43 protein-coding genes (2 of these 43 running past the window's edge) are annotated in these 57671 nt (G+C 33.5%); 24 read left to right on the forward strand and 19 right to left on the reverse strand.

Annotated elements, in window-relative coordinates; all coding sequences use genetic code 11:
• The 4 genes from ACXX80_RS15390 to corA form a co-directional block, all read right to left on the reverse strand.
• A protein-coding gene (locus tag ACXX80_RS15390) for a helix-turn-helix and ligand-binding sensor domain-containing protein (protein WP_458554011.1) crosses the window boundary here: on the reverse strand, positions 1-596 show its 5' end (the start). The gene continues 2149 nt to the left of window position 1, outside the view; 596 of the gene's 2745 nt are visible here — the first part of the coding sequence; its start codon is at positions 594-596; the stop codon falls past the left edge of the window.
• Positions 597-693: 97 nt separating this feature from the next.
• A complete protein-coding gene (locus tag ACXX80_RS15395; RefSeq protein ID WP_458554012.1) occupies positions 694-1878 on the reverse strand; it encodes an acetate/propionate family kinase in 1185 nt (394 codons plus the stop codon).
• An 86-nt stretch (positions 1879-1964) separates the two neighbouring features.
• The gene (gene pta / locus ACXX80_RS15400; protein ID WP_458554013.1) at positions 1965-4058 is read right to left on the reverse strand and encodes a phosphate acetyltransferase; all 2094 of its coding nucleotides are present in this window, start codon (positions 4056-4058) and stop codon (positions 1965-1967) included.
• Between the two features lie 54 nt (positions 4059-4112).
• A complete protein-coding gene (gene corA, locus ACXX80_RS15405) occupies positions 4113-5183 on the reverse strand; it encodes a magnesium/cobalt transporter CorA (RefSeq protein ID WP_458554014.1) in 1071 nt (356 codons plus the stop codon).
• Positions 5184-5528: 345 nt separating this feature from the next.
• Here corA and ACXX80_RS15410 point away from each other — a divergent pair, with 345 nt between their 5' ends.
• On the forward strand, positions 5529-8102 hold the full coding sequence (locus ACXX80_RS15410; RefSeq protein ID WP_458554015.1) for a zinc-dependent metalloprotease: 2574 nt from the start codon (positions 5529-5531) through the stop codon (positions 8100-8102).
• A 333-nt stretch (positions 8103-8435) separates the two neighbouring features.
• On the opposite strand, the gene ACXX80_RS15415 is transcribed toward ACXX80_RS15410, so the two are convergent.
• On the reverse strand, positions 8436-9161 hold the full coding sequence (locus ACXX80_RS15415; RefSeq protein ID WP_417992149.1) for a bacteriorhodopsin-like: 726 nt from the start codon (positions 9159-9161) through the stop codon (positions 8436-8438).
• Positions 9162-9274: 113 nt separating this feature from the next.
• Here ACXX80_RS15415 and ACXX80_RS15420 point away from each other — a divergent pair, with 113 nt between their 5' ends.
• Positions 9275-10171, forward strand: coding sequence for a Brp/Blh family beta-carotene 15,15'-dioxygenase (locus tag ACXX80_RS15420; protein WP_458554016.1), 897 nt, complete (start codon positions 9275-9277; stop codon positions 10169-10171).
• 87 nt (positions 10172-10258) lie between these two features.
• Here ACXX80_RS15420 and dnaK read toward each other — a convergent pair whose 3' ends face one another.
• Entirely contained in the window at positions 10259-12145 is a 1887-nt protein-coding gene (gene dnaK, locus ACXX80_RS15425) for a molecular chaperone DnaK (RefSeq protein ID WP_417951362.1), read from the reverse strand.
• A 451-nt stretch (positions 12146-12596) separates the two neighbouring features.
• Between dnaK and ACXX80_RS15430 the strand changes: the two genes are divergently transcribed.
• The 4 genes from ACXX80_RS15430 (at position 12597) to ACXX80_RS15445 (ending at position 15969) form a co-directional block, all read left to right on the forward strand.
• A complete protein-coding gene (locus ACXX80_RS15430; protein ID WP_458554017.1) occupies positions 12597-13358 on the forward strand; it encodes a Cthe_2314 family HEPN domain-containing protein in 762 nt (253 codons plus the stop codon).
• 77 nt (positions 13359-13435) lie between these two features.
• Positions 13436-13930: a hypothetical protein gene (locus tag ACXX80_RS15435; RefSeq protein WP_458554018.1), complete on the forward strand. Its 495-nt coding sequence runs from the start codon at positions 13436-13438 to the stop codon at positions 13928-13930.
• A gap of 203 nt (positions 13931-14133) precedes the next feature.
• Positions 14134-14457 carry a nucleoside triphosphate pyrophosphohydrolase family protein gene (locus tag ACXX80_RS15440; protein ID WP_458554019.1) on the forward strand — a complete coding sequence of 108 codons (324 nt, stop codon included), beginning with the start codon at positions 14134-14136 and terminating at the stop codon, positions 14455-14457.
• 39 nt (positions 14458-14496) lie between these two features.
• On the forward strand, positions 14497-15969 hold the full coding sequence (locus ACXX80_RS15445) for a serine hydrolase (protein ID WP_458554020.1): 1473 nt from the start codon (positions 14497-14499) through the stop codon (positions 15967-15969).
• Between the two features lie 96 nt (positions 15970-16065).
• On the opposite strand, the gene ACXX80_RS15450 is transcribed toward ACXX80_RS15445, so the two are convergent.
• Positions 16066-16446, reverse strand: coding sequence for a hypothetical protein (locus ACXX80_RS15450; protein WP_458554021.1), 381 nt, complete (start codon positions 16444-16446; stop codon positions 16066-16068).
• Positions 16447-16812: 366 nt separating this feature from the next.
• Here ACXX80_RS15450 and ACXX80_RS15455 point away from each other — a divergent pair, with 366 nt between their 5' ends.
• Positions 16813-17004: a DUF1398 family protein gene (locus tag ACXX80_RS15455; protein WP_458554109.1), complete on the forward strand. Its 192-nt coding sequence runs from the start codon at positions 16813-16815 to the stop codon at positions 17002-17004.
• Between the two features lie 205 nt (positions 17005-17209).
• Here ACXX80_RS15455 and ACXX80_RS15460 read toward each other — a convergent pair whose 3' ends face one another.
• Positions 17210-19828 (reverse strand): TonB-dependent receptor, encoded by a 2619-nt coding sequence (locus ACXX80_RS15460; RefSeq protein WP_458554022.1) that lies wholly within the window; start codon positions 19826-19828, stop codon positions 17210-17212.
• Positions 19829-20526: 698 nt separating this feature from the next.
• Between ACXX80_RS15460 and ACXX80_RS15465 the strand changes: the two genes are divergently transcribed.
• The 7 genes from ACXX80_RS15465 to tamL all read left to right on the forward strand — a co-directional run bounded on the left by ACXX80_RS15465 (position 20527) and on the right by tamL (position 32394).
• The gene (locus ACXX80_RS15465) at positions 20527-20964 is read left to right on the forward strand and encodes an acyl-CoA thioesterase (protein WP_315211344.1); all 438 of its coding nucleotides are present in this window, start codon (positions 20527-20529) and stop codon (positions 20962-20964) included.
• A 4-nt stretch (positions 20965-20968) separates the two neighbouring features.
• On the forward strand, positions 20969-21283 hold the full coding sequence (locus ACXX80_RS15470; protein WP_315211346.1) for a hypothetical protein: 315 nt from the start codon (positions 20969-20971) through the stop codon (positions 21281-21283).
• A gap of 362 nt (positions 21284-21645) precedes the next feature.
• A complete protein-coding gene (locus tag ACXX80_RS15475; protein WP_458554023.1) occupies positions 21646-22446 on the forward strand; it encodes an NIPSNAP family protein in 801 nt (266 codons plus the stop codon).
• Positions 22447-22615: 169 nt separating this feature from the next.
• On the forward strand, positions 22616-24298 hold the full coding sequence (locus ACXX80_RS15480; protein ID WP_458554024.1) for a Na/Pi cotransporter family protein: 1683 nt from the start codon (positions 22616-22618) through the stop codon (positions 24296-24298).
• Positions 24299-24466: 168 nt separating this feature from the next.
• Entirely contained in the window at positions 24467-29449 is a 4983-nt protein-coding gene (locus ACXX80_RS15485) for a translocation/assembly module TamB domain-containing protein (RefSeq protein WP_458554025.1), read from the forward strand.
• Positions 29450-29543: 94 nt separating this feature from the next.
• Positions 29544-30005, forward strand: a complete 462-nt coding sequence (gene tnpA, locus ACXX80_RS15490; RefSeq protein WP_458554026.1) for an IS200/IS605 family transposase — start codon at positions 29544-29546, stop codon at positions 30003-30005.
• Positions 30006-30099: 94 nt separating this feature from the next.
• Complete coding sequence (tamL, locus tag ACXX80_RS15495) at positions 30100-32394, forward strand: translocation and assembly module lipoprotein TamL (protein WP_458554027.1); 2295 nt, start codon at positions 30100-30102, stop codon at positions 32392-32394.
• Between the two features lie 278 nt (positions 32395-32672).
• On the opposite strand, the gene ACXX80_RS15500 is transcribed toward tamL, so the two are convergent.
• The gene (locus tag ACXX80_RS15500; RefSeq protein WP_458554028.1) at positions 32673-35180 is read right to left on the reverse strand and encodes a M14 family metallopeptidase; all 2508 of its coding nucleotides are present in this window, start codon (positions 35178-35180) and stop codon (positions 32673-32675) included.
• Between the two features lie 238 nt (positions 35181-35418).
• Here ACXX80_RS15500 and ACXX80_RS15505 point away from each other — a divergent pair, with 238 nt between their 5' ends.
• Positions 35419-36846: an L-serine ammonia-lyase gene (locus ACXX80_RS15505; protein WP_458554029.1), complete on the forward strand. Its 1428-nt coding sequence runs from the start codon at positions 35419-35421 to the stop codon at positions 36844-36846.
• Positions 36847-36931: 85 nt separating this feature from the next.
• Positions 36932-37105: a hypothetical protein gene (locus ACXX80_RS15510; RefSeq protein ID WP_458554030.1), complete on the forward strand. Its 174-nt coding sequence runs from the start codon at positions 36932-36934 to the stop codon at positions 37103-37105.
• Between the two features lie 117 nt (positions 37106-37222).
• Here ACXX80_RS15510 and ACXX80_RS15515 read toward each other — a convergent pair whose 3' ends face one another.
• The 10 genes from ACXX80_RS15515 to ACXX80_RS15560 all read right to left on the reverse strand — a co-directional run bounded on the left by ACXX80_RS15515 (position 37223) and on the right by ACXX80_RS15560 (position 48262).
• Positions 37223-38947, reverse strand: a complete 1725-nt coding sequence (locus ACXX80_RS15515; RefSeq protein WP_458554031.1) for a HAMP domain-containing sensor histidine kinase — start codon at positions 38945-38947, stop codon at positions 37223-37225.
• Between the two features lies 1 nt (position 38948).
• Positions 38949-40076 (reverse strand): sensor protein KdpD, encoded by a 1128-nt coding sequence (locus tag ACXX80_RS15520; protein ID WP_458554032.1) that lies wholly within the window; start codon positions 40074-40076, stop codon positions 38949-38951.
• A gap of 32 nt (positions 40077-40108) precedes the next feature.
• Entirely contained in the window at positions 40109-41191 is a 1083-nt protein-coding gene (locus tag ACXX80_RS15525) for a porin (RefSeq protein WP_458554033.1), read from the reverse strand.
• Between the two features lie 157 nt (positions 41192-41348).
• Positions 41349-41903, reverse strand: a complete 555-nt coding sequence (locus ACXX80_RS15530; RefSeq protein WP_458554034.1) for a K(+)-transporting ATPase subunit C — start codon at positions 41901-41903, stop codon at positions 41349-41351.
• A gap of 54 nt (positions 41904-41957) precedes the next feature.
• Positions 41958-43991 carry a potassium-transporting ATPase subunit KdpB gene (gene kdpB / locus ACXX80_RS15535; RefSeq protein WP_458554035.1) on the reverse strand — a complete coding sequence of 678 codons (2034 nt, stop codon included), beginning with the start codon at positions 43989-43991 and terminating at the stop codon, positions 41958-41960.
• A gap of 8 nt (positions 43992-43999) precedes the next feature.
• Positions 44000-45721 carry a potassium-transporting ATPase subunit KdpA gene (gene kdpA, locus ACXX80_RS15540; RefSeq protein WP_458554036.1) on the reverse strand — a complete coding sequence of 574 codons (1722 nt, stop codon included), beginning with the start codon at positions 45719-45721 and terminating at the stop codon, positions 44000-44002.
• Positions 45722-45740: 19 nt separating this feature from the next.
• Complete coding sequence (gene kdpF, locus ACXX80_RS15545) at positions 45741-45818, reverse strand: K(+)-transporting ATPase subunit F (RefSeq protein WP_417951728.1); 78 nt, start codon at positions 45816-45818, stop codon at positions 45741-45743.
• Positions 45819-45974: 156 nt separating this feature from the next.
• On the reverse strand, positions 45975-46256 hold the full coding sequence (locus tag ACXX80_RS15550) for a DUF7674 family protein (protein ID WP_417953799.1): 282 nt from the start codon (positions 46254-46256) through the stop codon (positions 45975-45977).
• A gap of 162 nt (positions 46257-46418) precedes the next feature.
• The gene (locus ACXX80_RS15555; protein ID WP_458554110.1) at positions 46419-47762 is read right to left on the reverse strand and encodes a sigma-54-dependent transcriptional regulator; all 1344 of its coding nucleotides are present in this window, start codon (positions 47760-47762) and stop codon (positions 46419-46421) included.
• A 68-nt stretch (positions 47763-47830) separates the two neighbouring features.
• Positions 47831-48262 (reverse strand): nuclear transport factor 2 family protein, encoded by a 432-nt coding sequence (locus tag ACXX80_RS15560; RefSeq protein WP_458554037.1) that lies wholly within the window; start codon positions 48260-48262, stop codon positions 47831-47833.
• 101 nt (positions 48263-48363) lie between these two features.
• Between ACXX80_RS15560 and panB the strand changes: the two genes are divergently transcribed.
• From panB to ypfJ, 8 genes are all read left to right on the forward strand, one after another.
• Complete coding sequence (gene panB, locus ACXX80_RS15565; protein ID WP_099715002.1) at positions 48364-49182, forward strand: 3-methyl-2-oxobutanoate hydroxymethyltransferase; 819 nt, start codon at positions 48364-48366, stop codon at positions 49180-49182.
• A gap of 54 nt (positions 49183-49236) precedes the next feature.
• Complete coding sequence (locus tag ACXX80_RS15570) at positions 49237-49587, forward strand: four helix bundle protein (RefSeq protein WP_458554038.1); 351 nt, start codon at positions 49237-49239, stop codon at positions 49585-49587.
• Between the two features lie 103 nt (positions 49588-49690).
• Complete coding sequence (locus ACXX80_RS15575) at positions 49691-50380, forward strand: RluA family pseudouridine synthase (protein ID WP_458554039.1); 690 nt, start codon at positions 49691-49693, stop codon at positions 50378-50380.
• A 163-nt stretch (positions 50381-50543) separates the two neighbouring features.
• A complete protein-coding gene (locus ACXX80_RS15580) occupies positions 50544-51872 on the forward strand; it encodes an aldehyde dehydrogenase (protein ID WP_458554040.1) in 1329 nt (442 codons plus the stop codon).
• Positions 51863-52600 carry a nitroreductase family protein gene (locus ACXX80_RS15585; RefSeq protein WP_458554041.1) on the forward strand — a complete coding sequence of 246 codons (738 nt, stop codon included), beginning with the start codon at positions 51863-51865 and terminating at the stop codon, positions 52598-52600. The genes ACXX80_RS15580 and ACXX80_RS15585 overlap by 10 nt, the downstream gene beginning before the upstream one ends.
• Positions 52601-52632: 32 nt before the next feature.
• A complete protein-coding gene (locus ACXX80_RS15590) occupies positions 52633-53415 on the forward strand; it encodes a hypothetical protein (RefSeq protein WP_458554042.1) in 783 nt (260 codons plus the stop codon).
• Positions 53416-54203: 788 nt separating this feature from the next.
• Positions 54204-57560, forward strand: coding sequence for a PAS domain S-box protein (locus ACXX80_RS15595; protein ID WP_458554043.1), 3357 nt, complete (start codon positions 54204-54206; stop codon positions 57558-57560).
• Between the two features lie 92 nt (positions 57561-57652).
• Positions 57653-57671, forward strand: partial view of a KPN_02809 family neutral zinc metallopeptidase gene (gene ypfJ / locus ACXX80_RS15600; protein ID WP_315211384.1) — the 5' end (the start) only. It continues 842 nt past the right edge of the window; 19 of the gene's 861 nt are visible here — the first part of the coding sequence; the start codon lies at positions 57653-57655; its stop codon lies beyond the right edge, outside the window.

Below are 57671 nucleotides of genomic sequence, written 5' to 3' on the forward strand. Positions count from 1 at the left end.
TCTAAAACGGACCAGCCTTGAATCTTTTCAAACTTAGAATTCTTCATTTTATAAATTCCTTTTTCAACGGAAGCTACTAATAATTCATTACCAACGGGAAAACAATAGGAAACCAGAAAATCAAATTTACTTTTCTTGATTGTTTTTCCATCATACTGAAAAAGACCGTTAAAAGACTGGAAATAAATTTTACCTTTAAATTTAAATATCTTCCAAACCTCCTCATTATCACTTTCATCAAAAACCTTAGAGGTATCAGAAATAGAAACATAAATCATCTTCCCATTTTTTCGATACCAATAGCCAAATTCCTTATACGAACCGGAATAAATCCTGTCACCATCCACCATTATAGAACGGATTATGGTTTTGTTGGGTAACGAATATTTTTCCCATTTTACACCATCATAGCGCAATAAATAATAATTATTAGCAAAATACATCGCATTATCATTGCCCTGCGCTACATTCCAAATTTGATTATCTCCTTGATAATCAGATTTATTGTAATTTTCCACAAAAGGAAGTAACTCCTGCGAATAAATTTGAAATGAAATAAGATAGAGTAGGATTATTGCTGTAATTCTTGCTTTCAAAATGTGGTGTTTAGTATCCAAATATAATTAGATTTATTCAATAAAAAGTATAAAAAAAGCCTCTGAATTCAGAAGCTCCTTTGGGTTTTTTATTTTCTTACTTTATCAGTAATTCAAAGACTTGATTGGCAATTTCAATCTCTTCATTGGTAGGAATAACTACTATTTTAGTCTTGGAATCTAATGTATTGATTTCCCGAATTTCTTTCGAACGCATATCATTTTTAGAATCATCAAGTTCAATTCCAAAATACTCCATATCAGTACAAACTAATTTTCGCATATAAGAAGAGTTTTCTCCAATTCCAGCTGTAAAAATAATTGCATCCAAACCATTTAAAGCAGCTGTATAAGAACCTATATATTTCTTGATTCGATACGCATTCATTGCTAATGCCATTTGACATTCTTTATTTCCTTGTCCGGCTTGAGATTCAATATCTCTTAAATCACTAAAACCGGTAAGTCCAAGCATTCCGCTTTGTTTTTGCAACATGGTGTTGACATCGGCAAGGGAATAACCCAATGAATTGACCATATAAAATATAACTGATTGATCGACATCTCCACTACGAGTTCCCATAATCAAACCATTCATTGGTCCAAAACCTAATGTAGTATCGATACTTTTCCCATCTTTTATAGCCGCCATACTGCATCCATTACCTAAATGTATGGTGATAATTTTAGAGCTGTTTTGTAAAAACTTAATCGCTTTTTCAGAAACATATTTGTGGCTTGTACCGTGAAAACCGTAAACTCGAATTTTATTTTCGGTCAAAAGATAATTAGGCACCGCATATTTATAAGCTACAACTGGAATTGTTTGGTGAAATGCAGTGTCAAAAACAGCTACTTGTTTAGCAGTTTCAAAGATTTCTTCCGCTACAATTATTCCTTCAAAATTAGCAGGATTGTGCAATGGTGCTAATTCAAAAAGTTGTTTTATTTTGTCTTTTACCTTTTTGTTGATGATGGTGGTGTCTGAAAAACCAGCGCCTCCGTGAACCACACGATGACCTACAGCATCAATTTCGTGCGTGCTTTGAATCACACCTACTTTTTCATCCATCAATAAGCGAGCTATTTTTTCTAACCCCATTTTATGATTAGGAATTGGCATAGATTCCTCAATTTTATTTTTTTGAGTTTCATAGCTCAAATTTGACGTCTCTAATCCTATTCTGTCAATCATCCCAGAGCAAATAACTTCGCAAGAAGGCATGTCAATTAACTGGTATTTTATAGAAGAACTCCCTGAGTTTATTATTACTATTTTCATTTAAGTTTCATTAAAAGATTAAAAAATTGAAGTATTAAAAGATTAATATTAAAATCATTAAATATTTCAATCTTTAAATTAAAAAGCTACAATCCTTGTGCTTGAATCGCCGTAATCACGACTGTGTTTATAATATCATCAACAGTACAACCGCGGCTTAAATCATTAACCGGTTTGTTCAATCCTTGTAACATCGGACCTATTGCAAGAGCTCCTGTTTCCCTTTGCACTGCCTTGTAGGTATTATTTCCTGTATTTAAATCTGGAAAAATCAAAACGCTAGCTTGTCCTGCCACTTCTGAATTTGGCAATTTACTTTTTCCAACAGCCATATCAACCGCAGCATCATATTGAATAGGGCCTTCGATTTTTAAATCGGGGCGTTTTTTTCTCACTATTTCAGTTGCAGTTCTAACTTTATCCACTTCATCTCCTTTTCCGGAAGAACCAGATGAATACGAAAGCATGGCAATTTTTGGTTCAATACCAAAAGCCAAACTGGAATCCGCAGAGGAAATGGCAATTTCTGCCAGTTGTTCCGCAGTAGGATTTGGATTAATGGCACAATCTCCAAAAACAGAAACCCTATCTTCTAAACACATGAAAAATATAGAAGAAACTACAGATGAATTAGGTTTTGTTTTAATGAATTGTAATGCTGGTAAAATAGTATGTTGTGTAGTATGAGCCGCTCCGGAAACCATTCCGTCAGCGTGACCTTTGTACACCATCATCGTTCCAAAATATGAAACATCTTCCATTAAATCCTTAGCCATTCCTATGGTTACGTTTTTTGCTTTTCGCAACTCATAGTAGGTATTTACGTAATCATCATAATGTTCCGAATCTATCGGATTAATGATTTGTACTTTGGAAAAATCAAAAAACAACCCTAATTCCGCAACTTTACTTTCTATTTGTTTCTTGTTACCAATAATTGAAATATCTACGACATCCATTTCTAATAAGCGTGAAGCTGCCATGATAATTCTATCGTCATTTCCTTCTGGCAATACAATATGTTTCCTGTGTTTTCTGGCTCTTTTAACCAAATTATATTGAAACATTTTTGGCGTCATTCCTTCAGCTTCAAAAGTAATCAGTTTCTCGGCCAAGTTATCTAAGTCTACATATTTTTCGAAAGTAGTAATCGAAATTTCAATCTTCTGCTTGTTATTCGCGTAAATTTTAGATTTTATAGATCCTATTTTATTGGTGATAAAATAAGTCCCTTCTTCCACAGCAATAATCGGAACAATGGTCGAAAGTCCTTCTATCAATTTCAAAATACTGATTTCGGGCAAAATGTTACCCGTCAAAACTATTCCTGATATTGTAGGGTAATTTACGGATTCATTAGCCTGAAGCGCGCCAAGAATAATATCGGCGCGGTCTCCGGGTGTTATTACCAAACTGTTTTCTTTCAAATGCAATAAATAATTACACAATTGCATGGCACCCACACTAAAATTTCCGGTTTGATTGTTCAAGTGAGCCGAGCCAAATAAAACTTTAGCATCTAACTCATTTACAATTTCCTGTACCGTTGGATTATTTAGATTATGAATCAAAGGAATTGAATTCACTAATATGCTTTTGGGCAAGCTTTTCTTTAAACCGTTAGTTACTAATTCTATATTCTCAGGTTGCACTTTATTGGCGATTACGGCCAAAACTTCGACGTCTTTGACTTTGAATGAATCGTATGCTAAATAAAGACTATCTATTAATTCCTCTAATGTTTTCCCCACTCCAGAGCCAACAATAATCGTTGGGATTCCCAGATTCTTAGCAATCAGAACATTCATATCTAATTCGATAACAGTTCCTTCTCCTGTAAAACTAGTTCCTTCAACCAAAACAAAATCGAAACGTTCTTCTAATTTCTTGTATTTTTCAATAATCAAATCGAGAACCTCCCCTATTTTTCCCTTGTTCTTCTTTTTGATTAATTTACTTTTTGTAATGGCATACGCATCTTCAAATTCAATATCCATTCCAAAATGACCAATCACGGTTTCAATATGATTATCAAATCCTCCTTCTTCAAAATCTTCAACAATGGGTCTAAAATAACCTACTTTGGCCATTTTGCCAATAAGCATGCTCATCAATCCCAACGTAATAATCGACTTTCCACTATTTTGCTCGCTTGTTGCAATGTATATGGCCTTGTTCATTTTTTTATTTTTAAATTTAATTCCAAATCAATTGAATGTATTCTTTTTTAATTTCTAGAACCAACGGCGTTTTTTAAAATAAATTATCATTCCAATCACTATCAAAAACATGGCTCCAATAACAGTATGATAGCCATAATGACGTTTGAGTTCCGGCATGTATTCAAAATTCATTCCATAAACACCCACAATAAAAGTAAGCGGAATAAATATTGCCGATACGATGGTCAGCGTTTTCATAATTTCATTCATCTTATGTGTTTGTGCCGAAAAAAAGAAATTAGATGCACTTTCCAAAGAACTCATATCGGATTCAATTTGTTCTAAAAGTTCTAAACTCTTTTGATGCAATCGAGCAAAAAAGCTGAAAGTATCTGCTTCCATAGCATTAAATATAGTATCGTCTTTTATGCTTTTTATATCATACAACGAATCTCGTAATGGAATAATGGATCGTTTTAAGAAATTTAAATTATCGCGGTGTTTCTCTATTTTTTCTAAAATTATGGGGTCAACACTTCCCTTAGTGAGATTAATGAGTTCTTCTATATTATCTTCTTCGTTTTCTAAAGTGATATAGAAATTTTCCATAATTGCATCCAAAAGGATGTACAACAGATAATCCGCTTTCTTAGTTCTGACAATTCCTGAATGCGTTCGGATGCGCTCTCGAATATGGGTAAAAAAGTCACTTCGCTTTTCCTGAAAAGAAATTAAAATCCCATCTTTTAACAAAAAACTAATTTGTTCCACACTTATATTATCCGAATGTTCCGAAGGCAAAAGTGATTTTATGTTAAAAAACAGAAAGTCATGAGACTCTTCCAGTTTAGTTCTTCGGGAGGTGTTCAAAATATCGGCCAACATAAAATTATCGATTTCAAAATAATCTCCAATTGATTTTAACCACTCTACATTATTTAAACCATGTATATTAATCCAATTTGTTTTTTGCTCATCAATATATTTATCTAAATCCGAAACCTTAAAATCCTCATATTCGGTAAGATTCAAGTCATCATAAACAAACAACTGCAGTTCTGATTCCTTACTTTTATGAATTCCCGTATATTCTAAATTATAGGGTTGCATTTTCTTTCCTTTCTTGTACTTAATTTTTCTCATGCCAACTGATTTACGTAGTAATATTACAAAAAACTTTTACAAAAAAATCGTTTCTTGATACTTTTGACATTCTTAAAAATGAAAAAAACGGGTTTAATTTAGTATTTAAAACGACAAAAGTAACTCGAAATATTTATTCCTTTCATGAGAAAAATCATATTCCGCTATAGAAAAAGCCTTTAATCAACGATTGTTAAATATTGTTAATTATTCAAAATAGTACCTCGAAATAGCCTTTTTATAAAAAATATATCAATAAATTTGAGCTTATGTCGTAACAAAACACAATAAAACACGACTTATTGACCATAACCAATTATAAACTTTATTAAATACATTAATTAAATGGTGAAAAAAAAACTAACCCTAATCATTACCTGTCTGTTATTTTGTTTTGCACAAGGCACATTTGCACAAAGCAAAAAAAAGAAAAGAGCAGACAAAAATGCCCCTGCTAAAGTAGAAGCTAAAGCACCAGAATCCAAAGACGGTAAAAAAGAACCAAAACCGTACAAAAAAGTTATTGACTCAACCGCAGTAACACAAAAAGGATTAATTGATATCCATAAAATTAATGACAAGTATCTTTTTGAAATTCCAGATTCCCTTTTAGGAAGTGAAATAATGACAATCACCAGATATTCTAAAACTCCTGCTGGAGGAGGAATTTTTGGTGGAGAAGAAATCAACAGACAAGTAGTTCGTTGGGAAAAAGGGCTGAATAATAACATTCTTCTTAGATCAGTTACCTACGTTATTATGTCTCCGGACGATGATAAACCAATGGCTCAAGCTGTTAAAAATTCAACTTCGGATCCAATTATTGGAAACTATGATATCTTGGCATTCAAAAAAGATTCAACAGGTAAAAATAATGCTGGATATGTGATCGACTTAACGAGCACTTTCGATGGTGATATTCAGACTTTTTCATTAGATCCAATTAAAAAACAATTGTTAAACATTGTAGCTTTTCAAAAGGATAAATCATTCATCTCAAAAATAAGCAGTTATCCAATAAATACTGAGATTAGAACTGTAAAAACATTTACAACTACTCCGCCTCGTATTTCAATTACTCCAACACCACAAATTGGAGTTAATTTACCCTCTGCATTAGATGCTGGAGTAATCACGGTTGAGATGAATACTTCTATGATTTTATTGCCAAAAACACCTATGCGCAAAAGAGAATTTGACGCACGTGTAGGATATTTTGCAAACGAATACGGAGTTTTTGAAGAAGAATCTCAAAAATCAGACACTAAAACTTTTGCTGTAAGATGGCGCTTAGAGCCAAAATCTGCCGAAGATGCTGCAAAGCAAAAAAAAGGTGAATTAATTGAGCCACTAAAACCAATTGTATACTACATTGATCCAGCTACACCTGACAAATGGAAAAAATTCATCAAACAAGGTATTGATGATTGGCAAATTGCCTTTGAAGCTGCAGGATGGAAAAATGCAATTCGTGGCGAATATTGGCCAGAAAATGATCCAACAATGAGCTTGGAAGATGCCCGTTTTTCAGTATTACGATATTTTGCGGCTGAAATTCAAAACGCATACGGACCTAATGTTCATGATCCTAGAAGTGGTGAAATTTTGGAAAGCCACATCGGTTGGTACCACAATATCATGAGTCTTTTAAGAAACTGGTACTTGATTCAAACTGCAGCTGTAGATCCTGCGGCAAGAACAAAAAAGTTTGATGATAAATTAATGGGAGAATTAATCCGTTTTGTATCTTCTCATGAAGTAGGACATACTTTAGGATTGCGTCATAACATGGGAGCAAGCTCTGCAACTCCGGTTGAAAAACTAAGAGATAAAGCATACCAAGATAAAAACGGCCATACTAGTTCAATCATGGATTATGCTCGTTTTAATTATGTAGCACAGCCAGAAGATGGCGTTACTTCCTTATTTCCTAGAATTGGGGATTATGACAAATGGGCTATTAAATGGGGTTATTCCTATTTTGACGGAGCTAAAACTGAAACTGAGGAAAAAGCGAAGTTGAATGAAATGACTAAAGAAGCTTACAAAAACAACCGTTTATGGTTTGGTACAGAATCTAGCCCTTATGATCCAAGATACCAAACAGAGGATATTGGAGATAATGCCATGAGAGCTTCTGAGTACGGAATCAAAAACTTAAAAAGAATTTTACCTAATTTATTAGAGTGGACTAAAGAAAATGGAGAAAGCTATGCTGAACTAGACGAACTTTACGGCGCACTTACTGGACAATTCAGAAGATATATGGGACATGTTACTAAAAACGTAGGTGGAATCTATGATTCTCCAAAAACGTATGACATGACAGGAAATCAATTTGAAGTAGTTCCAAAAGCTATCCAAAAAGATGCTGTTTTATTCTTGAACACTCAATTATTCTCAACACCAAATTGGTTATTGGATCAAAATATACTTTCGAAAATAAACCCAGAAAGTGGTGTTGAAGCAATCAAAGGAATGCAAGATGCTACCTTATCAAGTTTATTAGCTGGAGACAGAATGGTTCGCCTTATAGAAACTTCTTCTATGAGTAAAAGTAACTATACTGTTGATGAATTAATAAGCGACCTAAAAAATGGAATCTTTTCTGAATTGAAAGGAAGTGGTTCAATTGATGTATATCGCAGAAACATTCAAAAATTATATGTTGACAAAATGATTGAATTACTTAAACCAGGTACAGCCATGGTAAGAGCGGTTCCTGTCGGAGTTACTTACGGTTTCACAACAAGAAGAGTAAATCTTGCTCAAACTGATTTACCTTCTATTGCAAGAGGTCAATTGAATAGTTTGAAAAACGAGATGAAATTAGCCTCATCGAGAATGACTGATCGAATGAGTAGATATCACTTACAAGATTTAATTTCTAGAATAGGAGAAGCTTTAGATCCTAAATAATGAATTAAAAAGGGAAAATGTTTAACCACATTTTCCCTTTTTTTTTGCTTTGTAATGAATGTTATTTCATCGTAGGAATATGCGAAATGTACTAACGCATTTCGTGGTTCTTATGACGTTTTTAAACGCTCATTGAAAAGAAGCATGTCATACAGACCAACGTTATATAGACGACGCACTAATGTGATCTCTAAGTGATAAATAATAATAGAATTAAAACACCCGACTTGCTTCAAAAACAGGTCGGGTGTTTAATTTCATTAAGTGACAAAAAAAACCGGTCTATCGCTAGTCCGGTTTTCCAATCAAATATTAAAAAAATAAAAAAAGGAATTAATCTTTTTGGGATTTTACTGCTAAACTATAGATTACTAAACCAAATCCAATTTTATTAATTGCATCAGCAATGTTGTACACCACATCAATATTACCGGAAGGAATTAATCCGTTGTACCATCCTGTGGTTCCCATCATGTATCCTAATGGATAGATGGACCATCCAACAAGTACAAACCAACATAAAATCTTGTGTGCTTTTTGAATTTCTCCTCCAGCTGCAGCAGCTAATTTTGAAGCTTCTCCCAACCAAATTTCATATACAATAGCAAAATAAGCAACTCCGGAAATGAATCCCCATAGTGCAGCACTATCAGTAAATACAACTTCTCCGAAATAACCTGTAACTAACATTACTATCGAATAAACAATCATTTTCCAAAGCAACGATTGCTTTGCTCCTGCTACTTTAAGTATCAGATAAAACTCTAAACACATCAATGGCACTGTAAGTACCCAGTCTACATAACGAAAGAAGGTAGGCGATTCACCAAATGATGCCCAATAATCTCTCATGTAGAAATAATGTACTGCAGCAATAAAGGTAATTAAACCGGATACTAAAACTGAAGTACGCCACTTTTTATCAAACTGGCTCAAGGATAAAAAGAAAAATGCTGAAGCGGCCATCATAGCCATACAGCCTACAAAGAAAGTAAACCCTACGTAATCGGTTGGGGATAATTTTCCGACTAATCCTGAAATAAACATAAAATTTGTCATAAATAAATAATTTTAATAGTTTTTTTGTTTAACCAAATATATTAAAAGTTAAACAATAAAAAATCATTTTTGTTTAATATTTTTTAACTAATTTTAAACAATAATTAAAATTCATGAAAAATTATTCAAATATTGTAATAGTAGCAAGCTTTTTCGGACTTTGGATGGATTCCTTTCTCTCGACAAAAATCCAAATAATGTTGGGCTTCTTCTTAATTTTTACCTTTGGAATATTACATGGTGCAAACGATTTACTTTTAATTAAAAATATTAAAACCACAAAACAGTCCAATTCCTGGTTTAAAATACTAGGATATTATGTCGTAGTCGTTTTAATAGGCGCATTGTTGTTTTATATAATTCCTCAAGTGGCGCTACTATTATTCATACTCATAAGCGCATATCATTTTGGAGAACAGCAATGGCAAGAATTATTGGACGCCTATCCGAAATGGCTCCAAATGGCATTTCAGTTTTTATACGGATTCATTATCTTACAATTACTTTTTGTTTTTCACTCCAGTGAAGTACAAAGTATCATTTTAAAGATCGCAAATATCAATTTACCAAGTCTATACTTTGATTTGCTTTTACAAATTTCATCAGCTGCTTTTATTGGTTTAAGTGCCTATTTGTATTGGAAATCAGAAAAAATTAGAATAAAACTGCTTTTAGAATTCTTTTATTTAGTTCTCTTTGCAATCCTTTTTAAGTCTTCCAGTCTGATTTGGGGATTTGCTATTTATTTTGTTTTATGGCACAGTATCCCTTCTATAATTGACCAGATTAAGTTTTTAAATGGTTCATTTTCAATAAAATATTTTATCGCCTATTGCAAGACCGCAGGGATTTATTGGTTGATATCTATAGTAGGAATTACACTAATCTATTATATGTGCAAAGAGAAACAACTTTTTAACGCTTTGTTTTTCTCCTTTTTGGCAGCCATAACCTTTCCGCATGCGCTAGTGATTACTAACATGTTTGGCACAAAACAAACTAAAAAATAGAAACATAAAAAAAACCGTTCACCAATGGTGAACGGTTTTTTAAACCAATAGTAGCGATGCACCACAGTGCATTGTTACAAGAATTTATTATTTTACTTCTTCAAATTCAACGTCTTCAACATTGTCTCCTTGAGCAGCATCCCCTTGAGGTTGTGCTTCACCTTGACCTTGTTCTCCTTGAGCGTACATTGCTTCAGTAGCAGTTTTCCAAGCAGCATTGATGTTATCCAGCGCCGTTTGAATTGCAGGAACATCTTGAGATTGGTGAGCCATTCTCAATTCAGTTAATGCATATTCTACAGCAACTTTATGATCATCAGCTAATTTAGCTCCAAGTTCTTTCAATTGAGTTTCAGTTTGGAAAATCATTGAGTCAGCCTCATTAATTTTCTCTGCTTTAGCTCTTAAAACTTTGTCAGACTCAGCGTTAGCTTCAGCATCTTGTTTCATTCTTTCGATTTCTTCAGAAGTTAATCCAGAAGAAGCTTCAATACGGATATCGTGAGATTTTCCAGTTCCTTTGTCAGTTGCCGAAACTTTGATGATACCATTAGCATCAATATCAAAAGTTACTTCAATTTGAGGAACTCCTCTTGGTGCTGGTGGAATACCATCTAAGTTGAAACGACCAATAGTTTTGTTATCAGCAGCCATTGCTCTAGCTCCTTGAAGAACGTGTAGTTCAACAGTTGGTTGAGAATCAGCAGCAGTTGAGAAAACTTGAGATTTTTTAGTTGGAATAGTTGTGTTAGACTCAATTAATGTAGTCATAACTCCACCCATAGTTTCGATACCTAAAGATAAAGGTGTAACGTCTAATAACAATACATCTTTTACATCTCCAGAAAGAACTCCACCTTGAATAGCTGCTCCAATAGCAACAACCTCATCAGGGTTAACTCCTTTAGACGCTTTTTTACCAAAGAATTTTTCTACTTCGTCAGCAATTCTTGGCATACGAGTAGAACCTCCTACTAGGATAACTTCATCAATATCAGAAACAGTTAAACCTGCATCTTTCAAAGCTCTTGCAACTGGTGCCATAGAACGTTTTACTAAATCGTCAGTTAATTTTTCAAATTGAGAACGAGATAATTTTTTCACTAAGTGTTTAGGTCCTGAAGCAGTAGCCGTAACGTATGGCAAGTTGATTTCAGTTTCTGCAGAAGAAGACAATTCAATTTTTGCTTTCTCAGCAGCTTCTTTCAAACGTTGCAATGACATTGGATCTAAACGTAAATCAATACCTTCTTCAGCTAAAAATGCATCTGCTAACCAGTCAATAATTTGGTGGTCAAAATCATCTCCACCTAAGTGAGTATCTCCATTAGTTGACAATACTTCAAAAACTCCGTCTCCTAATTCAAGAACAGAAATATCAAATGTACCTCCACCTAAATCGTAAACAGCAATTTTTTGATCAGTTCCTTTTTTATCCAATCCGTAAGCTAGTGCAGCAGCAGTAGGCTCATTGATGATACGCATAACTTTAAGACCTGCAATTTCACCAGCTTCTTTAGTCGCTTGACGTTGTGCATCATTAAAGTAAGCAGGAACAGTAATAACTGCTTCAGTAACTGTTTGACCTAAATAGTCTTCAGCAGTTTTTTTCATTTTTTGAAGTGTCATTGCTGACAATTCTTGAGCAGAGTATAAACGACCATCAATATCCACACGTGGTGTATTGTTGTCCCCTTTTACAATTTTGTATGAAACTCTTTTTGCTTCAGCCGAAACTTCACCAAAACCTTGTCCCATAAAACGTTTGATAGAAGCAATAGTCTTAGTTGGATTAGTTACCGCTTGTCTTTTAGCAGGATCTCCTACTTTGATCTCTCCACCTTCAACAAAAGCGATGATAGATGGTGTTGTTCTTTTTCCTTCTGCATTAGGAATAACAACTGCTTCATTACCTTCCATTACAGAAACACAAGAGTTGGTCGTACCTAAATCAATTCCGATTATTTTACCCATTTTTAATATATTTAATTTTATTGTATATTCAATTATATTACTCGTGGTCGATAAGTCAATCTTTGTGCCAATACAAAACCCACTAATAAAATGTCAGTTTATGTTAAAATTGGCGTAAAAAAATCTGACAAGATGACATTTCAGCGGGTTTGTCATTCTGGCGGAAGTTGTAATTTAGGAGCTCTCTCCCGCTCTCCGCTCTATCTTTATGTTCTTAAAGAAAGAACATAAAGGATGCCGCTACTATCGGGGCTAGGAAATCTGATTACTAAGTTTATTTGTTATTATCCTATTAAGTTAAGAATTTCAATATCAATAATTCGTAATAAATTAATTACATTAGCAAAACGATAAAATGCTATTTGTAGCGCCAAGCAACCTGATTTTGGATGGATATGCGCTAGTATGTAGCGGGTATATTCAAGTTAGTAGCCATTATAAAAAAGACCGAATGGAAATAACCGAATTTAACGGCGAATTATTCAAAGATTTTTTTGAAATTGTTCATCGAACAATGAAGGAAATAGACAATCATCCAGAATATAACCTAAACAAAAACAATCATCATTTACTTAGTCAAGAAGGAAAATATGCTAATAAAGTTTTTAGCTTTTATTCTAAAATAACTGAAATCAAAGAAGATTTGAGAAAAATTGAAGTTTTTCTTCGTCGTTTCCCATTAAAAAAGTTTTATGAAGAAAACGAAATTTCTCATTTAGATTATATTAAATATCATACCGAAGTTTTTTATCACAAATCTAATACACTTTTAGATTTGTTCAAATTAATGACAAATGAAGTTTATGAGCTTGGATATTCTGAAAAAAAATGTACTTGGGGAAACTTAATAAAATCGGAAATAGTTAAAGAATCATTGTCAATAAAAGTAATAGAATATTATCATAAAAGTTTTGAGCATATTATTGAAGCTAGAAATTTAAATACCCATCGCGGAATATTTAAAGATTCCGAAAAAGACGATATTGAAAGTCCAATGATGATTTACAAAAATTCAGAAAAATTCAATATGGAATTAGGAGATAACTTCAGAAAATTGATGCCTAAATTTTATTTAGAATATAAACTTAAAAAATACAAAAATGACAGATTATTATTCATCAAAAGCGGAAATAATGTTGCAGAACAATACATTAATTTTTTTATGAACGTAACTATTCCTGAATTTTTAAAAAGAGCAAAAGTGAAACAATAAAGGCTACTAACAGCTTCTAAAACGGATTTTGTCAATAAAACTGAATTATAGAAACTAATTACATAATAAAACTAAAAATGAGACAATATAAAGCAAACTCAACAGACTCTAAAAGTTTCATTTTGACAATAGAAAATACCAAAATTGGAGAATTAAACTATACAGAATGGTACTCGTTTAAAGCAGAAATAAAGTTGGCTGACAATTCAATTTATCAACTTGAACCAAAAGGATTTTGGGATTCTAAAATTGAATTAAAAAAAGCAGAAAAAACACTATTAGAATTCAAAATGGGTTGGAAAGGAATTGTAATTAAAACTAACTTTAATGAAAATGAAAAAAATTATTTGTTAAAATTGAAAGGACTGCTCAGTAATAAATTTATACTTATTGATGCCGAAGAAAACGAGATACTTTCTGTCGATACTGATTTCAAATGGAATAAATTTAACTTTGACTATACTATTGAAACTTCAACAGAATTTGATAATATGGAAAATAAAGAACTTATGCTGTTGACTATTCTTCACTGTATAAATTATTATTTGACTATTATTGTTGCCGTTACTTAAACAACATAAATCCGATTATGTGGATTTGCAAAACTGCGTTATCATAATTTTAATTCTTATTTTCGTTTAGCCGAACATACAAACCGTTAAATTTTCCCCAGCTCGCGCTAGCGTCTCGCTCGTGACCTGAAAAATTTAGATTTTTTTTAATTACAAATACTCTTTCAAAAGCTCATGTACCGACTAACCCAAATAAATAACAAATGAAGAATTTAGATTTAAAAGAAATCAAAGAAAGGGCGTTAAAAATCAGAGAACAATACCATCAACTGGAAAAAACGCACCACGGCAGTGAGTGGACGGTAGAAGAAGATGCTTTGGCTTTTCTTACGGATGCGGGATTAGTAGGACGTCACACCATGTCAAAACAAGGTCGCTGGCCAAAAGGAGATACAAACCCTGAACTGCAGCATAAATTAGGTGAATGTATTTGGTGGCTCACAGTACTTGCTGACCGAATGGACATAGACATTAATGAATCAATTGAATCTTTTTTGACAAAAACTGAAAAATTATTAGGAGAATAAAATTATAAAAAACATCAATCACTAAAACCAACAATCATCATGAAACAATGTTCCAAGCATTTTACAGTAAAGACAATCTTAATTGCTTTATTCATCCAGCTAATTACAATAACGGTTTCCTTTGGGCAAACCAAAGTAGAACAGATCGATAAATTGATGAATCTATATTCAGAATACGGGCAATTTAACGGCTCCATTCTTGTCGCTGATGCTGGAAAAGTTATTTATAAAAAGGGATTTGGAATGGCAAACATGGAATGGAATATTCCGAATCAGCCAGACACTAAACACCGATTAGGTTCTGTTACCAAACAGTTTACCGCTGTATTAATTGTTCAATTAGTCGAGCAGGGAAAATTAAAATTGGATGCGCCTATCTCAACCTATCTTCCTGATTATCCTAAAACATTGGGCGATAAAATTACTATTCATCATTTACTGACGCACACCGCTGGAATTCCTAATTACACTTCGTTTCCTAATTTCGTGAAAGATTTAAGCATCAATCCGTATAGTCCAGAAGCTTTTGTGAAAAAATTCGCTGACTTACCGCTGGAATTTACACCTGGTGAAAAATTTGCCTACAGCAATTCCGGTTATTTTTTATTGGGATACATTATAGAGAAAGTTTCTGGCAAAACCTATGAGCAGAGTTTACAAGACAATATTCTTGCGCCACTAAAAATGAATAATACAGGATTTGACCACCATGAAACGATTCTGAAAAACAGAGCTTCCGGGTATGAGAAAAACGGTAAAAACTTCAGCAATGCCGGCTACCTTGATTTGTCAATCCCTTACGCTGCTGGTTCTTTGTATTCCACTGTAGACGATTTATTTCTATGGAATGAAGCACTTTACACTGAACAATTACTTTCGACAAAATATAAAGAACTATTATTTAATTCCTATATCCCCGCAGGACCTGGACATTATGGTTACGGATGGTTTATCAACAAGGCTTTCAATGGAGAAAAAAATGACAGCATAACGGTTATTGAACATGGTGGTGGAATAAATGGATTTAACACTTTATTTTCTCAAATTCCATCTGACAAAAATCTGGTGGTTTTATTAAATAATACGGGCGGTACCAACTTAAACGAGATGAATAAAGCGATTAGAAATATCCTTTACAATAAACCTTATAGTTTGCCTAAAAAATCATTGGCTGTTGCTTTCGTAGACGTAATTCTGGAAAAAGGAATCACATCTGGAATCGAGTATTTTAAAGAATATAAAAATTCAAATACTTATGCTATCAACGAAAATGAAATGAACAGCGCAGGATATCAATTATTACAAACCGGAAAAGTAAAAGAAGCGATAGAAGTTTTTAAACTAAATGTAGAAGCGTTTCCAAAATCAGGAAATGCCTATGACAGTTTAGGAGAAGCCTATTTAAAAAACGGAGATAAAAAGCTGGCGATTATCAACTATAAAAAATCCATAGAACTGGATCCAAATAATGAAAACGGGAAAAAAGTATTGGAAGAACTTTCAAAGTCCTAAATTATTTAGAACTATTTAAAAAAAACCGCACGCATCATGTTTCATAGTAAAAGCATGATCGTGCGGATAATAAACTCCCACTTATGAGTTCCATTTCTAATTCACTGCCTTAGTAGATTTCCCTACCGTCAAATAAATGTGATTGTTGGGATAGAGGAATTCAATTTTTGTATGCTGCTGGTTTACCCTCATTTCTACCTGTTCGTTTTCATTTTCTAAAGTATAAAAGGTGTAATTTCTATCCTGAGAAACAATCCCAGAGTCTACAATTTTATATTTCATTTTTGTAGCCGTCAGAAAGAAAACCACATCGCGCTTTTGAGTATCCAAGAACACAAAAGAGTATTCATTTCCTGCAATATTACATTCTCCTTGTCTAAAAGGTTTCTCATCGATGCAATAGCGCTGCACGTTAAACACTTGTTCTTGAGCATACATACCACCCGTTAGCAACAACAGTACAATTATTTTTTTCATACACATGAGGTTATTTCTATTATCCGGAATTGGACAATCTTTTTTTCATATGCAAAACACACGCCACAATATTTTTTGAGATAAAATAATCTACAAACACCCTATTTAATTTTGGTCGTTTATCATAAAAAAGCCGTGAAAAGCAAGGCGTACCATAATTACATTCCGTTTTTATTTGTATTTTCGATTTTCTAAAACTCACCTGCTTTCGTTAAAATATATTCCTGAAAGTTCCGTCAAGAATAATTTTAAAACACAATAACAGTGACTTCATTTATAAAAGAATGATCTTTCCGTTGGTCTAATCTTGACCCTAATTTTCATATCCGACATAGCGCTTATTATGGATATACTAATCATTAAGTAATCACTGATAAAAAATACGATCAATTATTGATCGCTCCCACTTCAAATAAAGAACGCTTCATTGAATTTCTGGTTCTTGATGAAAGCGGTCAAACCGACTATTATACTTTTTGTCAACAAGCTGCACAATGCGGTATTGCCAAGTCGCGTATTGATATCATCGAGATGAAATGTACTTATCTTACTACTTGAGGGGATCCCATTGTAATAGAAAAATTCTGGTTTAATTTTTTGAGTTTTCTAATTTTCAATTTCAACTCATACCATTATAACTAAAATATGGTACTACCCCATTCAATTATTAAAATAAACAATACGGAAGCAATCAGTTAAAATTAAGAATAAAAAAAACGGGAATAAATCCCGTTTTTTTTTATGATTGTATTTTAGCTGCCTTTTAAAACTTAAAGTTTAGTCCAGCTGTAAAGGTTGTACCATTAAACCCAAATTGGTTTACTTCCCATGGATATTTAAAACGACCTCCCAAGTCAGTAACTACATCCCCTTTAGTGTCTATTGTGTCAGGATAAATATTGAATAAATTGTTTACCATCACATTAGCAGATATTGTACTTGTAAATTTATAAACAACTCCTAAGTCAGTAATCACTTTTCCTGCAAAAGTCTGATCTTTTGAGATGTCTGTAGCATGTTGCCAGGAAACTTCACCAAAGTAGGTGTTATTGAAAATTACACTAGCTTTTTTCAAATCATAATTAGTCCCTAACAATACTTTTGTATTAGGTCTTGCACTTAGAATTCTACCTTGCTCTTTACGGTTGAAAATGTCATAACCGTTAGCTTTCAAAATAGCTGGTGTTGCAATTTGTCCATCAATTTTAGTATTGGCAATATTTGAAGCCAAAGTAAATCCTAATTTACCGTTCCCCATTGCAAGGTTTTTATAATTCAAAACAACATCAACACCTTTGGTTTTAGTATTAACTGCATTGATAAAAAACTTCATACTTGTAATATCATTAGCAATTAACACCGCTTCAACTGGGTTAGTTGTGGCATTATCTCCATCAAAGCCAACCTCTCCAGAAAACAAAACACGGTCTTTTACTTTGATATGGTAGAAATCAACCGAAGCAGAAAAATTAGCACCTGATCTAAAAGTAATCCCTGTTGATGCATTTTGTGACTTCTCAGCATGTAATTTAGGAACTCCTAATCCAATCACTGCTGGATCCACATTGTTAAAAGTCCCTTGATTAGAAACCGTACCTCCAGATACAAGTGTTTGAATATTACTCAAATAAATCTGATGTAATGCTGGTGCTCTAAATCCTGTGCTATAAGAAGCTCTCACAGTTATATCATTATTCAGTTTGTAACGAGAATTCACTTTCCAAGAAAAATTATCACCAAAATCAGAATAGTTCTCATATCGTAAAGATCCTCCTATCAAGAAAGCCTCTGTCATATCATAATCCAAGGTTGTATAAACCCCTACGTTATTACGGTCTTTTTTTAATGCATTTGCCGGTTGTAATCCAGGAAAAGACTGTGCGCCTCCACCTACATAAGATTCCTCTTGACCTGCTCTCGCTTCAAATTGTTCTTTTCTTAATTCCGTACCGAAACCAAAAGTTACTTTGTCAAAAGTTCTACTAAAATCAGCATTACCCACCAACTGACTAAAAGTATATCCACCAGTATTAAATTCAGTAGGACTGTTAGCACCTAAAGATACATTCAATGAATTCCCCACTGTGTAATCTACTTTATTAGAACCCGCTGTTAAACTGAAATCTGAATTAAAACCAAACAAAGTTGATTTTATCCCAATAGACCCAAGGTTATCAAATACATCCGTGTTGAATGTAGGTTGGAAACCGTTATAAGTCGAACCTGCATCGTGTAATAAATTGTTAGGGTCTGAAACCCAGTAAGGTGCTCTATACAAAGCAAAACTCGTTCCTTTTCTAACATTTACATCTCCAAAAGCGTAAATCGTTGTAATGTCAGAAATAGGATATTCAGCATTAACCACCAAAGCTCCCATTTTAGAAATTGGCTGACCAATAGTCATCCCCAAGTCTGGATTTCTACTTAACCAGTCTCCCCATTGTGGATCATTTGCAGCTACTCCAAACAAATCATCTTTTCCTGGTTTTCCTGCTCTATTCGTTTTCTTTTGATCTAAATAAGAAAGATTAAAATTCACAAAACCTTTGTCAGCAATTTTAAATCCTGAATTAAGATCAGCTCCAAAATTGAAACCGTCACCTTGCGAAGTAATTCCTGAAGTAAGACTTACTTCCGTAAAATTAGTTTGCTTTTTAAGGATAATATTGACTACCCCTGCAATGGCATCAGAACCATATTGAGAAGAGGCTCCATCTCGCAGCACTTCAACTCTTTCGATTGCTGAAAAAGGAATACTTTTCATATCAGTTCCTACCTCACCTTTTCCAGGAGTATCATTAATATACACTAATGCACTTTGATTTTTTCTTTTTCCGTTTACCAAAACTAACGTACGACTGGGTCCTAATCCACGCAAATCTGCTGGGTCAAAATGAGCTGTCGCATCAGAAATAGCCTGACTGCTGGAATTGAATGAAGGAATTTTATAGGCTAACATTTTATCAAACGTAACTTGCCCGCTCGATTTTAGATCTTCCGCATACAGCTTATCGATCGGAACAGCGGAATTTAATACGCTACGCACTTTAGATCTGTTTCCCGTAACAACAACCTCATCTAAACTGTTATTAGGGTCTAACTTAAAAACAATAGCGGCAGCAAAACTAGTCACCTCGATGTTTTTGTTTTGGTATCCTACATATTTTGCTGTCAAGGTAGCTGGTAATCCTTTTAACTTAATTTCAAAATTACCATTACCGTCCGTAGTCACACCTAGGGATGTCGCTTTATCCACAACATTAGAATAAGGCAAAGGTTGCCCATTCTCATCCGTCACAATTCCTTTAACGGTTTGGGCATTCATAACTGCAGGTCCTATTATCATAAATAATACGCCTAAAATAAATTGGTTAAATCTCATAAATAATTTTTTGATAGTTTCATATAATGATGACCACAAACCTATGTATTTTTCCTAAATAAACCTTAAAATATTGCGTTTTTATTTGAATTTTTAGAATTAATGTATTTCATCAATTTTTATTAAGATCACAGTAAATAGTGGAGTTTCTAAATTTTAAGGACAAGTATTTATTCCATTGCTAACATATTTTTACAAATTTTGAAATTATACGACAACTAAAGTTTTAAATGCCAGGTATTTAGTTTTAACTAGCCATTTACTTACAAATTTCACTTCCCTAATGTCTATATCTACTATCCCATATTCGTACGTGCGACCTATTTTTGACTCAAACTATTTAATTCGTTTTCTAAAAAAAATTTAGATATTTATTAAAAACAAACCTAAATTTCAATTTTTTAAATAAAAAAGAAATGATTTTGCTGGTATAAATTTCAAATTTTGGCTACTAAAACAAGCTATAATAATACTACGTTTGAGAATGATTTAAAACAGCGGATTTCACAGATAGATTGTCAACTATTCCCTTTATAACACGTATTATCAATCTACTATCATTTTATTATTAAAATTACCAGAAGTTACAAATGCTTATCAGCTTCTTGCTTCCTTTTTTTTGTATTTTCGGCTTCTTAATAATCCTAGTGTTTTCTTCACAACTTAATATTGGAAAACAACTTCAAAAAAATATAACAATGACATCATTCATAAAAGAATTATCTTTCCGTTGGTCTGATCTTGACCCTAATTTTCATGTACGACATAGTGCTTATTATGATTTTGGTGCTCAACATCGTATTGAGCTTTTAGAAAGCTTGGGTTTAACAATGAAGGTGTTGCGATCACAGAATTTTGGCCCTATATTATTCAGAGAAGAATGCGTTTTCAGAAAAGAAATACTGCTTTCGGATAAAATTGTAATGCATACAAAAATTTCCAAAATGAGACCCGATGCTTCGCGCTGGTCAATAGTCCACGAATTCCTGAATGACGAAAATAAACTTTGTGCCGTAATAACCGTAGATGGAGCTTGGATGGACACCAAACTGCGCAAAATAGCTGACCCAACACCCGAAATAGCGACGGACGCTATTCGTAATTTTCCAAAAACTAATGATTTTCTAGAACTTTAAATTTATGAAACAATTTTTAAAAATTGCCAGCTGCTTACTAATTGTATTGGCGCTTGCTGTAAGTTGCAGTCCGTTGCTAAACGCAAATACCACTGAATTCACCACCGGAAAAGTGCAGGAAATCGTTGTAGGTAAAGACGGCTATACCGCCAAATTAGCAACAACAGAAAATTCAATTTATTTAGTGACTATAAGTCGCGCCAATTTATTAGAACCAACACAATATAGACAAGTCTCAACTGGAGAAACTATTCAAGTGAAAGGAGATATTTTTAAAATTTCAGGGGTTAATCATATGACCGTGCGAGTGCTGAAGTAACGAAAAATAAAAAGATTGTAAATCCAGAATAAAAAAAAGTCAGTAGAACATGTTCTGCTGACTTTTTTGGGTTATTAAATATTTTGCTACAAATTGTTTCCGCTTCAAGTAAAAAGTCCAACAATAAACAAAATAACATTAGCGCCTAAAACCGCTGTACTTGATAAATTACAACAATCGGCTTCACGACCGCCAACACCCAATCTGGCACCTAAGCATTCTTTTGAAAAACTCTAGTAATTACAATTGTTTGATTAGCTGTAATCTATTATGACAGGTCAAATTGAATAGTTAGAAAAAGTAATCCTTTTTTCATACTTTTATAAACGAAATGCTATTAATTTCTAAATGGAAAACAAAATATGAAAGTAACAAAATTACTATTCTTGGTAATTATCGGACTGTGGATCAGTAGTTTTAAAACTATGACTTCTGATACTAAAATCGTAGTTCAATCAAGAGAATTCTACCAAATTAAAACCTATATTTTCAAAACGGATCAACAAGTTGAAAACACCGAAAAATATTTGAAAGAAGCATTTCTTCCGGGTTTGAAAAAACTTGGAATTAAAAATATTGGTGTGTTCAAACCAAGACCAAATGCTATTGACACGATAAAAAAAGTGCTGGTAGTTATTCCGTTCTCATCCATGACTCAATTTCTGGGATTAGAAGACAAACTGGCTAAAGACAAAACCTATTTAGATGCAGGAGCATATTATTTAAATGCTTCCTATAAACAAGCACCATATTTACGTATTGAATCTATTTTATTGAAAGCTTTTTCAGATCATCCAATCTTGTCAACTCCTGTTTTGAACAGTCCAAGAGCAAACAGAGTGTATGAATTGAGAAGCTACGAATCAGCAACCGAAGCGATTTATAAAAACAAAGTCGATATGTTTAATGCCGGCGGAGAAATAAAACTCTTTGACCGTCTTGCTTTTAATGCGGTTTTTTATGGCGAAGTTATTTCGGGAGCCAAAATGCCAAACTTAATGTACATGACCACTTTTGCAGATCAGGAAAGCAGAGATTCGCATTGGAAAGCCTTTGTAGATTCTCCGGAATGGAAAGGATTAATAGCTATGGAAAAATACAAAAACAACATTTCCCATATAGACATTACTTTTTTGTATCCAACTGATTATTCCGATTATTAGTTTTACAAATTCAAATTTCAATCCTAAACTACAACCCTAAAAAGCTGTAGTTTTTTTTTATTTAAAACCTTAAAATTTTTACTATTTTTCGAATCCAGATAAGCGTAAATACGTCGTTAAGAAAAGATTAAATCATTAATTTTAAGTATCTTTAATCCTATTTTTAACTATGGAAACACTCAATACAATATTAAAACTTTCCGCTGGTGTAGGACTGTTTCTTTTTGCCATGTATCTTGTGGAGGAATCCCTAAAGAATCTTTCCGGGAGAAACTTCAAACTCTTTCTGCAGCGAATCACAAAAAACAACATCGGTGCAGTGGCAGGCGGAACAATAGTAACCGGTATTCTCCAGAGCAGTTCTATGGTTTCATTGATGGTTTTGGCATTTGTTGGCGCAGGAGTTTTTACCATGAAAAATGCTATGGCCATTATTCTTGGAGCAAATTTGGGTACAACACTTGCCAGTTGGCTGGTAGCAACACTTGGTTTTAAAACTAATATAGAAGTAATTGCTTATCCGGCAGTTTGTTTGGGAGGTTTTCTCTTAATCCTTCTTGGAAATCGGAAAACCATAAAATATGTTTCCTATTTTCTTTTGGGTTTTGGTTTAATGTTCATCGGCCTTTCCTTCATGAAAACTGCTATGGAAACGCAGGTTCAATATTTTGATTTTTCACAATATGCTTCGGAGCCATTAGTGATTTTTCTGATAATTGGTTTTTTGATTACGCTAGTTGTTCAATCGAGCTCTGTAACTATGGCACTAACATTGAGTGCTCTCAACGCTGGAGCTATAGGATTTCCTATGGCAGCAGCAATCGTTCTGGGAAGCGAGACTGGCACCATTATTAAGATAGTGTTGAGCGCTATTGGCGGAAATGCTTCCAAGAAACGAGTGGCACTAGGCAATTTATTGTTTAATATTTTCATTACCGCCATTGCTTTTGTATTGCTAAGACCTATTATCCTGCTGATAACCGATATCATAAAAATCAAAGATCCACTCATTGGGTTGGTAACTTTTTCGAGTTTAATAAATCTATTGGCCATTGTTTTGTTTCTTCCTGTTTTGGATTTATTCACTACCTTTTTGGAACGTTTTTTCAAAAATACCGATGGTACTGCAGCAGCATTTATAAACCACGCATCAATCGCAGAACCGGAAACAGCGTTGGATTTATTTATAAGAGAAACGAGATATTTTATTCATAACTCGATGCTTTTCAATTTGGAATTATTCAAAATTCAGACTAATGAACTTGACCAACAAACAAATTACAACGAAATCAATGATAAAAGAAATTTTGATTCAAAAACTCCAGAAGAGAAATATGAATTCCTAAAACAATTGCAAGGAGAATTACAGGCATTTTATTTAAAATTAAGAGCTAAATTAAATAGTGAAGGAAATTCGGAGTTAAACCAATTGATTTCTGCCGTGCGAAGTTCTATGCATGCTGTAAAAAGCATAAAAGATATTGGAAGCAACATTACAAACCTTAGCAGTTCATCAAAAGAAATTAAATATCAGTTTTTCCTGCATCACAAAAAAGAAACCGAAGAACTGTACCTGAAATTAAATCTGTTTTTGAACACCGAAAAAAGCTCGGATTTTGAAGAACTGAGAATTCAATTTGATACGATTCAAAAAAATTACACAACAGCACTCAATACATTTTATACCGAGGCACAACTTGCGCCTATTGAAGATATTGACATCACAACAGTAATAAACTTCAATAGAGAACTTTTTACATCAAACAAGGCAATGTTAATGGCTGTAAAAGATATTTTATTAGATGAAAAAGAAGCTCAAAATTTTAATGAAATCCCAATCTATAAAACATAAAAAACGCTTCATCAGCATGTGATGTATTCCAATAATTTTACAACATTATTTTTAAATTTTGTAAAGTATTTCGTTTTCAATTTTTAATCTTTGTAAGTAATCCCATTTGCATACAAGATTGCAATTCTGATTTAAATTGGTTAATTTTAACCAAAAAATACACCTCATTTGAAAACATATTTAAAGAAAAGTTTAAAAATTTTCCTTTGGACAATAGGATCCATAATCCTATTGTTCTTAATTCTGTTTGTAGTTATTCAAATTCCTTCCGTTCAGAATTATGCCAAAGAAAAAGCGGTAACTTATTTGGAAGGGAAAATCAAAACCAAAGTGAGGGTCGATAGTCTTGCCATTGAGTTTCCAAAAAAAGTAATTCTCCAAGGCGTTTATTTTGAAGACCAAAAGAAAGACACTCTTTTTGCGGGTGAAAAGCTAGCTGCCGATATCAGCCTGTTTCAATTGATAAACAATAAAGTAGAAATCAATTCCTTAGAATTAATAGGGATTTCAGCTAATTTAAATAGAGATTCTAAAGCTATTTTTAATTTTGATTACATCATAAAAGCATTTGCTTCGCCAGAGAAACAAAAGAGCGATTCGCCACCCATGCAGTTTTCGGTAGAAGAAATAATGCTCGACCGCATCCAGTTTAACTATACCGATGCCGTTACAAAAAATGATATTTATGCCAATTTAAAGCATTTTGAAACGAAAATTAAAACCTTCGATTTAAACGAAATGAACTTTGAAATTCCTAAAGCTAAAATCAATGGATTACAATTCAAATTAAAGCAAGGATTGCTTCAAATTTCCAATGCGACTAAAGTGGCAGCAATAAAAAATGAACCGGAATCCATCTTAAAATTAAAATTGGGTGAAATTGATTTGGCAAAAATTGATTTCGATTATAAAAGTGACGAAACCAAGTTATCCACTAATTTTTATTTAAAAAAACTGCTGGCAAAAATTGATAAAATTGATCTTAACAATCAATTCGCAATTATTGAAAGTCTTGATTTAACGGGTGTAGAAGGTGCTTTGGCTTTTGATAAATTAGATATAATCAGACCTAAAAAAGAAGCTGTAAATTCCGAATCTAACAACTGGGATGTCAAAATAAAGAAAACGGAATTCAAACGAGTAAATTTCCGTTATGACAATAATAATGTTGCCGCAGTTCAAAAAGGAATTGACTACAACCATTTGAATTTTACGAATTTAAACTTACAAGTAGATATGCTGAATTACAATCCCGAAAATATTTCCGGAATTGCCAATTCATTAACCGTTAAAGACAAAAGCGGCTTGAACATTCAGTCCTTTAATGCGGAATTTTTCTACGGTAAAAAAAATGCTTTTGTTAAAAAATTATATTTAAAAACACCTCAAACGGAACTGAAAGACGAAATTAGAATTGGATATCCTTCTATTGAATCTTTAGCCAAAAATCCAGGAGAATTAGGACTTATTGCCAATCTGAAAAAGAGCAAATTGGGGATTAAAGATATTTTACTTTTTGCTCCGACTTTGAATAATACCAATCCGTTTATGAGTAATCCTAATGCGATATTGCTGGTTAATGGAACTGTAAAAGGGAAACTAAAAAACATTGAATTCCCAAGTATAGAAATCAGTGGCATTGGAACTACAAAAGTAGCAGCAAGCGGCAGAATTATTGGTTTACCAGATGTAAACAAAGCTTATTTTGATTTGAATATTAAAGACTTACAAACTGGTTCGAAAGATTTTGTTGGTTTTTTGCCAAAAGGTACCATTCCAAATTCGATTCAGTTGCCGTCAAAATTCAGCGCCAAAGGATTTTTTAAAGGAACCATTGCTAATTTCAACACTAATATGAATATCGCAAGTAGTTTTGGAAATGCAAAAATCAAAGCTACATTCGACCAAAGCAGAAAAAATTACGAGAAATACGATGCCCAAACAGAACTTACTAATTTTGATTTAGGGAAATTTATCAAGAACGACTCCATTGGAAAAGTAACTTTAAAAGCTAACATTAAAGGAACTGGATTTGATCCAAAAACGGCAATAGCATCATTAAACGGAACTATTTTGAAAGCGTATTATAATAAATATACGTACCAAAATGTAGCCGTAAAAGGAACTGTTCGCAACGGAAATTTCAATGCAACTGCTTTGGCAAAAGATCCTAATCTAACTTTTGATTTGGTGAGTAGCGGAAGTTTTAAAGACAAATATCCTACCGGAAAACTAAAACTGAATGTCGATATCGCTGATTTGGAAAAATTGAATCTGCACGCTGGCCCTTTGAAAATAAGAGGTGTTGTAGATGCTGATATCCAATCGGCAAATCTTGATTACCTCAACGGAACGGTTTATGCGCACAACATTACCATCGTAAATGCTAAAGAGGAATTTGTAATTGACTCTGTTAGCGCAGTGGCAACATCTACCTCTGAAAAGAATACATTTGTATTGAAATCACCTTTTTTGGATGTTGAAGCTGTTGGAAAATACAAGTTGTCAAAAATAGCGACTGCTTTGACAAATTCTATTGCAAAGTATTATGACAGCAAACCAAGTTCCAGAAAAATAGCAGTTGAGAAACAAGAATTTGTTTTTAAAATTGGTGTAAAAGACAGTCCAATTCTATTAAAGCTTATTCCTGAATTGAAAAGTCTGGAACCTATTAATATACAAGGAAGATATAACTCTGTTAACGATTCTATTGTTTTGAATGGTACAATTCCAAAATTAATTTTTGGAGAAAATACCATTACAAATGCAGTCCTTAAAGTAGATACTAAAGACAATTCACTTGTTTACAATTTTGTAGTTGATGACATTCAAAACAAACAAATTCAATTGCCCCACACTAGCATTTCAGGTAAAGTTCAAAATAATATTGTGAATTATACGGTGCAATTAAAAGATTCAAAAGACAAAGAAAGATACTTAATTGCGGGAACATTAAAAGCTAGCAACGGAAACAACGACATCAATCTTGATCCAAATAATTTGTTGTTGAACTATGAATCTTGGAAAATAGCACAAGACAATTTAATTCGCTTTGGCAAAAAAGGAATCTATGCTGATAATTTCGAATTAAGCAAAGACGGAAGTAAAATCCTCATTCAATCACAATCTCAGGATGCCAATGCACCAATCGCAATTGATTTCAAAGATTTTGATATAAAAACCATTACCAGCATCGTTGAGAAAGATGATTTGCAAATGAGCGGTAAAATCAATGGAAATGCATTGGTCAAAAACATAAGCACCACACCTCTTTTTACTTCAGACTTAAACATTGAAAATTTTACTTTCAAAAAAGATACGATTGGAAAAATTAGCATCAAAGTAAATAATGCAATTGCTAACCAATATGACGCCGTAATTGCCATTACGGGTCAAGGAAATCAAGTTAATCTGGAAGGAAATTACAAGACGACTGACAGCAGTTTTGATATGAATCTCGACATTGATAAATTGAACTTAAAAAGTATTCAGGGCTTTACATTGGATAACATTACGGAAAGCACAGGATTCTTGACAGGAGATTTTAAAATAACTGGGAATACTTCGCAGCCGAACGTAATTGGAGAATTGAAATTCAATGAAATTGGTTTCAAAGTGAAGCAACTCAATGCAAAATTCAAATCTTTAAATGATAAAATTGTATTTTCACCAAATGCGATTCTTTTTGACAATTTTATTATAAAGGATGAAAAAGACAATGATTTAGCTATCAATGGAAAGATTGACAGCGCCAATTTCAGCAATTTTGGTTTTGACTTAGCCATTGATGCTGATAATTTCAAAGCCGTCAATTCTAAAGCAAAAGACAATGATTTATATTATGGTGAATTGTACTTAGACAATCATTTGAAACTATCCGGAAATTTAGACAATCCTATTGTAGAAGGAAATATCAAAATTAATAAAGACACTAAATTCACTATTGTTTTACCACAATCAGACCCGTCAATTGCTGACAGAGAAGGAATTGTAGAATTCATTGACCAAGACAATCCGAAATTAGTCGAGACGATTCTTATGGATGAATTGGACAGTGAAATGGACATAAAAGGAATCAATGCTTCGGTAAATATTGAAGTAGATAAAGACGCTGAATTATCATTGGTGATTGATAAAGCCAACGGAGATTACCTAAAATTAAAAGGAGAGGCACAATTGAACGGCGGTATTGATCCATCAGGAAAAACGACTTTGACCGGAAGATATGAATTATCTGAAGGTAATTATGAAATGAATTTTAATGCTATCAAAAGAAAATTTGACATCAAAAAAGGAAGTTATATCCTTTGGAATGGAGAGCCTACAACTGCAGATATCAATATCACTGCAGTTTACAAAACTGAGGCTGCTCCGATTGATTTGGTAAACGACCAGTTAGGAGATGTCACTGCCGAAGTGAGAAATACTTACAAACAAAAAATTCCTTTTGAAACCGAACTAAAAATGAATGGTGAATTGATGAAGCCAAACATTTCTTTTGATATCATTTTGCCCGATGGAAACAATAGTGTTTCAACAGAAATTATCAATGCAACGCAAGCTAAACTGACTCAACTGCGTCAGCAACCGGATGAATTAAACAAACAAGTATTTGCCTTACTCCTACTGAATCGTTTTATTGGAGAAAACCCATTTGCCAGTGAAACCGGAGGAACAAGCGTTTCGTCAATAGCAAGAGAAAGTGCCAGTAAAATTTTGTCGCAACAATTGAATAATTTAGCAGGGGATTTAATTGAAGGTGTAGAACTTAATTTTGATTTAAATACTTCTGATGATTATACTACAGGTCAACGAGAAAACAAAACTGATTTGAGCGTAGGTATTTCAAAGAAATTATTAAATGACCGATTGAAAGTTACTGTAGGAAGCAGTTTTGGAATTGAAGGTCCGCAACAAGTGAATCAAAACACTAATAATATTGCAGGCGATGTATCGATTGATTACCAACTTTCAAAAGACGGTAGATATAAAATACGAGCATACCGAATTAATAAATACCAAGTAGCGCTTCAAGGTGAAGTTGTGGAAACCGGAATTGCTTTTATCATCACTATGGATTACAATAAATTCAGTGAATTGTTTCGCAAAAGTGAAGCGAAAAAAGCAAAACAAAAACAGAAAAAGAATTAAATAAAGTAAGTTTAAAATGTGCCTTTAGGCACTAAATATTGGTAGGCAAAAATATAAATTTCAAACAAGAATGTCCCGTAGGGACTATACCATTATGGCAAATACTTATACACAAATTCATATTCATTTTGTCTTTGCAGTAAAATTTAGAGAGGGTATTATAAGTCCTCAACGGAAAGACACTCTTTATAAATATATCACAGGAACTATTCATAACAACAATCATAAGGTATTGGCTATTAATGGAACCTCAGATCATATTCATATTTTGATTGGACTTAGACCTTCACAATCTATTTCAGATTTAATGAAAGATGTGAAGCAAAGTTCTTCAAAGTGGATTAATGAAAATAAATTAGTAAAAAGACATTTTGAATGGCAGGAAGGTTATGGAGCGTTTTCCCATAGCAAATCACAAATAAATAAAGTAATAAATTACATTGAGAATCAAGAATTACATCACAAAAAGTTAACTTTTAAAGAAGAATATTTAGATTTTCTTAAAAAATTTGAAGTTGATTATGATGAAAAATTTGTTTTTAAAGAATTGATTTAGAATTAGTATAGTCCCTACGGGACATAGAAATAATTGATATCGTTTACTACCAATATTTAGTTCCTAACGGAACAATAATAACAACAAATAAAATATGAACAAGAGCCATTTACTATATTTTCTTTTTTTAGGATTGTTAGTTTCCTCCTGTAGCAATACTAGATTTCTTCTCGAAGGAGAACTGCTGTATACCGGCGGAAAAGTTACCGTTGAAGAAAAGGAAATGTCTAAAAAAGAAAAAAAAGCATTAAAAACGGCATTAAAAGAAATTCTTAGACCAAAGCCTAATTCCTCGATTTTAGGACTAAGACCTAAATTATACATCTATAATTTGGCTGGGACGCCAAAGAAAGAAAAAGGATGGCGCTACTGGCTGAGAACTAAAGTAGGCGAAGCTCCAGTTTTATATAGTCAAGTAGATTTAGAATACAACAAAAGTGTTTTGCAAAACTTTGCAGAAAACAGTGGCTATTTCAATACAAGAACATCGGCAGATTCAACCCGACATGGTAAAAAAGCGACCGCAGAATATATCGTTAAACCAGGAAAACAATATAAAATTAAAGAAGTAAAATTCCCTACAGACTCCTCCATAATTTCGACTGCCGTTCGCAATACCAGACGAAGAAGTCTGTTAAAAAAAGAGGAAGGTTACAGTCTTGCTGTTATTAAAGAAGAAAGAATTCGTATTGATGCAAGACTAAAAGAAAAAGGATTCTTTTATTTTAACCCTGATTATCTCAAAGTACAAGTAGATACAACTGTGGCTGATCATCAGGTGGATCTTATTGTAAAAGTAAAAGACGAAGCTCCAAAACTGGCTGAGACACCATACAAAATCAATAAAATTATCGTTTATCCAAACTATTCTATAGGTTCTGACAGTGTGAAAACGAATGTGGACTCCATCAAAAAACACAATGACTTAACTATTATAGATGAGGAAAATTTGTTTAAACCACGCATTTTTGACAGAGCATTATATTTCAAAAAAAATGATTTATACAACCGTACCGATCATAATTTATCCTTGAATCGGTTAGTAAATCTGGGGACTTTTAAATTTGTAAAAAATCAATTCAGAGTTTCTGATACGACAGGAAACTATCTCGATGCATACTATTACCTGACTCCATTACCCAAAAAATCAATCCGACTGGAATTGTTAGCCAAAACAAACTCCGCTAATTATACAGGAACCGAGCTCAATTTAAACTGGAGTAACAGAAATACTTTTAGAGGTGCAGAATTGCTTACTATCTCTGCTTTTGGCGGAGTTGAAGTACAAGTATCCGGTCAGAATAATGGATTTAATGTATATCGTATTGGAACCGAAGCAAATTTAGTTTGGCCAAGATTAGTCGCTCCTTTTAAACTAAATTCTCCAAGTGGTTTTGTTCCAAAAACGAAAGCAACATTAGGATACGAATTCCAAAACAGAACTAAATTATATTCCTTGCAAACCTTCAAAGGTTCGTTTGGTTACTTATGGAAAGAAAATGAACGAAAAGAACATTTATTGAATGTTACCGAGATTACATACGCCAGTCCGCAAAATGTTACTGCTTTGTACCAAGAGCAAATTCTTGCAAATGAATCTTTGGGAAAAGTCATTGAAAAGCAATTAATTTTTGGACCAACTTATTCTTATACCTACACCAATACACTACAAAAAAGAAAGAAAAACACCTTTTACTACAAAGGAACGATAGACTTAGCAGGAAACATAGCCGGATTAGCTTCCGGAGCAAACATTGAAAAAAAGGACGCCATTAAATTATTCGATGTTCCATTTAGTCAATTTATCAAAATAGAGAATGATTTTAGACATTATTATAAGTTAGGTCCAGATTCGCAACTGGCAAGCCGAGTTATTTTAGGCGCAGGATATGCTTACGGGAACTCCCGTGAAATGCCCTTTATCAAACAGTTCTTCATTGGTGGAACCAATAGTTTACGAGCCTTTAGAGCACGTTCTATAGGTCCGGGAAGTTTTGATGGCGCATCAACAAATACCAATACCTTTTTACCCGATCAATCTGGTGATATAAAATTGGAATTTAATACCGAATATCGAGCTAAAATTTACGGATTAGTGAAAGGAGCCTTATTTATAGATGCCGGTAATATATGGCTATTGAACGAGAATACGGAAAAACCGGGAGCTAAATTCTCCAAAAAATTCCTGAATGAAATAGCCGTTGGTGCTGGAGCAGGATTGCGTTTCGATTTCTCTTTTCTTATCTTGAGAACAGATCTTGCATTTCCTTTAAGAAAACCATATTTACCTGATGGCGATCGTTGGGTTTTAGATAAAATTGATTTTGGAAGCGGTGCTTGGCGAAAAGAAAATTTGATTTTCAACTTGGCTATTGGCTATCCATTTTAAAACAATACAATCTGGATAAAAAAAGAGCACGATGATTTCGTGCTCTTTTTGTATAATAACTAATCAAGGCGTAAATTTTTTTTTGTGCCGTTAGGCACTAAATATTGGTAGTAATTGGGTTTAAAATTCGTTAGCGTGCCGTAGGTACGCAACATTTATGGTTTTGTTGCGTACCTACGGCACGCTAAATTCGCTTCAAATGTTGTGTTTTTTTTTACCAATATTTAGTACCTAACGGCACAATTTAACTATTAATTCCCATAATAAATTATCCAGTTTTAGTCTACCAAGAATAAGGCATTGCTAAACAGTAAATTTCCATTTTCCCAGAATCCCCTGAATAATGGATTTTCTACCATATAAATTACTGATCCGTCTCCTTTGCTTTCTACCGCAAAACTTACGGTATTATTCAATTTCTTTTTGATTTCATTACCAACAAAACCATAGCTTTTATAATCTTTAGGAACATAAACAACATTGGTTGCTTTCTTCAACAAAGAATAATGTCTGTCATCTGTTTTTAAGCTGAAATATTTATCGCCTAAACCAAACGACATTGGATGTGTTTTATTCAGAAGATTTTCGATGATGGCACCTGGAATCGATTTAGAAATATACCTGCGCTCCGAATCCTGAAAATCTAGAAAACGTTCTTTCAATTCTTCTTCTTTGGCTTCTTTCTCAGAACTCAATTTATCTTCTTCTGTTGCAAAAGGACTCAACGCATATCCTTCTTTAGCCTCAAAAAGAGTTAGTGCGCTGTTCATCGCTATCACTTTTCCGCCATTTTTAATCCATTCTCCTATTTTCTTTTGTTGGTCTTCTGAAAAATCATAATATCCATCCGCCATAATAAGCGTGTTGTAATTGAATAGGTTTAATCTGTTAAAATTACTTACCTCAACCACGCTCACTGGATATCCAATAGTTTCTTCCATATAATACCAAGTAGCGCCAAACTCTGTAGAACCAACTCCTTTTCCAGATAATAAAACGACTTTTGGTGCTTTTAGTAAATTGAAATTTTCTCCACCAACATCTTTCGAATTAGATGAAAATCCTGTAGCTATATAATTGTAATCAGATTTTATTTTAACCATTTCGCCAATCGTTTTTTCAAAATCTACAACTTTTGGATTATCGGCTTTAGTCACAATCAAACCACCTGGCTCCACTATTACATCGCCAAAAATAGCTTTTTTCATCGCAGATCGAACTTTGATATTATTTTGGTGCAACAACGAAAGAACCTGAGCAGAAATTCTGTTATTCCAAGGAATATGGAACGCGTATACATTTTGTGGAATTCCTTTTTCTTGCACTTCAATGGACGCTTTTGTTTTGATAGCCAAACTGTTTTTCAACGCATAGCCTTCAACTCCATACGCCAAGGGCAAAGCCCAAGACGTAATATCATAGGATAAACTATCATTCAACTTTTGATTTGGTTCAAAGAGTACCTGCGCAAAAACGGCTTTTTGTTGGTCTACTTTTACAATTAAATCATTCGGTTCAATCGTAAAACCTTTCTCTGTTTTAGTAGTATAATTAAATCCAGATGCTTTTTGACTGGCATCAGCGTAACTGAATTCCACATTATTCTTTTTCAACAAATCCGCCATTTGAATTAGCTTCGGATTGTTTTTCATCACGTACATTTTATAATTTCCCTTCACTGTTTTTCGAGAATTATTCATAAAACCTCTAAAACCTTTCAGCAAAACATCTGCTTGTGCCGCCGCTGATTCTACCACGGTCAAGACTGCCGTTGCGTGATGTGTCAATCGATCTTGTATTGTAAGCGTAATTCCGTTACTCATTGTAACAGCTCTCCCCGCACCTATTCCACCTTGTTCCATCGTCATTCCTACCGCGCCATTATACGTAGGATAGGTATCGCCATAACTTGGATAAAACAAATCAAAACGTTCGCCGGTATTGTACATCCAGTTTTGAGCATCAAATTTTTTAGAAATATTTTTACCTAAAGTGTAATGAAAATCTTTCTGGTACTTCTCAATATATTCATGCAAAGGTTCCGCTGATGGTGGAAAAAAATAGGGTGAATCGTATCCCATTTCGTGTACATCTGTATGAACTTGAGGCATCCATTGGTTGTATAATGCAATTCGCTGCTGGGTTTCCGGTTGTGTTTGCCAAGCCCAATCTCTATTTAAATCAAAAATATAATGGTTGTATCTCCCGCCAGGCCAAACTTCCATGTGCTCTCTGTCTGATAATTCCGGATGCGTTTTTTTTCCTGAAATTTCTCGTAACCAATTCCCGTATCTGGAATATCCATCAGGGTTAATACACGGATCAAGAATAACAATCGTATTTTCTAACCACTTTTTGGTTTCAGCATTCGAAGGATTTACTAACTCGTATGCTACGGCCATTGCACTTTCGGTTCCGGCAAATTCATTTCCGTGAACATTGAAACTCAACCATACGATTAATTTATCGCCTATCATTTGCGATTTATTTTGGGACAAACCAATAGCTGCTAAATTGTTATTTCTTATTTGTTCCAAATTAGCTAAATTCTCCGGACTCGAAATAAAATACACATTCAAATCCCTTTGTTCAGGCGTTACACCATATTTCTGATGTTTTATAAAAGTAGATTTTTCCGTAAGATGTTTGAAATAATTTTCGGCCTGATGATAGTAGGTAATTTGTTTTCCGTAATTAGGTAAAAACTGAGAAGGACTTTGCACTTGTGAATTAGCACTCAGTACCAAAGTTAGCATTAGATAAAAAGAAAAAACAGTCTTTTTCATATTATTTTGGGTTAGTTATGCTTCAAAAATAGCCATTTAACAAGTATTGTACAAGCTAACTTTCGGATTAGTGAAATATTGATTTTCCTAAACCTCAAGTTTTTATTAATTTATTTTTTGTTGAAGAATACTAAAAATACAGCACCTTTCGTTATTAAATAAACAATAATATTACGTTTTGAGTTAGTATCCTTGCTACATTCTATTATATTTGCAAACAACAAAATTCATATAACAAATGGAAGAATGTATATCAGTTTTTGACATGCTAAAAATTGGTGTTGGACCTTCGAGTTCGCACACACTTGGACCTTGGAGAGCAGCCGAACGATTTCTTAGTGAATTGAGAAATGAAAATTTACTTCCTTTTGTACATCGGGTAAAAATAGATTTATACGGTTCCCTTTCCTTGACCGGAAAAGGTCACGCCACAGATTTAGCCGTGATGCTAGGTTTAAGCGGGCAAGATCCGGAATACATTCCTGTTGAAAATATTGATGGGATTATCAAATCAATTGAATCAAAAAACGAAATCAATTTAGGAAATGAAAAACCAATTCCTTTTTATTTCCTTCAAGACATCGTCTTCAATAAAAACTTCCTTCCTTTTCATGCCAATGGAATTACTTTTACGGCTTACATAACAGATGACAGTGAGTACGTTTCTACCTTTTATTCTATTGGTGGCGGATTTGTGGTCAAAGAAGAACGCATCAACGCCAAGAAGAAAGTAGAAATAAAATGTGCTTTTCCTTATCCAATTGAGAAAGCAGCAGAACTATTGGATTATTGTAAAAAAGAGAACAAATCCATATCGGAAATCGTTTATGAAAACGAAAAATCGATGCGTACCGAAGCGGTTATCGATCATGAATTGATACGCATTTGGAAAACAATGCTCGAATGCATGTACATTGGTTGTCATTCAGAAGGGATTCTTCCAGGAGGTTTGAACGTACGCCGCAGAGCTTTTGATATGCACCAAAACCTCATCGGTTTAGCCAATTATGATTCACCACAAAGCTGGCTCGAAGAAATCCGTAAAACCGAAGTGAAGTTTCGCCAAATCTTACAATGGGTGAGTTGTTTTGCCTTATCTGTTAATGAAGTCAATGCAGCTTTAGGTCGCGTGGTTACAGCACCAACTAATGGAAGCGCTGGAGTCATTCCTGCCGTTTTAATGTATTATTTAGTCATTGAAAACCACATTGCTGGTGAAAAAGAAATCAAACAATTCCTAATGGTTGCTGGTGAGATAGGTAGTATTTTCAAGAAAGGTTCTACCATATCTGCCGCAATGGGTGGTTGTCAAGCCGAAATAGGTGTATCATCTGCCATGGCTGCAGCGGCTTTGTGCGAATTGATGGGCGGAACTCCCGAACAAGTTTTAATGGCTGCCGAAATCGCAATGGAGCATCACTTAGGATTGACTTGTGATCCTATTGGTGGTTTAGTTCAGATTCCTTGTATTGAAAGAAACACTATGGGAGCGATAAAAGCCATCAATGCTGCTGAGCTTGCACTACAAACCGATCCAAAAAATGCAAAAGTACCTTTGGACAAAGTGGTAGATACGATGTGGCAAACGGCCAAAGACATGAATAATAAATACAAAGAAACTTCTGAAGGCGGATTAGCGATTGCAGTGAATATGGCGGATTGTTAAACTTAATAACACAAATTTAAAATACAAACAATCTAAAATTCAAATATTTACAGTAGATTTATTCTATATACTTAAACAAAAAGCAATGGAAATCAATTGGGTAATAGTCAGCATTGTAATCATTTGTGTGCTTATTTTGATTGTATTTCTTGTTAGAAAAAATCAAAAAGATAAAAAGAAGTACACTCATTTCTTGAACAATGATTACAAAAAAGCAAAAGAAGAAGAAGAGTCAGACCTGAATGACGACACGTATTAATTTATAATGCTGGACTATTTCATTAACCTTTACAAATGATTTCTGATTAAACAAAACCTTCATTATAAACTAGAAAGTACCTGGAATTATTTCAAATTAAACTTTCTTATTTCTAAATCAAACCGTACCCAATTTAAAATAAAAAGTACTACCCAGACCCAATTCACTTTCTAATCCAATAGTTCCGTTTTGTGCTTCTATAAATTCTTTGCTTATTGCTAAACCAAGTCCTGTTCCTGACTTTTGGCTTCCTGGTACCTGAAAATATTTATCAAAAATTTTAGTTTTATAACGGGAATCAATTCCTTTTCCAGTATCAATTACTTGAAAAACAACCTGATTATTTTCATTTTTAAGTTTTACAACTATCTTACTGTTTTCTGTTGAATACGTAATTGCATTGGTTAAAAAATTAATCAAAACCCACGCAGTTTTTTCACTATCCCCTTTTATATCAGGTAAATTTTGTTCAGTCTCAATAACTAGCTCAATTTGCTTTTGTTCTGCTTGCACTTTTACAGCTTCGGTAGCGTAGTTAATAATTTCATAGGGATTACTCTTCTCAATATTCAGCTTTATATTCCCGGTTTCTAACTGCGACAATTCCAACAGTTCCCCAGTAATTTTTAATAACCGCTGACTATCGTCTTTAATGCTTTCGATTAATTGCTTTTGATCTTCATTAATGTTGCCTGTTTCTGCTTTTTCAAGTAATTGTAAACTTAATTTTATAGATGAAATTGGGGTTTTCAATTCGTGTGAAACAGTAGCAATAAAATTAGTTTTAGCAAAATCCAATTCTTTAAAAACAGTAATGTTTCTTAAAATAATAACATTTCCAATGTCAATAATTTGATCTTCTCCTGTTGGTTTAATAGTAATGTTTATGGTTTCTTTTTCAAAATAACTTTCTTTACCATCAGCAAAAATTTTCATGGGAAGCGATTTCTGTTTCTCGTTTGACAGATCTTTAATTACTAACGTTTTCATCAAATCATTTGTCAGAGCAAGAGTTGTTACTAGTTTACCCATAACGTCCTCTGATTTTAAACCAATTATTTTCAAAGCCTCATCATTAGCAAATAAAATCAAACCCTGATTGTCTAACCCGATAATTGGGTCGTGCATATTGTTAATTAAAGTTTCTAATCTTTTCTTTTCAAATGACAGTTTATACAAATTACTATTATTATATTCCTGCAGTTTTTCGGCCATGGTATTAAATGATTTGGCCAAATCTCCAAATTCATTGTGATTCATAAAATTCACACGTTGCGAATAGTTTTTGTTGGCAATTTGCTTGATACTGTCCGTGAGTTCTTTTATTGGATTAGCGATATTGTTGGGCAAATTCACTAATAAATTGAACGCAATCAAAAAGCAAAGTGTTCCTGTTACTGCTATCCAAAAATTAGCGGTCTCTGCCGTGTGTTTTGCAATATCACTTTTTTGTTTTATCGCATTCATATTCAATTTCATAATCTCGAAAATGTCTTGACGGATTTGGCTTTTTAAGGTTTCATCGGTTCTATTCTTTTTCAAAAAATCGAAATTTTTCTCCAAATTATAAGTCGCTTTATCTTCGCCAGCCTCAGTAATATTGGCAATTTGTTTGGTAATATTGGTTTCAAAAATAATAATTGCCTTTTCTTCATTCATATTAATTTCATCTAAAGAAAGAAGCATATTACGCGAATATTCAAGCGTGTTGTAATTGGCTTTCAGAATGTTTTCTGTGTCTTTTTTTATCGAAAAAATATAAAATGCCGCTACTAATGAAAGTATGATTATCATTAGAAAAAGCAATCCAACACCCAGGTTTAATTTGGTTTTAATTTTCATTTTAAGATAGAATTATAAGATCAATATTAGAAGACGTTAGGTTGTTCAACAATTTATTAAAAACAGTTGTCGATAAAATTACTTTAAATAAACTCAAATGCGGTTTCCCTATGCAAACAGTAGTGATTTGTTTTTGCGCGACCACCTCTAAAATAGCATCTGTAATATGAGTATTCTGAACTTTAATTACTTCGGCACCAAGTTGTGTGGCCAATTTAAAATTATTAATCAGATGCCGTTGTTTGTCGAGCGCAATTCTGTCGCTGCTTTCTTTTGGCGTTTCTACATACAAAACGCACCATTTGCTATTGTAATAACTCGCTAATCGCGCCGTTTTTCTTATGATTGTCTTAGCGATTTTGTCGTTACTACTGATACAAGCCAATAATCTTTCATGTTTTACTGCAATGTTTTTGGGCACTTCACTTTCCACTTTCCTATTGACTTGACTGGCTACTTCTTTCAAGGCCAGCTCCCGCAATTGTAATATTTGATCGGATTTAAAAAAATTATTTAGCGCCGTATGGATTTTATCTGCAGTATAGATTTTACCTTCTTTCAAACGGGCAATCAACTCATCTGAAGTCAAATCAATATTCACCACCTCATCTGCCAATTTCAAAACACTGTCCGGAATGCGTTCCTGAACGTCAATATTTGTGATGTTTTTTACTTCTGCATTTAAACTTTCTAAGTGCTGAATATTCACTGCCGAAATCACATTTATTCCTGCTTCTAAAATCTCCAAAACATCTTGCCATCGCTTCTCATTTTTGCTTCCTTCAATGTTTGTATGCGCTAGTTCATCTACAATAACCACTTCTGGACGCAAATTGATAATGGCTTGTAAATCCATTTCTTCAAGCAGTTTACCTTTATAAAAAAGGGTTCGCCTAGGAATGACCGGTAAACCTTCTAGTAGTTCGTGTGTTTCTTTCCGATTGTGCGTTTCTACATACCCAATCTTTACATCGATACCATTTTTCAACAAGGTATGTGCTTCTTGTAACATCCGAAAAGTTTTGCCCACACCGGCACTCATACCGATGTAGACTTTAAACTTTCCTTTACGTGATTTCTGAATTAAATCAAGAAAGTGTTTGACATTATTTTCTTTTTCGTTGTCCAATTTATATTTAGGATTTTATATTTTAGAAAAAATTAAAATGAAATGGCCAATGATGTAGTTAAAAATACATTTTGATTGCTAGGATCAGTGTTTTTCAAAAAGATATCGTCTTTACTATTTAATGCTCTTGCTTCTAGCCTTAACATGACATTATCAGTAGCTAAATAATCAAAATTTGTGGAGAAACCGTATGTTTTAAATCCATTTGGTGTTGCTGTTGCTACTATCACTCCTTTTTTATCTGCATAATACTCGGCTCTTGCTGCCAATTGGATTTTACTTGTCGGTTTGTATTGTGCTATTAAGATTGGTGAAAACCAAACATCATATTCGTCACTTTCTGTTAGTTTTTGTTGCGCTCCAATATCAAAACTAGCTGTTAAACTTGTTTTTTCGGATACTTTAAATTGTCCGTAAAAATTATTGAAATAACGCCATTTTTTTAAATTATCCGGTTGTTCATTCCCAACATAAGTACTCCAGTTTAATGTGGTTTTGGCAGTAGGTTTATAGGTTACTTGTGTACCAAAAGCCGGTGTTTGATTGCCATCAATTTTCTGGATGCGTTGCCATCCGTTTAAATACATCGCAGCCAAATACCATTTTTCGCTTTTGGATGTGTACCCAATTTTTACTCCCGCTTCGTAATACGGAGAATTATCAGCCAAAATACTTCTAGTCAAAGTAGCGCAATCTTTACCAATAGCACTTTCAAAACCAATATGTGAAGGCATAATTCCCGCATCAATCCACAGATTATGTTTTGACGAAATTTTCACACCTATATTGGCTTCATACACATTTTTGAGTAAATCCTGTTCTGCTGCCAAATTGTATTGGGCATACGTTCCGGCCATTACGGCAAAATTCCCACGAACATTCTCTTTAGCATAATTTACCTTTGCCAATCCTAAATTCAAATTGACTTCGTTGTGCTTGTTATGACTGTAAACAAATCCAGGTCTTACATGATTGTCGGGTTCTCCAAAATCATAACTGTAATACGTTTCTACATAACCCGAAAACGTGAAAGGACTTTTTGTTTTTTCAGTTTCTTGTGCAGTAACTGTTGTTATCCCAAAAGCTATTAAAGCGATACTTATTATATTTTTCATTTTTTTGTCATTGCGAGGAACGAAGCAATCTCATCCTCATTATTTATTATTTGAAGCTATTTCCAGCTATCAACTTGTATCTTTTTATTTTTAAAGAAAAAATAAAAAGGATATCGTTTCTATCTGGGCTAAAAAATGTGCGTTTTATACTTTATTTTTATTTCAATTCATCCAAAGCAACATTCAACTCTAAAACATTTACGGTTGCAGTTCCTATTACTGCTGGTGTATTGATTTTGGCTTGTACCAAAGTTTTTATTTTTTCCTCTGATACGTTTCTTTCTTTCGCCACCCTTTTTACCTGAATCAATGCTCCTTGCGGTGAAATATTAGGGTCTAACCCACTTCCCGAAGCCGTCACCATATCCGAGGGAATCTCTGATTTTTTCAGATAAGGATGCACGATTAAAAAAGTGTCGATTCTTTTTTGCACCAAAGTTAAATAATCAGAATTACTTGGTCCTTTATTACTACCTCCACTTCCTGCAGCGTTATAATCCACCGCTGAAGGTCTTCCCCAAAAGTAGTTGGATTTATCGAATTTTTGCCCAATTTTTTGATACCCCACCACTTTTCCGTTTACGGTAATTGTTTCTCCTTTTCCTTTATTGGGAGCCAATTGTGCTATTCCAAAAATTGCCATTGGGTAAATAACCGCTAACAACACCCCCATAAATAAGGTGAATTTTAATATTGAAAATATATTTTTCATTTTGTTCTTTTTTTTATAAGCCTAACCCGTTTTTGAAACCTGTTAGGTTTGGATCTACATAAATAATGCTACAACTAAATCAATTATTTTAATTCCGATAAATGGGATGATCAAACCACCAAGACCATAAATCAATAGGTTTCTCTTTAAAATAGCACTCGCACCGATTGGCTTATAATCAACCCCTTTTAAAGCTAAAGGAATCAATATCGGAATGATAATCGCATTGAAAATGACAGCTGATAAAATCGCACTTTCTGGACTGTGTAATCCCATAATATTTAATCCTTCAAGAGCAGGAATAGCCGTGATGAAAAGCGCGGGAACAATAGCAAAATATTTAGCCACATCATTCGCAATCGAAAACGTGGTAAGCGTTCCTCTGGTCATCAATAATTGTTTTCCTATTTCTATGATTTCAATTAACTTGGTGGGATCATTGTCTAGATCGACCATGTTTCCGGCTTCTTTAGCTGCTTGTGTTCCGCTGTTCATGGCTACACCAACATTGGCCTGTGCCAAAGCAGGTGCATCATTAGTTCCATCACCCATCATCGCTACGAGCTTGCCTTGTTCTTGTTCGTTTTTGATATAATTCATCTTATCCTCAGGTTTGGCTTCGGCAATAAAATCATCTACACCAGCCGCTTCGGCAATAAATTTGGCTGTCAACGGATTATCTCCGGTTACCATCACCGTTTTTACACCCATTTTTCTCAAACGCTCAAAACGTTCTTTCATTCCCGTTTTGATAATGTCCTGCAATTCAATAACACCTTGGACTTGAGCATTTTTTACTACCACCAATGGCGTTCCTCCTTTTGATGAGATAGCAATCACTGCTTGTGCAATATCTTCGGGAAAAATAGTTCCTGCTTTCAATGCAATATTTTTTGCAGCATCCTGAGCACCTTTTCTAATATCGGTTCCGTCTTTTAAAACAACACCGCTGGTTCTGGTTTCGGCAGTAAATTTGATTAAAGTAGCACCTTCAATAGATAGTTTGTTTGCCACTTCAATTCCTGCCAGTTCCACAATACTTTTGCCTTCGGGCGTGTCATCAGCCAGCGAACTCAAAACTGCAGATTTGATAAAATCGTCTTCCGAGATTCCTTTTGCTGGATAAAAACGAGTTGCTTTTCGATTTCCAATGGTGATGGTTCCAGTTTTGTCCAAAAGCAATACATCAATATCACCGGCAGTTTCCACCGCTTTCCCTGATTTGGTAATTACATTGGCACGCAAAGCCCTATCCATTCCAGCAATTCCAATCGCTGATAACAAACCACCAATCGTTGTTGGAATCAAACAAACAAAAAGAGAAATGAAGGCAGCAATTGTTATCGGTGCATTCGCATAATCAGCAAACGGTTTCAAGGTTACACAAACAATCACAAAGATTAATGTAAAGGCAGCCAACAAAATAGTTAATGCAATTTCGTTAGGCGTTTTCTGGCGGCTTGCTCCTTCAACCAAAGCTATCATTTTATCCAAGAAACTTTCTCCAGGTTCGTTAGTTACGATAACTTTGATTTTGTCTGATAATACTTTTGTTCCGCCGGTAACTGATGATTTATCACCACCCGCTTCCCGAATGACAGGAGCACTTTCTCCGGTAATCGCACTTTCATCTATAGTGGCCAATCCTTCGATAATTTCTCCATCAGTTGCAATTAAATCACCTGCTTCACAAACAAAAACATCGCCTTTCTTCAATTCAGAAGAACTGATATTCTTAATTTCGCCATTGGCTAAAACTTGTCTTGCCGGAGTTTCTTCCCGTGTTTTTCTCAAACTATCCGCTTGTGCTTTTCCTCTTGCTTCGGCAATAGCCTCAGCAAAATTGGCAAACAAAAGCGTTGCTAATAGGATTAAAAATATTATGAAATTATAAGTAAAACTGCCTTGGTCTTGTGCTCCAAATAAAATGGCGATACAAACCGCAAGCATAATGGCAGTTCCAATTTCAACGGTGAACATGACCGGATTCTTGAACATTATTTTCGGGTTTAGCTTAACAAAAGACTGCACTAACGCCTCTTTTACTTGCTTACTTTCGAATAATGAATTGGATTTATTGTTATTCATTTTTATTATTATTTTAATGTAAAGTACTCCGCTAAAGGTCCAAGTGCTAATGCTGGGAAGAAGGATAAGGCTGCAATAATGGCAATTACGGCAAAAACCATAACTCCAAAAATGGTCGTGTCTGTTTTTAAAGTTCCAGCACTTTCAGGAATATATTTTTTATTTGCCAACAATCCTGCGATAGCTAAAGGCCCAATGATAGGAAGGAAACGACTCAATAACAACACAATTCCTGTGGTGATATTCCAAAAAGGATTATTGTCGCCCAAACCTTCAAATCCAGAACCATTATTAGCTGCACTCGAAGTATATTCGTATAACATTTCCGAAAATCCATGATGTCCTGGATTATTTAGCCAGCCAGTTGCGTTTCCGCTAAACCAATAACCCATTGCGGTATCATTCGCAGCAAAATAAGAAGCCAAAGCCGTTCCTGACAATATCAATAAAGGGTGTAGAATGGCAATGAAAGCTGCAATTTTGACTTCTCGGGCTTCAATTTTCTTTCCTAAAAATTCTGGTGTTCGTCCCACCATTAAACCCGAAATAAACACCGCGAGAATAATGAAAATATAGAAGTTCAAGATCCCTACTCCGCATCCACCATAAAAGGCATTGATCATCATCGCGAGTAACTCCATCGACCCAGAAACCGGCATCGAACTATCGTGCATGCTATTTACAGATCCTGTAGAAATTACCGTTGTCGCAATGCTCCAAAAACCAGTAACGGCGGGTCCAAAACGAACTTCCTTGCCTTCCATTGCTCCAGTTAATTGGGTAATTCCCATTTTTTCGATAGCTGGGTTTCCGTTAAGTTCACTGATAACTGTTGGAATAACTAAAAGTAAAAATCCAACCGTCATAACTCCAAAAACCACATAGGAAAACCGTCTTTTCTTTAGATAAAAACCTAAAGCAAAAATCATTGCAAACGGAATGATTAATTGTGCCCAAAGTTCAACTGCATTACTAAAATAAGTTGGATTCTCTAAAGGATGAGCACCGTTAGCTCCAAAAAACCCACCACCGTTCGTTCCTATATGCTTGATGGCAATGAATGATGCTGCTGGTCCGCGAGAAACTGCTACTGAATCTCCCTGTAAAGTGGTAATTGCATCTTTTCCTTCAAATGTCATTGGCGTACCGTTAAACAACAGAATGACAGCTACAACAGCAGAAAGTGGCAATAAAATACGAGTACAGCTTTTGATAAAATAATTATAGAAATTCCCTAATTTATCTGTGGTTCTTTCTTTCATTGCAGTAAAAACCATTGCTGCGGCTGCCATCCCGACACCTGCAGAAACAAATTGAAGGAACATCAATACCATTTGTGATAAATAGGAAACACCTGTTTCGCCAGAGTAATGCTGTAAATTGCAATTTACCATGAACGAAATAGCGGTATTGAATGCCAAATCTGGAGTCATGTTTGGATTATTGTCCGGATTTAAAGGCATTGAACCTTGAAATAACAAAACAAAAAAGCAAAGAAAGAACCAAACCATATTCACGCTTAACAGCGCTTTTAAATGCTGTTTCCAGTTCATTTCTTCAGTAGCATTGATACCACTTATTTTGAAAATAAATTTCTCAATTGGATTGAAAATCGGGTCAAGGAATGTTTTATCTCCTGTAAAAACGTTAGCTATGTACCTTCCAATAGGAATAGCCAAAACTATAGAGATGATAAAAATACTAATGACACCAAATAATTCTGTGTTCATAAAAAAATAGTTTATTTAGTTAAAATTTTTCGGGTTTGATTAATACATAAACCAAATAGCCGAAAACAGCCAGTGCAATAATAAATAGTACAGTCATAATTTAGATTTTTTCAAAAAATTCGACAGCTTTAAAACAAATCGCAAACAACAAAACGGCTAATGCGAGTAAAAGGATTGTGATTATCATAATTTGAGATTATTGGATTATTAGACTTTTAGACAATCGATCAAATAATTCAATCGATTAAACTTGTTATACCCCCGAGGCATTTATTTGCTTGATGTATTCCGCCTTTAATGATTTTGGGAAAAGGTTTGAAATATTGCAATGGCGCATTTCCATAAAAGAGGAAACCGAAAAAAGATAGACATTGGAAATAGCAATTTTTGTTTCGTTGCTTCCTGTTGTTAATAATCGTTCAGCGAGTGCCAAACATTTTTTTGCTCTGGAAATATTTCCAGTAATAATGGCAGTCTTGGTGATTTCGGCAAAGCGTTCTGCTTGTTTGTAAATCGTGGTGACTTGATTTTTCATAAGAATGATTTTTATGTTCTTCATCGCTTATGCCAAAATGCATTCCAAAAAACCATAGTACACCTCAAAGCTTTGTCAATTAAGTGTTTGAAGTTTTCATGCCAAAAAAAAACATAAAAAAAGCCTATCAAAATGATAGGCTTTTCTCAAAATAATATGATTTTAATAAATCTTGTATTCGTCTAATTTTCTATAAAGCGTTGCAACGCCTATTTCTAATAAGCGGGCCGTTTCGGCTTTATTCCCTTTGGTGTAATTTAATACTTTTTGAATGTGGAGTTTTTCAATACTTTGCATCGAAAAAGCTGACATCGTCTTATTGGAATTATCTTGTTGATGCTGAATCTCGTAAGGCAATACATCTTGCGTCAAGTTAAAATCATCAGCCAAAATTAAGGAACGTTCAATCACATTCTTCAGTTCCCGAACATTTCCAGGCCAATGGTATGTTTCCATCTTATGCAAAAAATCGCCATCGATAGAGACTATTTTCTTATTTACTTTCTCTGAAAATTGTTTCACAAAATAGTTTGTCAATGGTGCAATGTCTTTTATTCTTTCTCGTAAAGGCGGAATTGTAATCTCGAAAATATTCAATCGAAAATATAAATCCGAACGAAAACGATGCGCTTCACTTTCGGTTTTTAAATCGCGATTGGTTGCGGCAATTAACCTAAAATTTGATTTTCTGGGTGTCGTATCTCCTATTTGTATGTATTCATTGGTTTCTAAAACCCGTAGTAATTTAGCTTGTAATTCTAACGGCATTTCGCCAATTTCATCCAGAAATAAAGTACCGCCATTCGCCTCTTCAATAAATCCTTTCTTGTCTTTTACAGCTCCTGTAAAAGATCCTTGTTTGTGTCCAAACAATTCACTTTCGAGAATTTCCTTGCTGAAAGTACTGCAATTCAAGGCTACAAAAGATTTTCCTACTCGGTTGCTGTTTTCGTGAATGGCTTGTGCAAAAACTTCTTTTCCGGTTCCTGTTTCTCCCGTTAAGAGTACAGTTGAATCGGTTTTGGCTACTTTTTTAGCCAAATCAATCACTTGTTCCAATCCTTTCGATTTTCCAATAATAGTATCAAAAGAATATTTATCAGAAATTCGTTTTTCGAGTTGTTGGACTTTCTTGATTAGTTGGACTTTTTCCAGTGCTTTGTACAACAGCGGAATAATTTTGTCATTGTCATCGCCTTTGACAATATAATCAAAAGCACCGTTTTTCATGGCTTGAACACCATCGGAAATTTTGCCAAAAGCAGTCAATAAGATAACTTCTGTTAATGGAAAATTTGTTTTTGTCTTTTGAACAAAATCAACACCATTGCCATCAGGAAGTTTGACATCACAAAGTATCACATCAATATTATTGTGTTCCAGTTTCTTGAAACCTGACTTTAAATCTGGTGCTTCGAGAACTTCGAACCCTTCTGATTTTACGATTCGGGCAAGAAGGCTACGCAGTTTTTCCTCGTCATCAATAATGAGTATGTTTTTCAAAATAGGATTTGTATAAATTTAAAATACAAAGCTAACTTTTTAAATGCTGACAAATAAAAAATAATTAGGGTTTACTTTCTGCGGGTATCGATAAGATGAATAATTTTCCAACTGTTTTCTTTTTTGAAAAGCGTAAAAGCATTCACGCCTTTATGACTTAATTTATCGTTTACATAAAACTCATAAGGTGTCCAAGCGTGCGCCATGCTTCCATCTACCTGAATAGCATAACTCAGATTTTTTTCCTGAAACTTCACTTCCGCAGGAATAGAACTTATCGATTTAAAAAACGCTTGAGGGCTTTCATTGGATAATTTAGTTCCTTTAGCGTTCTCACTTATGGATTGTAAAATCATTGTGTCGCCACAAAAAGACTGTAATTTCAAAGTGTCTTTGGCATGAAAAGCCCCAAAAAAATTTTCAACTAGCTTTTGAATTTCTTGATTTTGGGCCTGAGAATATGTTGATGTGAACAACACAATCAATACTACTATTTTACGCATAATTACTTTTTTAATTAATTATAACTTCCAATAACATTACTGTTACATTTTTGAATTAAAAATATACATTTTATTACCTTTACAATCTTAAAACAACAAATATGTCTGTCGCAAAAAAAGATTATAAAAGGATTACTACAAAATCATTGATTGAAATGAAAGCAAATGGAGAGAAAATTTCCATGCTTACCGCATACGATTACACCATGGCAAAAATCGTTGATACTGCCGGAATTGATGTAATCTTAGTAGGTGACTCCGCTTCGAATGTAATGGCTGGTCATGAAACGACTTTGCCAATTACGTTGGACCAAATGATTTATCACGCTTCATCTGTAGTGAGAGCTATAGAAAGAGCACTCGTTGTGGTGGATTTACCTTTTGGAAGTTACCAATCAGATCCTAAAGAAGCGTTGCGTTCTGCCATCCGAATCATGAAAGAAAGTGGTGGTCATGCCGTAAAACTGGAAGGTGGTAAAGAAATTAAAGATTCAATCAAGAAAATATTAAACGCAGGAATTCCAGTGATGGGACACTTGGGTTTAACTCCTCAATCTATTTATAAATTTGGTACCTATACTGTTCGTGCCAAAGAAGAGGAAGAAGCAGATAAACTTATTGAAGATGCTAAATTACTGGAAAGATTAGGTTGTTTCGGACTAGTATTAGAAAAAATTCCTGCGCATTTAGCCGAAAAAGTTGCCCAAAGTATTTCGATTCCGGTAATTGGAATTGGTGCTGGCGGCGGAGTTGACGGTCAAGTTTTGGTAATTCACGATATGTTAGGAATGAATAATGAATTTAGTCCACGTTTCTTGAGAAGATATATGAATTTATACGAAGGAATGACAACTGCCATCGGTCAATATGTTGCCGATGTGAAATCAAGTGATTTTCCTAATTCTAGCGAACAATATTAAAATTAGACTTCTTAGATTATTGGATTATTGGATTATTAGACTAAAAAAGTAGAAATGCATCGATTTAAGGGTTTAGAGATTTGGAAAAAAAGTAGATTTTTTTGTTCTGAAATTTATAAAGTGACTTTGTCTTTTCCTAACGATGAAAAATTTGGACTAACAAATCAATTAAGAAGAGCTTCTGTTTCTATTCCATCTAATATTGCTGAAGGATCATCAAGGCAATCTAATAAGGACTTTGCACGATTTTTAGAAATCGCCATCGGTTCAGCTTATGAAGTTGAAACACAAATTCTTATTTCATCAGATTTAGGTTTTATAACTCCAGAAGATTTAAAAGAATTATCAGATATGCTAAACGAAATTATTAAAATGACTTCAAGATTTAGAGCAACTTTATTATAGACTTTTTTAGATTTTCAGACTGCAAGACTTGTTTAAGAATCTAAATATCTAAAAAGTCTAACTTGTCTAAAAATCTAAGTAGTCTAACAATCTAAAAATCCAAATGAAAATAGTTTCGAATAAAAACAACCTTCAAATTCTTCATGAAGACAACCATCTTATTGTGGTCAACAAGCGCGTAGGTGATATTGTGCAAGGTGATAAAACAGGTGACAAACCATTGTCTGATGTGGTGAAAGAATACATCAAAGATAAGTATAACAAACCCGGAGAAGTATTTCTGGGTGTGGTGCATCGTTTGGATCGACCAACAACCGGAATAGTCGTTTTTGCCCGAACCAGCAAAGCGTTGACGAGAATGAATGAGTTGTTCAGCAATCGTGAAACTCAAAAAACGTATTGGTGCATTGTCAAAAACAAGCCTTTAAAGTCCGAGGATAAATTGGTTCATTTTTTGAAAAGAAACGAAAAAAACAACACTTCAAAAGCACATTTAAAAGAAGTTCCTGAAAGTAAACTAGCCAGTTTAGATTATAAAATCATCAAGGAACTCAATAATTATTTTGCTCTGGAAATTAATCTTCACACAGGTAGACACCATCAAATCAGGGCGCAGCTTTCAGCTATTGGTTCACCCATAAAAGGTGATTTGAAATACGGTTTTAACCGAAGCAATCCGGATGGAGGTATTCATTTACATGCCCGTAAATTAGTTTTTGTACATCCTGTTACCAAAGAAAATATAGAAATCATCGCTCCAACTCCGGATGATGTGATTTGGAATGCAGTTTAATTTGATTATTCTGTTTCAATTAAAAATGTAACAAAAACAATACTTTACATACTTATACATTATAAAACAGGAATAATTATTCCTGTTTTTTTTTATTTTTTTATTTTAGTATATTGAGTTGGATTAAAATAATAATTATGTAATTTTAAATTAAAATCATCCCATGAAATATCATACAGAAATTGCTTTCCGAAAAGAATCCCTTAAAAAATTATTGCATAACATTATTGAAAATGAAGGGGCAATCATTAAGGCTTTGTATGATGATTTTAAAAAACCTGCTTTTGAAGCCGTTTTAACCGAAACTAATTATGTGATTAGTGACTTGAAAGAAACCATAAAAAATATCGATTCCTGGACTAAGCCAAAGAAAGTTTTTGCTTCTCTTTTGAATTTCCCTTCATCCGATTATATTTACAGCGAACCTTACGGAAATGTATTGATTCTTTCTCCATGGAATTATCCGTTTCAATTAGCTTTATGCCCTCTTGTTGCAGCTGTTGCGGCCGGAAATAAAGTAACTTTAAAACCATCTGAACTTACACCAAATACTTCGAACATAATTTCTAAAATAATCACTGAAACATTTGCTGCAAAAGATGTTGAGGTTATAACGGGAGATGCAACAATTGCTCAGCAACTATTAAATCAACGTTGGGACTATATTTTTTTTACAGGAAGTGTTGCTGTTGGAAAAATAGTGGCAAAAGCTGCTGCCGAAAACCTAACGCCTGTCACACTCGAATTAGGCGGAAAAAGTCCTTGCATCGTTGATGAAACAGCTAATTTAGAATTAAGTGCCCGACGTATTGTGTGGGGGAAAATCATAAACGCCGGACAAACCTGCGTAGCTCCTGATTATATTTTAGTGCACCATAAAATGAAGGATACTTTCGTTAAATTTCTAATTCAGGAAATTGAAAAAGCATTGGGAACAAATCCAGAAGAATCTCCAGATTTTGCCAGAATCATCAACTTGAAAAACTGGCAACGTCAATTACGTTTATTGGAGAATCAAAAAATCCTTTTTGGAGGACAATCTAACAAAGAGACATTATACCTTGCTCCTACTTTACTTGACGAACCAAAAATGGATAGTTTAGTGATGACAGAAGAAATTTTTGGACCGATACTTCCTATACTTTCTTATGAGTCCAAATCAGATATTGAAAAAATAATTTCAAGCTTCGAAAAACCATTATCGCTGTATTTATTTTCCCAAAATAAATCCTTTATTAATGAAGTGCTGCAAAAATATTCTTTTGGTGGCGGATGCATTAATGACACGGTAATTCATTTGGTTAATAATCGCCTGCCTTTTGGCGGTGTTGGAAATTCCGGAATGGGAGCCTATCATGGAAAATTAAGTTTTGATATTTTCTCTCATAAAAAAGCTATTGTAAAAAAAGGAACTTGGCTCGATTTACAGATGCGTTATGCACCGTATAAAGACAAATTAAAAACCATTCAAAAAGTATTAAAGTGGATGTAACCAATGAAAAATCCGTAAGCGAGGCCATAAAATACCGACGCTCAGTTCGGGTTTTTAAAAACGAAGCTATTGATGCGCAAAAAGTAAAAGAATGTATTCAATTAGCAACTCTGGCACCCACGAGCAGCAACATGCAACTTTGGGAATTTTATCATATTGTTTCGCCAGAAATAATACAAGAAATAGCCAAAGCCAGTTTTAATCAGAATGCGGCAAAAACTGCTCAACAAATGGTTGTAGTTGTAGTGCGAAAAGATTTATGGCGACAAAGAGCTCAATCGAATATTGATTATTTAAAAACTCAATATGGCAATAAGCCGAAAGCGGATTATTCGAAGAGAGAAAAGTTTGCGTTAAATTATTATCAAAAAATTATTCCTGCCCTATATTTTGATTTTTTAGGAATTATCGGAATGATAAAGTTTCTTGCTTTTCAAGTTATTGGAATATTCAAACCCATCTACAGGCAGGCGCGACAAAGCGACATGCGTATTGTCGCTCAGAAAAGCGCGGGAGTTGCCGCACAGAATTTTATGATAAGTATGGCAGCCATAAATTATGACACCTGTCCAATGGAAGGTTTTGATTCGCTGAGAATTAAAAAAATATTACATTTACTGGCTCGTTCAGAAATCAACATGATTTTAGGCTGTGGAATAAGAGAAGAACAAGGCATTTACGGAGAACGATTCAGAGTTCCTTTTGACGAAGTATATTTTAAAAAATAAAAAACTAACAAACCAAATAATACCAAAACCAAATGATTAAAACTACACAAGACCGAATTGAAGAAATAAGAAAGAATGGTTATGCCTTAGATTTTGGAAATGTTTTCAACCATGCATTCGAAAATTATAAAAAAATTGCATTGTACGGCGGTTTAATATTTTTTGTTTTTGCAATTCTAATGAGTCTTTTTGCTATTGTTATACTCTTCTCAATTTTTGACGCAGAAACCGTTTTAGAAAAATTAAAACCGGAAAATTTACAGCCGGAAAACTTAAGTTTAGACTCCATGTTAATTTTCTCAGGAGTCTCTCTTTTAATAACGTGTTTGCTTAGTCCGTTTTCTGCTGGTTTAATAAAAATGGCATATTGTGCCGAAAGAGACGACGAATTTCATGTGTCAACCATGTTTGAATACTACAAAGCGCCCTTTTTCAAAGAATTATTTATCGCAACATTTTTGATCACAATAGTTAACTCCATCCTATCGGGTATAATAAATTACATACAAATGCCAATTATCGAAGTTGTTGTTTCTGTAACAATTGGCTTGTTTACTATTTTAATGATTCCTCTTATCATTTTTGGAAAGCTAAAAGCTGTTGAAGCTATTCAAGCTAGTATTTTAGTTGTTTCTAAACAACCTATTGTTATATTGGGATTACTTGTTATTGGAGTTATAGCATCTTTAGTAGGACTTATTGGATGTTGTATTGGAATCGTTTTTACTATTCCATTTATGTACTCATTGTATTATGTTATTTACAGCGAAATAATAGGATTTGATCCTGAAAATGAGATTGAAAATAGAAATTAAAAATATTTTTTATGCTAAAAGCCAAAATTTAAATTTTAATGACTTTTGGCTTTTATTTAAAATTTATAGTTACATTGACGACCAAAAGTTAGAGTCCGAAATCTACTCATTAGAAACCTCATAAAAAATTTACTATGGTGTTATACTGTAGCCTACTGACAATTATCAACTCAAAATTAATTTTATTTTGGGCATCTATTTTTTTTTCAATGAAAACTATTTTGTGGTTCGTAATTGCTGTTTTATTTATTTTCCTAGCTTATGAAATTTATACGATAAAGTCTACTTTAAAAAGCAATCTATTAGACAAAGGAGTCGAAACTACTACTAAAAGCAAAGAATATCAGCTCTATTTACTCTTTTTAGGGATTTTACTCCCTTCAATAGAAGTAATTTTTGAAATTTTTAAAATTAGACCTGTTAGTTTATTAATACCCAATTGTATTATTGGCTTTTCTTTAATTTTATTGTATTTCGTCAGTACGAGATCTACTATTGTATTTAGATATATCAAACAAATTTTTATTGCGCTATTTATAATTTATTTTTGCTATATAGCTCGGAATCTAATTTATTTCCCTACAGATTTTATACCTATAACCGCTTTTGTTGTTACTTTTTTCTTTGCTTATAATGTTCTAAAACCCATAAAAGTTTATTGGTGTTTTGTTATTTCTGTTTTTATCTTCTTAAGTATCGCTTATGTTTTAGAAATAATACAGTTAAAAACAAACATTGCGCTATTTATTTATTACTTTATAATTCTGATTATAAATTATATTCATCACGTGTCATTGTTAAACATTGATATTGAATCTCGTTTTAACAATCAAATTATCAACAAAGGAAATTCACTTATTCTGGCAACAAATAATAAAGGTGAAATTGTATTTTGCAGTGAAAATGTAAAAACAATTTTAGGTTATTCTGTTGATGAAATAATGGGATTAGGCTATTGGAAACTCACTGAATACAACGAATTTTTTGGTGAAGAATACCATAAAACATTTAAAGATGATCATATAGTTATTCGTAAACTTAAATGTAAAAGTGGTGAAATCAAACACATCCAATGGAACGATAAGAAATTTTCGAATGATTTAATAATCGCAATTGGACATGATGTAACCAATGAAATTCAAATCCAAAATCAGTATAAAAATCTAATTCAAAATGCAATCGATCTTATTTTTGAAGTCGATACTATTGGGAATTTTATATTTGTGAATGACTTCACAATCAAATCTTTGGGTTATAAAAATGACGAAATTATAGATCGAAATTATTCAGAATTCATTCGGACAGATTATGTTAGCAGCATCAGAGATTTTTATCAAAATTTGTTGGAAAATGAAAATTACTTTCCAACTATTGAATTTCCTTTACTAAAAAAGAACGGAGAAGAATTATGGGTTTCACAGAAAGTGATTATTCGTAGAAATGAACAAGGAACAATAGTCGCTTATTCCGGAATTGCCCGAGATATTACTAAATTTAAAGACATTGAAGCTGAAAATAAAATACTTCAGGAAAAAGTAGAAAAATACAACGAGACGATAAAAAAATTATCAACTACTAACTTTAGAAACTACAAAAACCTTGATGTCAGCGTGATGCAAATCATTGAGTCAGCAGCAAAGGTTTCTAAATGCAATAGAGTCAGCTATTGGAAATACACGGAAGATCGAATAACTTGTGAAAATTTATATGATTTAGACACCAATTCGTACAGCAAAGGTGCTTACTTAGAAAAACAAAACTATCCTATTTACTTTAAATCTATAAAAAGTAAAAAACAAATTAGTGCTCCAGATGTTTTAGACAAATGGGAATTATCTGAATTTACCGAAAATTATTTTCTGAAATACGATATCAAATCGCAACTTGATATTCCTATTTTCATTAATGGAGAATTATCAGGTACAATTATTTTTGAAACCATAAGAACGCAGAGAAACTGGGATAACGACGACATTATTTTTGCAAGAACTATTTCGGATATTATCTCGTTGACCATGATTTCGCACAGTCGCTCTGAAACTGAAAAAAAATTAGAAAACAAAAGTAAACTTTTGTCTGCTATGGCGCTTTGCACGGAGAAATTTTTGAACAGCAATGATATCAACGATATTTTTTCGGATGTCCTTATCATTATGGGACAAGCGACCAAATCTCATCGGACCTATTACTATGAAAATGACGGAAGCACGGGACTAATCAGTCAAAAATACCGATGGATAATTAACAATATTAAATTGACGGAAAACAATATTAAACTTCAAAATTTGCCTCATGCCTTTTTTGAAGAATTATTGACACCCCTGTTAAGCAATAAAATTTACAAAGCAATAATTCCAAAAATCGAAAATCAATCACTAAGAGATAAACTACAGAATGTTGATGTAGTTTCAATCATCTTATTTCCAATTTTTGTGAGAAACAAATTTTATGGTTTTTTAGGATTTGATGACACCCAAGACGAAAGAGAGTGGTCTGAAGATGAAGTTAATATTCTGCAAACATTAGCCAGTAATATTTCGTCATCTATTGAACGTATTACAAATGAGAACGCTATTTATGAAAGCGAGGAGAAATTTAGATTACTAGCTAATAATATTCCCGGAACCGTTTATTTATCGAACTATGATGAGAGTAACACTAAAATTTATATCAACGATGAAATTGAAAAACTGACCGGTTATCCAAAATCAGAATTCCTGAATAACAATCTATCTTTCATTGATTTAATTCATCCCGAAGATAAAACGAGTACAATTGCTGCACAAAAAGACGCCATTGAAAACAAAAGAGCCATTCACTTGATTTACCGAATTATACATAAAGACAACCATATTGTTTGGGTAGAAGAGTTTGGAGATGCAATTTACAAAGACGGAAAAATTGCATTTATTGAAGGTATTTTTATTGATATTACAGAGAGAAAACAAGCTGAAACCGCTGTGCAGCAAAAGGAATTAGCTGAAGCTGCCAACAGAGCAAAATCAGAATTCCTGGCTAACATGAGCCATGAGATTAGAACGCCTTTGAACGGGATTATTGGTTTCACCGATTTATTGATGAATACGAATCTAGGAGTTACCCAAAAGAAATATATCACTACCGTAAATCAATCGGCACATTCATTATTAGATATCATAAATGACATTCTTGATTTCTCAAAAATTGAAGCCGGAAAACTGGATTTATATATAGAGAAATATGAAATTGGAGAAATGTTGAGTCAAATTATTGATTTAATATTATATGAATCCAATCAAAAAAAATTAAACTTAAAACTCAATATAGCTTCAGATATTCCTAAATATTTTTGGGTAGACAGCGTACGTCTAAAACAAATTTTGATTAACCTACTTGCCAATGCTGTAAAATTCACAGAAAAAGGTTCTATACAATTAGATGTAACTGTTCTTCAAAAAATAGACGACTCTAATGCTAAAATTCGTTTTGCCGTAATTGACACTGGAATTGGAATTTTGGAACAAAACAAAAAGAAAATATTTCAGGCATTTTCTCAGGAAGACAGCTCAACGACAAGAAAATTTGGGGGTACTGGACTGGGATTAACCATTTCGAACCAATTATTGGGTTTAATGAATAGCCGCTTACAACTGGAAAGTGAAATTGATTCTGGTAGTACTTTTTATTTTGATTTAGATTTAAAAACCAGTAACGAACCAGAAGAAAAGGTTAGCATATTTGAAACTGATTTTGATGGTATTAAAGATATGGTCGTTAAAAGAAATATAAGTAGTAAAAAAATCAAAATAATGATTGTTGAAGACAACAAAGTGAATATGTTATTGCTCAAAACAATTATTAAAAACTTAGATATAAATCAGGAGATTTTCGAAGTTATAAATGGCAAAGATGCTGTAGATCAATTTGAGGAAATAAATCCTGATATTATTTTTATGGATATCCAAATGCCAATCATGAATGGGTATGAAGCGACCCAAATAATCAGAACTTTAAAATTAGGTCAAAATGTACCTATTATAGCAATAACGGCAGGTACCGAAAAAGAAGAAAAAGAAAAATGCCTTGCAGCAGGAATGAATGATTATATCCCTAAACCAATCATAAAAGGAATCATTGAGGAAACTATTGCTAAATGGACAAATTAATTCTAATAAAATTTGCTCTTATTTTTAAAAAAAATATTTTAAATTAGAGTTAACTTTATAAAGTAAGTAAATAACTAAAAAAACATAAAATTATGAAATGGAGCGGTAGAA

This window comes from Flavobacterium sp. GNP002, from assembly GCF_054343795.1.

Coding starts and splice junctions, on each gene's coding strand:
- ACXX80_RS15395 (WP_458554012.1), bottom strand. CDS start 1,878: ATGAAAATAGTAATAATAAACTCAGGGAGTTCTTCTATAAAATACCAG.
- pta (WP_458554013.1), bottom strand. CDS start 4,058: ATGAACAAGGCCATATACATTGCAACAAGCGAGCAAAATAGTGGAAAG.
- corA (WP_458554014.1), bottom strand. CDS start 5,183: ATGAGAAAAATTAAGTACAAGAAAGGAAAGAAAATGCAACCCTATAAT.
- ACXX80_RS15410 (WP_458554015.1), top strand. CDS start 5,529: ATGGTGAAAAAAAAACTAACCCTAATCATTACCTGTCTGTTATTTTGT.
- ACXX80_RS15415 (WP_417992149.1), bottom strand. CDS start 9,161: ATGACAAATTTTATGTTTATTTCAGGATTAGTCGGAAAATTATCCCCA.
- ACXX80_RS15420 (WP_458554016.1), top strand. CDS start 9,275: ATGAAAAATTATTCAAATATTGTAATAGTAGCAAGCTTTTTCGGACTT.
- dnaK (WP_417951362.1), bottom strand. CDS start 12,145: ATGGGTAAAATAATCGGAATTGATTTAGGTACGACCAACTCTTGTGTT.
- ACXX80_RS15430 (WP_458554017.1), top strand. CDS start 12,597: ATGGAAATAACCGAATTTAACGGCGAATTATTCAAAGATTTTTTTGAA.
- ACXX80_RS15435 (WP_458554018.1), top strand. CDS start 13,436: ATGAGACAATATAAAGCAAACTCAACAGACTCTAAAAGTTTCATTTTG.
- ACXX80_RS15440 (WP_458554019.1), top strand. CDS start 14,134: ATGAAGAATTTAGATTTAAAAGAAATCAAAGAAAGGGCGTTAAAAATC.
- ACXX80_RS15445 (WP_458554020.1), top strand. CDS start 14,497: ATGAAACAATGTTCCAAGCATTTTACAGTAAAGACAATCTTAATTGCT.
- ACXX80_RS15450 (WP_458554021.1), bottom strand. CDS start 16,446: ATGAAAAAAATAATTGTACTGTTGTTGCTAACGGGTGGTATGTATGCT.
- ACXX80_RS15460 (WP_458554022.1), bottom strand. CDS start 19,828: ATGAGATTTAACCAATTTATTTTAGGCGTATTATTTATGATAATAGGA.
- ACXX80_RS15465 (WP_315211344.1), top strand. CDS start 20,527: ATGACATCATTCATAAAAGAATTATCTTTCCGTTGGTCTGATCTTGAC.
- ACXX80_RS15470 (WP_315211346.1), top strand. CDS start 20,969: ATGAAACAATTTTTAAAAATTGCCAGCTGCTTACTAATTGTATTGGCG.
- ACXX80_RS15475 (WP_458554023.1), top strand. CDS start 21,646: ATGAAAGTAACAAAATTACTATTCTTGGTAATTATCGGACTGTGGATC.
- ACXX80_RS15480 (WP_458554024.1), top strand. CDS start 22,616: ATGGAAACACTCAATACAATATTAAAACTTTCCGCTGGTGTAGGACTG.
- tnpA (WP_458554026.1), top strand. CDS start 29,544: ATGGCAAATACTTATACACAAATTCATATTCATTTTGTCTTTGCAGTA.
- tamL (WP_458554027.1), top strand. CDS start 30,100: ATGAACAAGAGCCATTTACTATATTTTCTTTTTTTAGGATTGTTAGTT.
- ACXX80_RS15500 (WP_458554028.1), bottom strand. CDS start 35,180: ATGAAAAAGACTGTTTTTTCTTTTTATCTAATGCTAACTTTGGTACTG.
- ACXX80_RS15505 (WP_458554029.1), top strand. CDS start 35,419: ATGGAAGAATGTATATCAGTTTTTGACATGCTAAAAATTGGTGTTGGA.
- ACXX80_RS15510 (WP_458554030.1), top strand. CDS start 36,932: ATGGAAATCAATTGGGTAATAGTCAGCATTGTAATCATTTGTGTGCTT.
- ACXX80_RS15515 (WP_458554031.1), bottom strand. CDS start 38,947: ATGAAAATTAAAACCAAATTAAACCTGGGTGTTGGATTGCTTTTTCTA.
- ACXX80_RS15525 (WP_458554033.1), bottom strand. CDS start 41,191: ATGAAAAATATAATAAGTATCGCTTTAATAGCTTTTGGGATAACAACA.
- ACXX80_RS15530 (WP_458554034.1), bottom strand. CDS start 41,903: ATGAAAAATATATTTTCAATATTAAAATTCACCTTATTTATGGGGGTG.
- kdpB (WP_458554035.1), bottom strand. CDS start 43,991: ATGAATAACAATAAATCCAATTCATTATTCGAAAGTAAGCAAGTAAAA.
- kdpA (WP_458554036.1), bottom strand. CDS start 45,721: ATGAACACAGAATTATTTGGTGTCATTAGTATTTTTATCATCTCTATA.
- kdpF (WP_417951728.1), bottom strand. CDS start 45,818: ATGACTGTACTATTTATTATTGCACTGGCTGTTTTCGGCTATTTGGTT.
- ACXX80_RS15550 (WP_417953799.1), bottom strand. CDS start 46,256: ATGAAAAATCAAGTCACCACGATTTACAAACAAGCAGAACGCTTTGCC.
- ACXX80_RS15560 (WP_458554037.1), bottom strand. CDS start 48,262: ATGCGTAAAATAGTAGTATTGATTGTGTTGTTCACATCAACATATTCT.
- panB (WP_099715002.1), top strand. CDS start 48,364: ATGTCTGTCGCAAAAAAAGATTATAAAAGGATTACTACAAAATCATTG.
- ACXX80_RS15570 (WP_458554038.1), top strand. CDS start 49,237: ATGCATCGATTTAAGGGTTTAGAGATTTGGAAAAAAAGTAGATTTTTT.
- ACXX80_RS15575 (WP_458554039.1), top strand. CDS start 49,691: ATGAAAATAGTTTCGAATAAAAACAACCTTCAAATTCTTCATGAAGAC.
- ACXX80_RS15580 (WP_458554040.1), top strand. CDS start 50,544: ATGAAATATCATACAGAAATTGCTTTCCGAAAAGAATCCCTTAAAAAA.
- ACXX80_RS15590 (WP_458554042.1), top strand. CDS start 52,633: ATGATTAAAACTACACAAGACCGAATTGAAGAAATAAGAAAGAATGGT.